The sequence below is a fragment of the Bradyrhizobium sp. HKCCYLRH3061 genome (genome assembly GCF_051168015.1).
Taxonomy (GTDB): domain Bacteria; phylum Pseudomonadota; class Alphaproteobacteria; order Rhizobiales; family Xanthobacteraceae; genus Bradyrhizobium.
In genome coordinates this window covers 1-55,671 of record NZ_JBNPUE010000020.1, presented here as the reverse complement: position 1 = coordinate 55,671, position 55,671 = coordinate 1, and the positions used below count along the sequence as shown (strand labels likewise).

Below are 55,671 nucleotides of genomic sequence, written 5' to 3'. Positions count from 1 at the left end.
AGCTGCCGCGGCATCTCGGTCTTGCCGAGCGTGCGCAGGGTGGTGACGACCTCGGTCAGCGTCGGCGGTGGCGGGTTGTTGTGGCCTGCGGCGTGCGATCCGGGTGTGTGCGCTTCGGGGAAACCGCCTGTGTGGCACCCCCCTCCCTGACCCTCCCCCACAAGGGGGGAGGGAACGGAGAGAGCGGAGCTCGGAGGGGCAAGAGCACTTTTCGAGCTGCCGTTCGCTATCGAATGAGATGCAAACTCCGGGTCCCACTCGGCTCCCTCCCCCCTTGTGGGGGAGGGCTGGGGAGGGGGGTACCCGGAAACGAGCTGCTTATTAGGAGCGCCCTTCGGCCACATCAGCGCGACCGTCTCCGAGAGATCGCCGACATAGTCATACGATAGCGCGAACAGCACCGGATCGGTGCGCGCGGCGATGAGATCGCGGATCAGCGCCGGCTTGGCGTGCTTGAACGACAGCGCGCCGGTCAGCGCGCCCAACGCGTAGCCGCGATCGGGATCCCCGACCTCGCGGAAATATGCCGTCAGCAGCCGCAGCTTGTTGTTGCGGCCGGGCTCGTAGGCGAGGCGGTCGAGCAGCTCGGCGAAGCGGTTCATGCCTCGGCGTCCTCCGTCGCCGCCACTTCGCTCTCCTCCTCGTCGCCGTAGCCGACCAGGTCGAGCGGCCGCGCGGCAAGCCCGCGCGACTGGCACCAATGCACCAGCGCGTCCTCCTGCCCATGGGTGACCCACACTTCGCTTGCGCCGGTCGCCGCGATCGTCGCGGTCAGCCCGTCCCAGTCGGCATGGTCCGAGATCACCAGCGGCAGCTCGATGCCGCGCTGCCGGGCCCTGGCGCGCACCCGCATCCAGCCCGAGGCGAAAGCGGTGACGGGATCGGGAAAGCGCCGGGTCCACAGGTCGGAGGTCGCGCTCGGTGGCGCAAGCGTGATGGTGCCGGCAAGCTCGGCCTTCTTGACGCCCTTCACAGGCCGCAACTCGCCCAGCGCGATGCCCTTGTCCTGATAGTAGCGCGTGATCTTCTCCATCGCGCCATGCAGGTAGATCGGCCGATCATAGCCGGCCTCGCGGATCAGCGCGATCACGCGCTGCGCCTTGCCGAGCGAATACGCGCCGACCAGATGCGCGCGCTCGGGAAACAGCGCCACCGAGGCCAGCAGCTTGTTGACCTCCAGCGCCGCGTCGCCGTGACGGAAGACGGGCAAGCCGAACGTGGCCTCGGTGATGAAGACGTCGCATTGCACGAGCTCGAACGGCGTACAGGTCGGATCGCGCGCATCCTTGTAGTCGCCGGAGGCGACGATGCAGGTCCCGCCGCAGGACACCTTGATCTGCGCCGAGCCCAGCACATGGCCCGCCGGGTGGAAGCTCACGGTGACGTCGCCGAGCCTGATCTCCTCGCCATAGCGGATCGGCTGCGTGTTGCCGGCAAAATTCTCGCCATAGCGCAGCCGCATGATGTCCAGCGTCTCCTGCGTCGCCAGCACGGCGCCGTGGCCGGCACGGGCATGATCGGAATGGCCGTGGGTGATCAGCGCCCGCTCGACCGGGCGCACGGGATCGATATGAAAGCCGCCGGACTTGCAGCACAGGCCGGACGGAACGGGCAACAGAATGTCTTGCGGGCGCATCAAGTTCATATAGGTCTCGTCAGCCGGATTTTCAGTCTGTCCCATTCCCGGCCGGGATGCGCGGGCTTGACCCGCGCATCCATCTCCTGGAATGACAGCCCGCCCAGACCACGGTTCCAGCATGCCCCACCGTTTCTTCCGCTCCTCCGGCGACCTGATCGCCGACCGCCGCTACGAGTTCGCCCGCGACCTGCAATTGAAGGGCGATCTGGCCGCGGCCGCGGAGGTGATGGAGCAGGCCATCGAGGTCGCGCCGAACTTCGCCTCGGCGTGGTTCGAGCTCGGCCAGATCAGGATTGCGCTCGGCGAAACCGACAAGGCGGTCGCCGCGTTCCAGAACGCCCGGGGCGCCGATCCGGATGACCGCCATGGCGCCAGCGTGCGGCTGATGCAGCTCGGTGCCGCGCCGCTGTCGGATATGCCCAAGGCCTATGTGCAGTCGCTGTTCGACCAATACGCGCCGCGCTTCGAGTCCGAGCTGATCGAGCGGCTCAACTACCGGGCGCCGAACATCCTGTTCAAGGCCGTGCTCGCGGTGCGCGCGGCCGAGCGCAAGCCGGCCTACTTCAAGCGCGCGATCGATCTCGGCTGCGGCACCGGGCTGGGCGCGGCGGCGTTCGCCAAGAATGTCGACAGCATCATCGGGATCGACCTGTCGGCCGGCATGATCGCGGAAGCGCGCGCCACCGGGCTCTATGCCGGGCTCGAGGTCGACGATATGACGGCAGGGCTGGCGCGCCAGGACGATGCGTCTGCGGATCTCATTCTTGCTGCCGATGCGATGGTCTATGTCGGCGACCTCGGCCCGGTGTTGCGCGAGGCGCAACGTGTGCTGATGCCGGGGGGGCTGCTGACCTTCACCGTCGAGACCCATGACGGCGACGGTGTCATCATGGGCAAGGGGCTGCGCTATGCCCATGGCGCGGAATATGTCCGTGGCGTGATTGCGGCCACGGGATTGAAGCTGGCCCATCTCGCGCCGGCGTCGCCGCGGACCGAGGAGCAATTGCCGGTGCGCGGCCTGGCCGTGGTCGCCACCAGGACTTGAGTCTACACGCTATTGAATGCGCTGCACGCGGCGTCCAATGCGGCAACTTCGCTCTTGCCGCAGCTCTCCCGATGCCAAAAAATGCCGGCAGTCCAGGGAGAGACAAAAATGAAAAAACATCTGACGCGGCGCGATTTCTGCGCCACCGCGCTTGCGACCATCGGCGCCTCGACGATCGCTTCGCCCTATGTCTGGGCCGCCGAAAAGAAGTATGACGCCGGCGCCAGCGATACCGAGATCAGGATCGGCCAGACCATTCCGCATTCCGGCCCCGGCTCGCTGTATGGCGTGCTCGGCCGTGTCGGCGAGGCCTATTTCCAGATGCTGAACGAGCAGGGCGGCATCAACGGGCGCAAGGTCAAGTTCCTGACGATGGACGATGCCTATAGCGCGCCGAAATGCGTCGAGGCGACCCGGCGGCTGGTCGAGCAGGACGAGGTGCTGGCGCTGTACGGCTCGCTCGGCACCGCGCCGCAGACCGCCGTGCACAAATACCTCAACTCCAAGGGCGTGCCGCAGCTCCTGCTCAACACCGGCGCCTCGAAGTGGAACGACCCCAAGAACTACAAATGGACCATGGCCGGCCTGCCGCTGTATCCGACGGAGGCGCGCATCCTCGCCAAGCATGTGCTGAGCGTGAAGCCGGAAGCCAAGATCGGCATCCTCTATCAGAACGACGATTTCGGCCGCGACTTCCTGGGACCGTTCAAGAAGGTGCTGGCCGATGCCGGCGGCAAGGCGCAGGTGATCATGGAGCAGACCTATGATCTCACCGAGCCGACGGTGGACTCCCAGCTCATCAACCTGTCGAAGTCCGGCGCCGACGTGTTCTACAACATCACCACCGGCAAGGCGACGTCGCAGTCGATCCGCAAGGTGGCCGAGCTCGGCTGGAAGCCGCTGCAGCTGTTGTCGGCCGGCTCGACCGGCCGCTCGATTCTCTCGGCCGCCGGACTCGAGAACGCCAAGGATATCGTTGCCATCCGCTACTCCAAGGATGCCGGCGTGCCGCAATGGAAGGACGACCCGGACGTCAAGGGTTTCGAGGCGCTGCGCGCCAAGTACCTGCCCAACATCGATCCCGACAACACCATCGCCTATGCCGGCTACGGCCAGGCGGTTTCGATGGGCGAGATCCTGCGCCGCTGCGGCGACATGCTGACCCGCGAGAACGTGCTCAAGCACGCCACGACGCTCGCCGGCTTCCATTCGCCGTTCTTCCTCGATGGCGTCAACTACGCCTACACGCCGGACGACTACACGCCGATGAAGACTCTCTACATCTCGATCTTCGACGGCAAGGATTGGAGCATCTCCGAGAAGCCGATGACGGAGTAGGGATTTTCTCTCCATCGGATGATGACACCGGAGCTGTGGCTGCACTCTCCGGTGTCGTGCCGGCGAACGCAGGGACCCATACCGCGGGGTCAATCGGTCAGGCATAACTGCCAGTCATCGTCTCGTCGGGGTCGGTGGCTATGGGGCCCTGCGTTCGCAGGAACGACAAAGGAGTTTGCTGGGGCGCTGGTGCGCTCCAGCATGGGCTGGGCCGACGGCGGAGGTGGTCGAGGCAGTCGCGTGTTATCGCCCCGACCCTCGACGAACCGCGCGTGACTGCCTACCTTCCCCCGGTGCCGCCCCGCGTCTCACCAGTCCCGTCCGACGACAGCGCCGCGCTGCCCGACCATTTCGCAAGATGGTTCGCGGCGCGCGGCTGGGCGCCGCGCGCGCATCAACTCGCACTGCTGGAGAAGGCGCGGGCGAACCGGTCTGCACTGCTGATCGCTCCGACCGGCGCCGGCAAGACGCTCGCCGGGTTCCTGCCAACCTTGGTGGAATTGGGCTCGGCCTCTGCGTCGAATGACCGATCTGCTCGCGCCAAACAATCCGCTCTCTCCTCTCCCTCCCCCCTTGTGGGGGAGGGGCCGGGAGGGGGGCCTCCGGCGGAAGTATCGATGGATCCCGCGCCTTCCCGCCGGTACGCCTCGCACGAATCCGGCGAGTCCGCTGCCGCGGATCCCGATCCTTCGTCTTCGCGGGTAGCAGGAACCAACCCGGCAGCTGCAAAGGTGATTTCAACGGGGCGATCCGTCGTTCGCTCCACCGGCCTGCACACGCTCTACATCTCGCCGCTCAAGGCGCTCGCGGTCGACATCGCGCGCAATCTCGAGGCGCCGATCTCCGAGATGGGTCTGCCGATCAAGGTCGAGACCCGCACCGGCGACACGCCGGTGTCGCGCCGGCAGCGGCAGCGCCGCTATCCGCCGGACATTTTGCTGACGACACCGGAGCAGATGGCGCTGCTGCTGTCGTCGGACGATGCGCCGTTCCTGTTTTCCTCGCTGAAGCGCGTCGTGCTCGATGAGCTGCACGCGCTGGTCACCTCCAAGCGCGGCGATCTCTTGTCGCTCGCGCTGGCACGGCTGTGGCGGCTCGCGCCGGACATGCGCATGATCGGCCTGTCGGCGACGGTCGCCGAGCCCGAGCAGCTCGCGCGCTTCCTGGTGCCGCAGCCGCGCGGCGGCATCGCTGCGGCCGATGTCGTGGTCGCCGGCGGCGCCGCACCGCCGGTGGTCGAGATGCTCGACACCCAGGAGCGGTTGCCATGGGCCGGCCACAGCGCGCGCCACGCGCTGGCCGAGATGTACGAGCTGATCAAGAAGAACAAGACCACGCTCGTGTTCGTCAACACCCGCAGTCAGGCCGAGATGCTGTTCCAGGAGTTCTGGCGCATCAACGACGACAACCTCGCCATCGCCCTGCATCACGGCTCGCTCGACGTCGCGCAGCGCCGCAAGGTCGAGGACGCGATGTCGGCCGGCCGGCTGCGCGGCGTCGTCTGCACCTCCTCGCTCGATCTCGGTGTGGACTGGGGCGACGTCGACCTCGTCATCAATGTCGGCGCGCCCAAGGGCTGCTCGCGGCTGATGCAGCGCATCGGCCGCGCCAATCACCGGCTCGACGAGGCCTCGCGCGCGGTGCTGGTGCCGGCCAACCGCTTCGAGGTGCTGGAATGCTCGGTGGCGATCGACGCCATCGCCGACAATGCGCAGGACACGCCGCCGCTGCGCATCGGCGCGCTCGACGTGCTGGCTCAGCACGTGCTCGGCTGCGCCTGCGCCGAGCCGTTTCTCAGCGACGAACTCTATGCGGAGGTGATCACCACCGCGCCCTATGCGTCGCTGTCGCGGGCCGATTTCGACGACGTCGTCGACTTCGTCGCCACCGGCGGCTACGCGCTGAAGACCTATGAGCGGTTCGCGCGCATCAAGCAGGATGCGAAGGGCCGCTGGCGCGTCGCCAATCCCAAGGTGCGGCAGAGCTATCGCTTGAACGTCGGCACCATCGTGGAAGAAGCGATGCTGAAGGTGCGGCTGGTGCGCGCGCGCGGCGGCGGCACGGGAGCGACCGGCGCGATCGCGCGCGGCGGCCGGCTGCTCGGCGAGATCGAAGAGGCGTTCATCGAGGGCCTCACGCTGGGCGATACCTTCGTGTTCAGCGGCGAGATCGTGCGCTACGAGGCGCTGGCCGAGGACCAGGTCTATGTCAGCAGGGCCAACGATTCCGATCCGAAGGTGCCGTCCTACATGGGCGGCAAGTTTCCGCTCTCGACCTATCTCGCCGAGCGCGTGCGCGGCCTGCTCGACGACCGCGCTGCCTGGAGCGCGTTGCCGGAGCAGGTGCGCGACTGGCTGTCGTTGCAGAAGGACGTGTCGCGCATCCCGGCGCGGCGCGAGCTGCTGGTCGAGACCTTTCCGCGCTCCAACAAGCACTACATCGTCTGCTATCCGTTCGAAGGCCGGCTCGCGCATCAGACGCTCGGCATGCTGCTGACGCGCCGGCTCGAGCGGGCGCGCGCCCGGCCGCTCGGCTTCGTCGCCAATGAATATGCGCTTGCGGTGTGGGGGCTCGGCGACATGTCGCTGATGGTCAAACAGGGGCGGCTCGACCTCGCCAAGCTGTTCGACCCGGATATGCTCGGCGACGATCTCGAGGCATGGCTCGCCGAATCCGCGCTGATGAAGCGCACGTTCCGCGCCTGCGCCATCATTTCCGGCCTGATCGCGCGGCGGTCGACCACCGAAGAGAAGACCCGCCGCCAGGTGCTGTTCTCGACTGATCTGGTCTACGACGTCCTGCGCCGGCATCAGCCCGATCACATGCTGTTGCGCGCGGCGCGCGCCGATGCCGCCACCGGCCTGCTCGATCTGAAGCGGCTCGGTGATATGCTCCAGCGCATCGAGGGACGAATCACCCATCGGGAACTCGATCGCGTCTCGCCGCTGGCGGTGCCGGTGATGCTGGAAATCGGCCGCGAATCCGTCTATGGCGAGGCCGCCGACGAGCTCCTGGCCGAGGCTGCCGAGGAACTCGTGAAGGAAGCGATGGGGTAGAAGCGAGGCGGACTTGCGGGGGACTTTCTGTGCATCGGGCATGATGGACGTCGCCGGCGCCGCGCTGCGCGTCGATCTCTCCGGCGCGCTGGTGTGGGACGAGCAGCGCCTGCTCGTCGTCTCCGATCTGCATCTTGAAAAGGGCTCGAGCTACGCCTCGCGCGGCACGCTGCTGCCGCCGTTCGATACCGTCGCGACCCTCAATCGCCTCACAAACGTGATCGCCCACTACAATCCGCGCATCGTGATCGCGCTCGGCGACAGTTTTCACGATCGCGACGCGCATACGCGTCTCACCGGCGACGATCGCGCCTGCATCGCCAACCTCCAGGTTGGCCGCGACTGGGTCTGGATCACGGGCAACCACGATCCGGCGCCGCGCGGCATCGGCGGCGAGGTGGTCGACGCGATCACGATCGGCGCGATCAGCTTCCGCCACGAGCCGACCGGCGCGCGCGGCGAGATCGCCGGCCATCTGCATCCCAAGGCGCGGGTGGCGACGCGGGCGCGCACTTTGGAGCGGCGCTGCTTCGTTTCCGACGGCGAGCGCGCCGTGATGCCGGCGTTCGGCGCCTATGCCGGCGGCCTGAGCGTGCGCGACGCAGCCTTTGCCAAGCTGTTTCCCAAGCGTGCCTTCATCGCGCATGTGCTGGGCGATACCAGGCTGCACAGCATCGCCGCGGCGCGGTGTTATTAGTTCAGTGAATGGTCGGCAGTTGGATGAATTCGGGTTGCACTGATCATACCCGCAAGGAACTCCGCTGCGCCCTCTCCCCCGCGTGCGGGGGAGAGTTGGAGAGGGGGCGTCACGCGCAGCGCTGCTGGAGCGGCCCCCTCCCTAGCCCTCCCCCGCAAGCGGGAGAGGGGACGCACCGCCGTCGTGGCGGCAGAGTGGCAGGAGGGGTAGACAGATGCTCGTCACGCCGCCTTCGTCTGCACCTTCTCGCAGAACTCGGCCAGCCGGTCCGCGAGCCGCAGCGTCGCCGGGCTGGCGTCGGGCGAGGCGACCAGCGCGACCTCGGTGCGGTCGATCGGCGCAAAGCCTTCGCGGGCCGTCAGCACGCGGTGCTCCGCCTGCACCGACATCTCGGACAGGATGCTCAGTCCCATGCCGGCGGCGACCGCGGCCTGGATGCCGGCGAGGCTCGACGATGTGTAGGCCATGTGCCAGGCGCGTCCCTCGCTCTCCAGCGCATGGATCGCGCGGGTGCGATAGATGCAGCCGAGCGGGAAGCCGATCAGCGGCAGCGAGCGGGCATCGAGGCTGACCGGATGGCTCTTGCTGGTCACCCAATAGACCTGCTCCGGCCATGCCGCGATCGCCGCGTGTGAGTCGTCGGCGCCGCGCTTGAGCAGCGCCAGGTCGAGGTCGCCGCGCTCGATGTCGCGCTTGAGGTTGAGGCTCTGGTCGGCACGCACGTCGAGCCGCAGATCGGGGTGGGCGCGCGAGAATGCGGCCAGCAGCTTGGCGAGCCGATAGGCGGCGAAGTCCTCGGGAATGCCGAGCTTCACCGCGCCGGCCGGACCCGGACGTGCCACGACGTCGCGGGCCTCCTCCGCAAGCGCGAGCAGGCGGCGGGCATAGGACAACAGCCGCTCGCCGGCCTCGGTCGGCGTGACCTCGCGGCCGTCGCGGTTGAGCAGCGTCTGGCCGAGATCGTCCTCGAGCCGCCGGATCTGCTGGCTGATCGTCGACTGCGTACGGTGGACGCGCTCGCCCGCGCGGGTGAAGCCGCCGGCCTCGACCACCGAGACGAAGCTGCGCAACAGGTCCAGATCGAGCATTCCTGGCCTCCATTTGGAAAACCACTGAGTTTCAGTCTATCATTTAATTTCCAGATGGGAAAGAACAGCCCTACATCGAGGACGAAGGAGATCCCCGATGTCGTCCCTATCCTCCGTTGCGGTGACCCCCGTGAAGTCGAACCTGCTGCCGCTCGAGATCGGCCTGTTCTGCCTGCTGTGGAGCTTTGCCTTCGTCGCCGGCAAGATCGGCGTCACCTATTGTCCGCCGCTCCTGCTGCTCGCGGCGCGGTTCTCGCTCGCCGGCGTGCTCATTCTCGCGGTGCCGGCTATCCGGGGCGAGCTGCGCATGAGCTGGCGCGATGCGGCGGTGTTCGCGATCATCGGCATCGCCAACAACGCACTCTATCTCGGCCTCGGCTATACCGGCTTGCAGACGGTGTCGGCGGGGCTCGGCGGCCTGATCGTCTCGGCCAATCCGGTGTTCACCGCGGTGTTCGCCGCGCTGCTGCTCGGCGAGCCGCTGACCCTGCGCAAGGTCGCGGGCCTCGCGCTCGGCACCATCGGCGTCGCCATGATCGTCTGGCACCGCATGTCCGTCGGCACCGACCACCTCGAAGGCATCCTCTATACGCTGGCGGCGCTGGCCTCGATCGTCACCGGCACCATCCTCTTCAAGCAGCTCGCGCCGAAGGGCAGCCTGTGGGTCGGCAACGGAATCCAGAATCTCTCCGCCGGGCTGGTGCTCTGGCCGGTGGCGCTGGGCGTGTCGCACGTGGGCGAGATCGTGCTGAATGCGCAACTGATCGGTGCGTTCGCCTTCCTGGTGCTCGGCGGCTCGATCCTCGCCTACGTGCTCTGGTTTCACCTCCTGAAGGTCTGCGGTGCGACCGCCGCCAGCGCCTATCACTTCGTGATGCCGCCGCTGGCGATGATCTTCGCCTTCGTGGTACTCGGCGAGCACGTGGCGCTGCAGGATCTGCTCGGCGTCATACCCGTCGCGCTCGGGATCTATCTGGTCACGCGGGCTCCGGCCCGCACGGTGGGAGCACAAGCATGAGCGTTGCGATCACGCTGATCGGCGGCCCGACCGCCCTGATCGAAATCGACGGCTTCCGCCTGCTGACCGATCCGACCTTCGACGATCCCGGCACATATCAGCTGCCGCACGTCACCCTGGAGAAGCTCTCGCGACCGGCGCTGACGGCAGATGCGGTCGGCGACGTCGACGCGGTGCTGCTCAGCCATGATCAGCATTCCGACAATCTCGATCATGGCGGACGGGCCTTCCTGTCCCGTGCGCGGCGCGTGCTGACCACCGAGATCGGTGCAACACGGCTCGGTGCGTCAGCCGAAGGGCTCGCGCCCTGGAGCGAAACCGAGCTGACGAAGGATGGCAGGTCGTTGAAGGTTGCGGCGACCCCGGCGCGCCACGGTCCGGCCGGCATCGAGCCGCTCGCGGGCGATGTCATCGGATTCGTGCTGCAGTCGAAAGAGTCCGCGCCGATCTATGTCAGCGGCGACACCGTGTTCTACGACGGCGTCGCCGAGGTGGCGCGGCGCTTTCGTGCGGGAATCGTGCTGCCGTTTGCTGGCGCGGCGCAGACGCGCGGGCCGTTCCACCTGACCATGGACACCAACGACACGATCGAGACGGCCCGGGTGTTTTCTGACGCGCTGATCGTTCCCGTCCACACCGATGGCTGGGCACATTTCCGGCAGAGCGCGCAGGACCTGCGCAACACGTTCGACGTACTCGGCTTCGGGGCGCGGCTGAAGCTGCTGGAGCCAGGTGTGCGGACGGTGATCGAACGCTGACCTCGCACAGCGACTAGTCCCTTCGGAACACGATCGACGCCATCCATCCCGTCATCAGCGCCATCGCGGCGGTGACCAGGCCATAGACGAAGCCGTTCTGCTTGGCGGAGGCCGCGACGAACTGCTCGAAGCCGACCTTGACGATCTCGAACGCAGTCTCGGTCTTGGTGACCAGTGCGCCGTCGGCGAGCAGCTTGATCTCGACCTCGTAGGTGCCGATCGGGACCGCAGCGGGCAACGGGATTCCGGTGCGGAACAACGTCGGCGTGAGGAAGGTCACCGCGGACGTATCCTCGCGGTACAGGCCGTGCTGCGACTGCAGCCGCACGAAGGCGCTGCGGAACGCGTCGTTCGGGACGACATCGGCATAGTCGGGACCGACGCGCTGCGTCAGCAGCACGTTGTTGAGTCCGAGCTGCTGCCGGCGCAGCACCTCGGGCGCGGCCATCGCATCGAAGGGGCGGTTGGCGAACAGCGCCAGATAGCCGGGCACTTTCAGGAACTGGCGGGAGTCGGTGTTGATCCAGATGCCGAACTTTCGTTCCTTGCGCCGCGTCACCATGTCGGCCCGCGGTCCGCGGACGGTGACGACGAGGTCATAGGCGGTGCGGCCCGGCGGCGTCTGGATGTCCTTCTCGACCGAGCCGAACAGCACCAGCTCCTCGCCGGAATAGTTCGGCGTCACCGTCACGCGATGGTTGGAGACCGAGACGATCAGGCGCTCGGCGCGTGCGGATGCGGCGCCGGCCAGCAGCAGCATGACGATAAGGCTGGCGAGGCGGAGCGGCGTCATTGGCTGATCTCGGTCTCGCGGATCGTGAACAGGTCGTCGGGCTTGATCACGAGCTCGATCGCGAACCGGATGCCGACGGCGAGGATCAGCAGGCCGAGCAGCAGCCTAAGCTGCTCGCCGCGGATCATCTGGCCGGCGCGGGCCCCGAACTGCGCGCCCGTGACGCCGCCGACCATCAGGATCAGCGCCAGAACGGCGTCGACCAGATGATTGCTCATCGCGTGCAGCATGGTCGCGATCATCATGGTGGCGAGCGTCAGCACCATCGAGGTGCCGATGACGGTCGAGGTCGGCACGCGCAGCAGGTAGATCAGCAGGGGCACCAGAATGAAGCCGCCGCCGATGCCCATCACGGCGCCGAGGAAGCCGATGATCAGACCGATGGCGATCACCGGAATGACGGAGACGTAGATCTTCGAGCGCTTGAAGCGCATCTTCAGCGGCAGGCCATGAATCCAGACATGGCTGCCCGGACGTCGCACGGTCGCGACCGCGCCCTGGCGCGCGCGCATCATCGCGCGCAGGCCTTCCCAGAACATCGTGCCGCCGACGCTCGTCAGCAGCGCGACATAGGACAGCGCGATCATCAGATCGAGCTGGCCGAGCGACCGCAGCAGGGTGAAGGTGGCGACGCCGAGCCCCGTGCCGAGCGCGCCGCCGATCATCAACACCGCGGCCAGCGAGGGATCGATGGCGCGCCGCCGCCAATAGGACAGCGCGCCGGAGAACGACGAGGCGGCGATGTGGCTGGAGACCGAGGCGACCGCAACTGCTGGGGTGATGCCGACGAAGATCAGGAGCGGCGTCATCAGGAACCCGCCGCCGATGCCGAACATGCCGGAGACGAAGCCGACGGCCGCGCCCATCGCCAGCAACAGGAAGATGTTGACCGGGATGTCGGCGATCGGAAGATAAATCTGCATCCGCGCGGCCTCTGCCATCCTTCGAGCGAGCATCCCGCGCATGCCATGCAGGACGCCAAGCTCCTGCATAACCGAAAATCGCAGCGAAGGGATCAGTCATTCCCGCCCGAAGTCACATCCGCCGACGCCGAGCGTGGGGTTCTGAGGGCTCGGTCAAAGGGCCTTGAGCTGCGCGGTCACCAGCCTCATGGCCTCGGCATCGCTCGGATCGAGCCAGCGGATGTCGCGGGTCTGCGACATCGCCTCGATGACCTGCGACGATACGCCCATGCGCGTCATGTAGCCGAGGATGGCACCGGTGACGCGCTGCGTGTCGGCGACCGCGTCGGCGCCGCGGGCCTCAGACGTGAAGCGGTGCACGCCGAGCGCCGAACCATCGAGGTTGTAGCGGGTCTGCCCGCCGGCAAAGGCGAACACGCAGGCGCTGGCGCAGAAGCCCGGACGGATGCGGCCGCCATTGTCGGCCACGCCGACGGCGGTCGCGAGTCCGTGGGCGCGGATGATCTCGCCCATCAGCACCCCCTGGTCGAGGTTGCCGCCGGGCGAGGACAGCAGGATCACGTCACCCGGCTTGAGACGGGCCTCGCTGATCCGCTCACGCAGCCAGCCGGCCGCCGCTGGTCCGATGGGGCCGCTGACGGCGAGCACGGCGCGCCTGTCGCCCAGCCCGGCAAGGACGGGGTTGGCGACCAGCGCCGCCGACAGACTTGGCGAAATGTACTGATCCTTCCAGAACGACCAGGCGTCAGGCCGCGACAGGTCGCGGTAGGCGCGAATGCCCCCGCCGAGCACGATTGCAACGAAGAAGATGACGGAAGCCAGCCGGCGCCATCGGAACGCCGCAGGATAGCCGTCGGTCACTTGCTGCATTCGTTGGCGAGGAGGCGGAGCAGCGACGACGTTCGCCGTGGTCCGCGGCGGCACGCGGGGCGCCGTCGGCGACTGCAGGAAGTGCGCGCCGTCCTGTTGTTCGTTCCCCGCTGACACCTGTCGATGCTCCTCGCGGCGCTCGTGATGATCCGCCGCGACAACCTATATCGATCGACCGCGCGACACTATGGCGGCGCGATCGCAAGCCGGGAGGATTTTTTTGGGCTGCGCGCGAGCGCTCGTCCATGTCGAGAGGGGGCGCTATACCCGTGTCAGCGCGGCGCCATCGCCGCCGCGCGCTTCGCCAGGGCCGCCTTGGCGGCGGCAGCCTTCGCGATCGCCTGCGTGCCATCCCAGCCGCCGGCGGGCGCCGGCACGTTCACGGCGTCGTCGGGCTGCGGTTCGACCGTGAAGGTCTGGATCGCGAGCTTGGCCGCGGCGAGCGACTGGACATCGAGCCGCTTGGCGACATCGTCGCGCTTGCGCCCTGCGTCGACGTCACCCTGCGCTGCGGCCAGGGTGAACCATTTGTAGGATTCGGCGAGGTTCTGTTCGACGCCGATGCCACGGGCATAGAGAATGCCGAGGTTGAACTGGCTATCGGCGACGCCGCGCTCGGCGGCCTTGCGGAACCATTGCGAGGCGCTCTTGTAGTTCGCGCCCTTGCCGCCGCCGTCGGCGTCCAGCACGGCGAGATTGTGCATCGCCTTGGCATTGCCGCGCTCGGCGGCGACCACGTAGTAGCGGCGGGCGATGTCGGCGTCCTTCTTCACGCCGAGGCCCTTCTCGTAGAAGGTGCCGAGACGGAAGACCGCCGGGATCAGCCCGGCCTGCGCCGCGCGGTCATACCACTTCGCGGCTTCCTCATAGTTCGCCGCGACACCCTTGCCCTCGGCAAAGCGCACGCCGACTTCGTAGGCGGCGGTCGGATCACCCTTCAGTGCGGCATTGCGCAGCGCCAGTCCGCCGATGGCATCGGGCAGCTTCTCGGAGGCGGGCACCTGCACCAAACCGAGCTTCTGGCCGTTGGCAGCGGTGGGGATCGTGCCGGTGACGTCAGTGGGGACGGCAGCGGGTAAGGTGGCTGGCTTTTCGACGTCCTGCGGGATCGCGAGCATCGCGATCGTCTCCGCTTCGCTCGGCATGGCCCGATTGTAGGACTGACGGTCGAGCGGCGTCGGCGAGGTCAACGACGGCGCGCTCTGGTCGGGCGTCGTCGGCCGCGGCGACAGGCTCGGCGAGGCCGACGGCATCTGCGCGCGCGGCGCCTCGCCCTGAGTCTCCATCGGCGAGATCGGCGGCGGCGTGCTGCCGCTGTCGAGCAGCGACATCGCGAATTTGAAGGTGCCGAGCACGATCACCACGACGCTTGCACCGACCAGGAGCGAACGGATCTTCGACCCGATGGTCGAGACCTCTTCGTCGCCCTCGGCGGTGAGAGCGAACGTCGGCTTGTCCTTGGGTTTGGCCTTGGGCTTGACAGCGTCGCTGGCGACGTCCTTGGGGAGGTCTTTCGGCGGCTCCTTGGCCTTGTCCTTCGGCTTGTCCTTCTTCGCCTTCTTGGCGTCCACAGGCTGTGCGGCCGCCGCGGCCTGCGCCGCGCGGCGCGCAGCCGCGATGAAGCTCGATGTCGACACCGGCTCCCGCTTGCCGGCGGGAAGCTCGCTCAGGGCATCCTCGGACGCGGCGATCCGCTCGGCGGGCGATGCGGTCCGGCCAGGCGGACGGGTGCCGGGTTCGAGCGGATGATCCGGTGGCAGCTCGGGGACGATGACGGTCGGGCGGGGCGCCTGCGCTGCGTGCGGCTCCAGGATGTCGGCGATCGCCTTCGGCGGAATCGGCGGCGGCATGGCAGCCGATGGCGCCTGCGCGGCGTGGAAGTCGCGCGAGGCCGCTGCGAACGCCTGTTGACCCGCGGCCGGAGCGACAATCTGTCCCGCTGGCTCCTCGGCCGCCGGATTGGGCAGCTCCGGGCGGTAGGCAGGCTCTGGCTTGGCCGGCTCGGCATAGGCCTGGGGCGCTGTCGCGCGTGCGGCCGGCATCGGCGACTCGATTGGCGGCGCCAGCGGCGGCAGCGCGGCCGGCGGGCTCGCGGTGGCGCGCACATTGCGCAGGTCGCCTTCGATCATGGCGAGGCGGTCGACGACGTGCCCCAGCGTGTTGTGGACGGCCTCGAGCGAGTCCTGGGTGTTGCGGTCGGTCTCGGTCTGGCTGAAGCGGATGTCGGACAGCTCGCGCTTGACCATGTCGATCAGGCCGCCGTCATGCGACGTTTCGCGCTGCGACCGGCTCTCCGCCAGCGCTGCGAAGGTCGCCTGCTGCCGTTCGAGATAGCGCAGGATGTCCTGCAGGCCATCCTCGACCCGGGTCATGTTGCCGCCGCGCGGGTCGTTGGCGGCTTCGAGCCGTTCCAGCAGGTAGCTGATCCGCTGTTCGAGATGCGTGATCGCCGATGAGCCGTCGCTGCCGACCTGCAGGCGGTCGATCCGGTCGGACAGGCCGCGCAGCGCGTCCTCGATCTGGGCGGTGTTGTCGGGCGCGGCCGCCGGCGGCTCGCGGCTCTCCAGGGTCGAGGTCAGCGCGGCGATGCGCTGTTCGAGCGCCGCAAACGACTCGTGGAACGAGTCGTGATTGTCGCGCGCCTGCGTGACCTGGTCGACCTTCGACGACAGCTGGCGGAGATCGTCCGACAGCCGTTCCAGCGCGTCGTTGGAGGCGACATTGGCGACGATCGCACGCAGCGCCGCGATGGCGCTTTCGAGCTGCTGCACGGTGCCGGGGTCGTCATTGGCGCGCAGGATCAGGTCGAGCTTGGCGCCGAGATTGCGGATCGCCTCGTCATAGACGGCGAGCTGCTCGGCAGGTTTCAGCGAGCCGACGACCTCGCGGATGTCGGTCAGCGCGCGCTCGATGCCGGCCAGAGCCTGGCCGTCGACGCCGGTGTTGCGGTTCTCGTCGATGCGGCGCGACAGCGAGCGGATCTCGTTCTCGATCGACTCGATCGCGCGGCGCGGCATCGCCTCGGTAATGGCGTGACGGATCTCGGAGAGCTCGTTGCGGAAGCCGGCGATCGACTGCTCGATGCCGTCCTCGGGGCGATGCAGCGCTTCGATCTGGCTCGTGATCTTCAGCAGATGGCGTTCGAGCAGCGAGAAATCGGGAGTGGGTGCGGTCGGTTGCGGCGGCGTCAGCGGTGCGCTGACCGGGGTCATCAGCGGCGCAGCCGCGGATGCCATCGCAGGCGCGGTCGGCGGTGCCTGGTGCGGTGGCAGCGGGCGCGCATTGTCGAGCTCGCTCTGGCGGGCGCTGATTTCGGCGACGGCCACGTCGAACGAGCCTGCGCTGAGCGCCTGGGCCGGCCGGTAGAGCTGTGCGGCGGCGCGCTCGACGCCGTCAGGACCACGATAGCGGTCCTCGGTGTCCGGCTTGCGCAGCGGCGTCGAGATCTGTGACAGGCGGGCGTCGAGCCGCGAGATCGCGTCGTTGAGCTGGCGCGCGACGCCCTGCTCGTCGCGCGGCGCATCCTTGCGCGCGACGGGGCGCGACATCTGCTCGATCTGCCGTGCGATGGAGTCGAGCCGCTGATGGATGTCGGTCACCTCGCGGGCATCGCGGCTGACGGTCGGCGTGCTGCGTGGCGCGGGGCTGCCGCGGAAATCGGGCGGGGCCGATGCGCCGAGCGTGGAGTTGATCCAGTCGTTCAGCGTCATGCCGGCGCGTTGCGCCGCGGCCTCGGCCCTTTCACGGACGGACGGGTCGATGCCTTCATTACTCCACGGTACGCGCGAATTCATGTCTCGTCCGGTTCCGCTTCCAGCGCTCCACCAAGCGCCTCCAGCCTCCCCACGCGTCCCGGACATGAACATGAACGGGTCCGCGCAGATCGTCTGCTCCAGGTCCCGACTTTTGACTTTTACGGTAAATAACGCGTTAAGTTTACCGCAGGCGCGGTCAGAAGTTTTGCGCTGTCAAACCGCGCGTATCAGCCGGCATTTTCGCGTGATGATGGATCGAGCGGCCGCACGCTGCTCGCGCCGGATATCGTCGACAGCGCGGTGATCGCTTCCTCGCACCATTCCGCCACCATGCGCTCGTGGCGCAGGCCGAGACGCAGGTTGAGGAGCTTGCCCATATCGGCCGGGGCGACGCTGCCATCAGCGTAATGCTTCTTGAGGATGCGGTCGTAGCGCTCGGCGCGGTCGCGATGATGTTCCAGCCGCGCCATCAGGTCGGCCCGGATCGGCCCGATGTCGGCGGCGCCCAGCGCATAGAGCCGGACGAGAAGATCGTCCTTCGTGGAAGCCGGTGTGCTCGGCCGCGCCGCCCAGCTGCGGAACGCCGCGCGGCCCTCGGGGGTCAACGTGTAGACCAGCTTGTTGGGCTTGCCGGTCTGCACCACCTCGCGACCCTGGATGTAGCCGCGGTCGCGCAGCCGCGACAGCTCGCGGTAGATCTGCTGGTGGTCCGTCTTCCAGAAGAAGCCGATCGAGGAGTCGAACGTCTTGGCGAGCTCGTAGCCCGTCATCGGATGTTCGGTGAGGCAGGCGAGGATGGCGTCGCCGAGGGCCATGGCCGGAAACTGCTCCCGTTTTTCTGATCGTGTTCTGCCCCGCTCCACGCTTGACATTATGCACACTGGCGCATATGCGTCAATGTGCATATGGGGTGGTTGTGGTGCTGGCCTGTTCCGCCCCGAGGAGACGCCCAATGACAATGACCGGCCTCGATGGATGGTACGGCTATATGAGGTCTCACGATCTCGGCGCTTTGCGGGAGCTGCTGCACCCGGACGCCGTATTCGAAAGTCCCGTCGTGCATACGCCGCAGCGCGGCCGCGACATCACCTTCAAATACCTCGCAAGTGCTGAGAAAGTCCTGGGCGGTCCCGGATTCAAGTATGTCGGGGAGTGGCGTAACGCCACGGGCGCCGTGCTCGAATTCGAGAACGAGATCGAAGGCATCAAGCTCAACGGCGTCGACATCATCAGCTTCGACGACGCCGGTCTGATCACCCATTTCAAGGTCATGGTGCGCCCGCTCAAGGCGATCAACCTGCTGCACCGCCTGATGGGCGAACAGCTCGCCGCGATGAGCAAGCCGTCGTGACGTGACCGACGGCCGCAACGTGACGGCTGCCGCAAGTGCCTCAAACCCGCTACAGTCCGCGGCCTGCATTGTCTGCCGCGTCCGTGGAAATCCCAGTCTGAAACTTCAGCCTTCCTGCCGGAGACGCCGATGCCGATCTACAAAGCCCCCGTGGAAGATGTCACCTTCCTGCTCAACGACGTGTTCCAGATCGACCGCTACGACAATCTGCCGGGCTTCTCCGATGCCTCGGCCGATGTCCGCGAGGCGATCCTCGGCGAAGCCGCCAAGCTCGCCGAAGAGGTTCTGCACCCGCTGAATCGCGTGGGCGATCTCGAGGGCTGCAAGCGCCATGACGACGGCAGCGTGACAACGCCGAAGGGCTTCAAGGACGCCTACAAGCAGATCGTCGAGGGCGGCTGGCTCGGCCTGTCGGCACCGACCGAATATGGCGGCCAGGGCCTGCCGGTGACGCTCAGCCAGACCGTCAACGAGTTCCAGTGCTCCGCCAACATGGCCTTTTCCATGTATGGCGGCCTTACGATGGGCGCGACGGCGGCGCTCATCGTGCACGGCAATGAGGAGCAGAAGAAGACCTACGTGCCGAAGATGGTCGCCGGCGAATGGACCGGCACCATGAACCTGACCGAGCCGCATTGCGGCACCGATCTCGGTCTCTTGCGCACCAAGGCGGTGCGCCAGGCCGACGGCAGCTTCAAGATCTCCGGCACCAAGATCTTCATCTCCGCGGGCGAGCATGACCTCGCGGACAACATCATCCACCTCGTGCTCGCCCGCATCGAGGGTGCGCCGGCCGGCATCAAGGGCGTGTCGCTGTTCGTGGTGCCGAAGTTCATGGTCAACGCCGACGGCTCGGTCGGTGCGCGCAATGGCGTCAGCTGCGGCTCGATCGAGCACAAGATGGGCATCCACGGCAACTCGACCTGCGTGATGAACTACGACAACGCCACCGGCTGGCTGATCGGCGAAGAGAACAAGGGCATGCAGGGCATGTTCGTGATGATGAACGAGGCCCGGCTCGGCGTCGCCGTGCAGGGTCTCGCGCAGTCCGAGGTCGCCTATCAGAACGCGGTGGCCTATGCGCGCGAGCGCATCCAGGGCCGCTCGCTGACCGGCGCCAAGGCGCCGGACAAGGCCGCCGATCCGATCATCGTGCATCCCGACGTGCGCCGCACCCTGCTGTCGATCCGCGCCTTCAACGAGGCCGCGCGCGCGATGGTGGTGTGGACCTCGCTGAAGAGCGACGTCGCGCACCGCTCGGCTGACCCGAAGGACCGCCAGGCGGCCGACGACCACATGGGCCTGATGACGCCGGTCATGAAGGGCTACATGACCGACATGGGCTTCGCCAACGCCGTCCAGGCGCAGCAGATGTATGGCGGCCACGGCTACATCGCCGAGCACGGCATGGAGCAGTTCGTGCGCGATGCCCGTATCGCCATGATCTACGAAGGCGCCAACGGCATCCAGGCGCTGGATCTCGTCGGCCGCAAGCTGCCGCGTGACGGCGGCCGTGCGGTGATGGCGTTCTTCAACGAGGTCGGGACCTTCGCCAAGGAGCAGGGCGGCAATGACGCGATGAAGCCGTTCGTAGCTCCCTTGTCGACCGCGCTCGGCCATCTGCAGCAGGCCACGACCTGGCTGATGCAGAACGCGATGACCAAGCCGGACAATGCCGGCGCCGCCGCGACCGACTACATGCATCTCTTTGCGCTGGTCACCTTCGGCTACATGTGGGCGAAGATGGCGAAGGTCGCGCAGGACAAGATTGCGGCCGGTGACAGCTCGACCTATCTCACCACCAAGCTGGTGACGGGGCGCTTCTTCATGGAGCGCGTGCTGCCAGAGACGGCGGCGCATCTCGCCCGCCTCCAGGCCGGCTGCGCGACCGTGATGGAATTGCCGGCGGAAGCCTTCTGAGGATCAGACGAGAGCCGGTGCGCGCCGCGCGCCGGCTCCGTCGTCAATGCCAACAACAAATCTGACCAGATGAGGAGGGCGTGATGCCTGAGGCCTTTATCTACGACCACGTACGGACTCCCCGCGGCCGCGGCAAGGCCGACGGCAGCCTGCATGAGGTGACCGCGCTCGCGCTCGCCACCGTGCCGCTGAAGGCGCTGAAGGACCGCAACAACATCCCTGAGGACGCGGTCGACGACGTCGTGCTCGGCGTGGTCGATCCGGTCGGCGAGGCCGGCTCCGACATCGCGCGCTTCGCCGCGCTGAATGCGGGTCTCGGCGATGCCGTTCCGGGCATTCAGATCAGCCGCTTCTGCGCCTCCGGCCTTGACGCCGTGAACTTCGCCGCGGCGCAGATCATGAGCGGCCAGCATGAGCTGGTCATCGGCGGCGGTGCGGAATCGATGAGCCGCGTCGGCATCGGTGCTTCCGGCGGTGCCTGGCCGATGGATCCGTCGATGGCGGTGCCCGCCTACTTCATGCCGCAGGGCGTCTCGGCGGACCTGATCGCGACCAAATACGGCTTCTCGCGCGACGACGTCGACGCCTATGCGGTCCAGAGCCAGCAGCGCGCCGCGAAGTCCTGGGAGGAAGGCCGCTTCGACAAGTCGGTTGTGCCGGTCAAGGACATCAACGGCCTGACCATCCTCGCCAAGGACGAGCACATGCGTCCGTCGACGACGATGCAGTCGCTGGCGCAGTTGCAGCCGTCGTTCGTGCAGATGGCGCAGATGGGCGGCTTCGACGCAGTGGCGATCCAGTCGCATCCGGAGATCGAGCGCGTCAACTACGTGCATCACGCCGGCAATTCGTCGGGCATCGTCGACGGCGCAGGTGCGGTGCTGCTCGGCAGCAAGGAGGCGGGCGCGAAGTATGGCATGAAGCCGCGCGCGAAAATCCGCGCCTTCGCCAATATCGGCTCGGAGCCCGCGATGATGCTGACGGGCCCGGTCGATGTCACCGAGAAGCTGTTCGAGCGCTCCGGCATGAAGAAGTCGGACATCGACCTGTTCGAACTCAACGAAGCCTTCGCCTCGGTCGTGCTGCGTTACATGCAGGCGTTCGAGATCGACAAGGACAAGATCAACGTCAATGGCGGTGCGATTGCGCTCGGCCATCCCCTGGGCGCCACCGGCGCGATGATCCTCGGCACCGTGCTCGACGAGCTCGAGCGCACCGGCAAGGCGACCGCGCTGGTGACGCTGTGCATCGGCGGCGGCATGGGCACCGCGACCATCATCGAGCGGGTGTGACAACCGTAGGGCGGGTTAGCCGGAGGCGTAACCCGCCCTGTTGCGAGAGGCGGTGGGTTACGCTGCGCTAACCCACCCTACCATCGACGAATACAGGACAACGCCGCGCCGACCGGCTGCTGGCACCGAGGGAGATCCATATGGCCTTCAAGAACTTCAAGCTCGAAACCGATGCCGACGGCATTGCGCTGATCACCTGGGACATTCCGGGCCGTTCGATGAACGTGCTGGACGAGACCTCGACCAACGAGCTCGAGGCCATCGTCAAGCAGACCACCGCCGACGCCGCCATCAAGGGCGTCGTCATCACCTCGGCCAAGGAGGCGTTCTGCGCCGGCGCCGATCTGTCCATGCTCGAAGGCATGAACCGCATCTATGCGGATGTGCTGAAGAGCAAGGGTGAGGAAGCCGCCAACCAGATGCTGTTCGACACCAGCCGGCGCTTCTCGCAGATCAACCGCTCGATGGAGACCTCGGGCAAGCCGTGGGTCGCCGCGATCAACGGCCTCGCGCTCGGCGGCGGCTTCGAGATCACCCTGTCGTGCCACTACCGCGTCGCGGCCGAGAACCCGAAGACCCGCCTCGGCCTGCCCGAGATCAAGGTCGGCCTGTTCCCCGGCGCCGGCGGCACCCAGCGCGTGCCGCGCATCGTGCAGCCGCAGGACGCCATGAACCTGCTGCTGAAGGGCGAAGCGCTGACGCTGGACAAAGCCAAGGCGCTCAAGCTGGTCGATGCGATCGTGCCGGCCGCGGATCTCATCAAGGCGGCCAAGGACTGGATCAAGGGTGGCGGCAAGGCGGTTCAGCCGTGGGACGAGAAGGGCTTCAAGCTGCCCGGCGGCCCGGTGTTCTCGAAGAACGGCATGATGATGTTCCCGGCCGGCAACGCCATCTATCGCCGCGAGACCTACGACAACTATCCGGCCGCGCGCGCCATCATGAGCTGCGTGTATGAGGGCCTGCAGTTGCCGATCGACGCCGCGTTGCGGGTCGAGTCGCGCTACTTCACCAAGATCCTGCGCTCCAAGGAAGCGGCGGCGATGATCCGCAGCCTGTTCCTGTCGATGCAGGAATTGAACAAGGGCGCGCGTCGTCCGGCCGACGTGCCCGCGACCAAGCTGAAGAAGATCGCCGTCATCGGCGCCGGCTTCATGGGCGCGTCCGTCGGCTATGTCTCGGCGCGCGGCGGCCTCGAGGTGGTGCTGATCGATCGCGACCAGGAGAGTGCCGACAAGGGCAAGGCCCACGCGCAGAGCGTGATCGATGGCCTCGTCAAGAAGGGCCGCGCCAAGCCGGGCGAGGCCGAGGCGATCATGGGCCGCATCACCGCCACCGCCGACTACGCCGCGCTGAAGGATTGCGATCTCGTCATCGAGGCCGTATTCGAGGACCGCAAGGTCAAGGCCGAGACCTATGCCAAGGCGCAACAGCACCTGAAGGACGGCGCGATCTTCGCGTCGAACACCTCGACTTTGCCGATCACCTCGCTGGCCGAGGAGTTCAAGGACCAGGGCCGCTTCATCGGCATCCACTTCTTCTCGCCGGTCGAGAAGATGATGCTGGTCGAGATCATCATGGGCAAGGCCACCGGCGACGTAGCGCTGGCGACCGCGCTGGATTATGTCCGCACCATCGGCAAGACCCCGATCGTCGTCAACGACTCCCGCGGCTTCTTCGCCAACCGCTGCGTGATGCGCTACATCGCCGAGGGCAACGAGATGTTCCTCGAAGGCGTGCCGCCGGCGATGATCGAGAACGCGGCCAAGATGGCCGGCATGCCGGTCGGCCCGCTGTCGCTGTCGGACGAGGTCGCGCTCGATCTCGGCCTGAAGATCATGAAGGCGACCGAGCACGATCTCGGCCCCAACGCGATCAACCAGGACCACAAGAAGCTGATGGTCGAGCTGGTCGAGAAGCAGGGCCGCTTCGGCCGCAAGAACGCCAAGGGCTTCTATGACTATCCCGAGAAGGGCAAGGGTCAGAAGAGCCTGTGGCCGGATCTGGCCAAGCTGCAGCCGAAGCATCTCGATCCGGATACGCTGGATGTCGAGGAGCTGAAGCAGCGCTTCCTGGTGGTGCAGGCGGTCGAAGCCGCGCGCACGGTCGAGGACCACGTCATCACCGACGTGCGCGAGGCCGATGTCGGCTCGATCCTCGGCTTCGGCTTCGCGCCGTTCACCGGCGGCACGCTGTCCTACATCGACTTCATGGGCACCAAGAAGTTCGTCGAGCTGTGCCACACCTTCACGGCGAAGTACGGCTCGCGCTTCGCGCCGCCGAAGCTCCTGGAGGAGATGGCCGCCAAGGGCGAAACCTTCTACGGCCGCTTCCCGCCGAAGAAGGCGGCGGCTTAGTCCTGTTGTGAGTTAGCACGGAGCCGGCCTCGCCCGATCTCCGTTCCCTCCCCCCTTGTGGGGGAGGGTTAGGGAGGGGGGTAGCCACAGGCGACGGTGTCCGTGGCTACCCCCCTCTCTATCTCTCCCCCACAAGGGGGGAGAGAACCTACTGCCCGGGTGGCAGCAGAGAGCTCTTTCAACAGCGAACTCACCCCGCCTTCATCAGCCCTTCCTTGGTCAGCGCTTCCTGCACCTTGGGGCGGGCCGCGACGCGGTTCTTGTAGGCCACGAGATTCGGCATCGCCGACAGGTCGAACTTCATCCGGTCGGCCCAGGTCAGGATGGTGAACAGATAGCCGTCGGCCACCGTGAACTGGCTGCCCATCAGGTAGTCGCGGCCGGCGAGCTGGCCGTCGATGTACTTGAACTTGCCCATCACCCGGTCCTTGAAGAACGCCTTGGCCTCGTCGGCGAGCACGGGAGAGAACATCGGGCCGAAGTTCTTGTGCAGCTCGGAGGTGATGAAGTTCAGCCACTCCAGCAGCTTGTAGCGCTCGCCGCTGTCGCGCGCCGGCGCCAATCCCTTGTCCTTGGCCTGGTCGGCGATCATCTGGACGATGACCGGTCCCTCGGTCACGATTTCGCCGCTCGGCAGCCCCAGGGCCGGCACCTGGCCCTTCGGATTGACCTTGAGATAATCGTCGCCATTTTCCAGGGTCTTGGCGCGCAGATCGACCTTGACCAGATCATAGGGCAGGCCGGCCTCGAGCAGGGCGATATGGGGCGAGAGCGAGCAGGCGCCGGGTGAATAATAAAGCTTCATCTTGTATTCCCTCCGTGAGACCTTTTCTTCGTGGAACCGGTCGGGGCGCCACATCCGCCTTTACATGCAGATGCATGGAATAGTCAAGATTGATGCAGCTGCATCGAATGCGCTAGACTGCGCATCTGAGGATACGAGCCGGCCCATGAAACGCAAACCATCGACCGAGGCGACCGCCGCCTGGATTCGCCTGATGCGGGTCCAGAGCCGGGTGCTGGACTGCGTCGAGCAGGAGCTGAAGAAGGCCGGGTTCCCGCCGCTCGCATGGTATGATGCGCTTCTCGAACTGTCGCGCGCGCCCTCCGGCGAGCTGCGTCCGGTCGAGCTGGAGCGGCAGATGCTGATCCCGCAATATTCCACCTCCCGGCTGATCGACCGTCTGGTCGACGAAGGTCTGGTCGTCCGGCGCGAATGCAAGATGGACAAGCGCGGCCAGTTCGTCGAGATCACCGAGGCCGGGCGCGAGCTGCAGAAGCGGATGTGGTCGGCCTATTCGGCCGCGATCGAGAAGCATGTCGGCTCCAAGCTGTCGGATACCGACGCCGCAAAGCTCTGCATGCTGCTGGATCGCCTCGGCTGCTCCTGTGGTCAGGCCGCTCCGTTGGCGGCCGGAGAGGGCGCAGCGATCCGATGAAGCATCCGTTCCCATTCACATCCGCGGCCCCCTGGGGTCCGCGGCCCTTCCTGTCACCACGCGCGACCCTCGAAGCGCTTCTGAACCGAGACTCCCATGGCGCGTGACCAGATCGATATGACCCCGCTGCAGTCGCGCGACGAGCTCGTGGCCTGGCTGGCCGCCGGCGTGAAGCCGCCGTCCGCCTTCCGCATCGGCACCGAGCACGAGAAGACGCCGTTCACGCTCGACGGTCACCGCCCGGTCCCCTACGAGGGTGCGCGCGGCATCGGCGCGCTGCTCGAAGGCATGAAGCTCTTGCTCGGCTGGGAGCCGATCATGGAGCGCGGCAACATCATCGGGCTCTATGACGTCACCGGCGGCGGCGCCATCTCGCTGGAGCCCGGCGGCCAGTTCGAGCTGTCCGGCGCGCCGGTCGAGACCGTGCACCAGACGCATGCGGAGCTGATGGCGCATCTGGCGCAGGTGCGCGAGATCGCGACCCCGCTCGGCATCGGCTTTCTCGGCCTGGGCATGACGCCGTCCTGGTCGCGCGCCGAAATTCCGATGATGCCCAAGGGCCGCTACAAGATCATGACCAGCTACATGCCGAAGGTCGGCAGCTACGGGTTGGACATGATGTACCGGACCTGCACCGTGCAGACCAATCTCGACTTCTCCTCCGAAGCCGACATGGTCAAGAAGCTCAGGGTCTCGGTGGCGTTGCAGCCGATCGCAACCGCGCTGTTCGCCAATTCGCCGTTCACCGAGGGCAAGCCGAACGGCTTCCTGTCGTTCCGTTCCGAGATCTGGCGCGACACCGACAATCAGCGCTCGGGCATGATCCCGTGGGCGTTCGAGGACGGTATGGGCTTCGAGCGCTGGGTCGACTACGCGCTCGATGTTCCGATGTATTTCGTGAAACGCGAGGAGACCTATATCGACGTCTCCGGCACCTCGTTCCGCGACTTCTTCGCAGGCAAGAACCCAGCGATGCCGGGCGAGCGGCCGACGCTGTCGGATTGGGCCAATCACCTCTCGACGATCTTCCCCGAGGTGCGTCTGAAGCGCTACCTGGAAATGCGCGGTGCCGACGGTGTGCCATGGGGCCGGCTGCCGGCGCTGCCGGCGTTCTGGGTCGGCCTGCTCTACGACGATGTCAGCCTCGATGCGGCCTGGGACCTCGTCAAGGACTGGACCGCGTTCGAGCGCCAGAACCTGCGCGACGACGTGCCGCGCCTCGGCTTCAAGACGCGCATCCGCAATCGCTACGTGTTCGAGGTGGCGAAGGAGTGCCTGACGCTCGCCCATCACGGCCTGCGCCGCCGCAACCGCGTCGATCAGAATGGCCGCGACGAGAGCCGCTATCTCGAGCCGCTCGATCAGATCATCGATTGCGGCCGCTCGCCGGCGGAGGAGATGCTGGAGAAGTTCGACGGCCCGTGGGGCGGCTCGGTCGAGCCGGCCTACGACGAATATGCGTTCTGATCGGAACGGCCGTCCCTGCAGCCGTCGCAGGTTCGCTGCGTCGCCTGTTCCACGTTGAGGCGGTTGGCGGCTCGGGTCCCCTGTTCTCTGTTGCGATTTGTGTCTCAGGATCGATTCAGCGCCTGGGCGCCGCTGCTTTGCCTTCCGCAGCTCCCCCGGTCCGGGCCGTTCATCCGCCATACAGGTTCGTGGCGATCAAATGACTGCCTAAAAACTCGCAAGAAAACTCGAACATTAACAATGGGTCGGATGGTTCAGCGGCGGCGCGTGGGGCGCTTCATCGGGGCATGGCTGAGGGCACTGGCGTGCCTGTTCGTGGCTGCCTGCCTGACGCCGGCTTCAGCCCAGACCTATTCCGATCGCCCCGGCGGCGACTACATGAGCGCGCCGATCGCCTCCGGCGACCCGGCCGATTGCGCGCTGCTGTGCGAGCACGACCGGCGCTGCCGCGCCTGGAGCTTCAGTTATCCGACCGTGATGGAAGCGGGTGCGGTGTGCTGGCTGAAGAACAGCGTGCCGTCGCGGGTGCCGGACAATTGCTGCGTTTCCGGCGTGCGCGGCGCTGGTGTCGTCGAGATCCGCAACGATGCGGTCGAGACGTCGATCGACCGTCCCGGCGGCGACTACCGCAGCTTCGACATCAAGACCACTGATCTGAAGGGCGGCGACAAGGCCGAGAAGGCCGCCGACAAGGGCGACAAGAGCAGCGGCGACAAGGCGGCGGACAAGAAGGAAGAAAAGGCCGCCGACGCCGAGGAGATCTGCAAGGCCGCCTGCACCGGCGACAACAAGTGCCGCGCCTGGACCTTCGCCCGACCCGGCTATGCCGGCAAGGAGGCGCATTGCTTCCTGAAGAAGGAAATCAAGCCGCCGCGGCGCAAGGCGGGCTTCACGTCGGGCGTCGTTCGCTGACCTGGCAAACGTCCGGCCCGCAGATTTTCTGCATCGTCGGGTAACATTGCATCCGTCTCCTGCGTATTGAACGACGGCACCGGACGGCTTTCGCCGCCGGCTGCCTGTCGCAACGCAGAGATCGGGTGTGTCATGACGTTTTCGCGCAGGTTCTTCGTCACCGCAGCAGTCGCTGCCACGTTTGCTTTCGCGGGGCTGAAGGCGGCCTCCGCCATCGAGACCGCCTATTCGGACGCCGCCTTCAAGGCTGCTCAAGCGGCTGGGCAGCCGATCCTGATCGAGATCCATGCCGGATGGTGCCCGACCTGCAAGGCGCAGAAGCCGATCATCGACAAGCTCGCGGCAGAACCCAAATTCAAGGACCTCAAGATTTTCCGCGTCGACTTCGACGACATGAAGCCGGTGGTGAAAGCGTTCGGCGCGCAGATGCAGTCGACCCTGATCACCTTCAAGGGAACGACCGAGACCGGACGTTCGGTCGGCGATACCAAGGAAGCCTCGATCGCGGCCCTGCTCGACAAGAGCCTGTAGCGCATCATGCTCGCGCTGCTGCTGGCCTTCGTGGCCGGCCTGCTCTCGATCCTGTCGCCCTGCGTGCTGCCGCTGGTGCCGATCGTGCTCGGCGCGGCGGCCTCCGCGCATCCGCGCGGTGCGCTGGCGCTCGCGGCCGGCCTTGCGCTGTCCTTCACCGGTATCGGCCTGTTCATCGCCCTCGCGGGCAACTCCATCGGCCTCGATGCCGGCGCGTTCCGTCTTGTCGCAGCGATCATCATGCTGGCGATCGGCGTCGTGCTGCTGGTGCCGTCCTGGCAGGCGCAACTCGCCGTCGCAGGTGGACCGGTGCAGCGCTGGGCCGACTGGCATTCCCAGGGCTTCGCAACGTCGGGCGCCGGCGGCCAGTTCATGATCGGGCTGCTGCTCGGCGCGGTGTGGTCGCCCTGTGTCGGTCCGACCTTGGGCGCGGCGTCGCTGCTGGCCTCGCAGGGACGCGACCTCGTGATGGTGAGCCTGACCATGCTGGCCTTCGGCCTCGGCGCCGGCCTGCCGCTGGTCGTGCTCGGGGTGCTGTCGCGAACGACCATGGTACGCCTGCGCGCGCGGTTGCTGTCGGCCGGCAAGCTCGGCAAGATGCTGATGGGGGCGGCCTTCGTCGTCGTCGCGGTCGCGATCCTCAGCGGCGTCGACAAGCAGCTCGAGGCGTGGCTGGTCGCCGTCTCGCCGGCGTGGCTGACGGAGCTGACGACGTCGATCTAACGCCCGAGCTGCATAGGCGGACCCACAACTCAGTGTCATTCCGGGGCGAGGCTCCGCGCGCCCCGGAATGAGCTGTTGCTATCCGCGTGGATCATTCCTCAGGAGCGATCAACGTGATCTCCGGCCACAGTGCCTTCCAGCGCGCCGCCTTGGCCGTGTAGTTCGTCACCGAGAAATTGGCCGTATAGTTCGGACGCACGATCATCTGGGCGATGTCGTCGAGGCCCTTGGGGGCATAGAGCTCGTAGCCGCCAGAAGCCGGTCGGATGCCGACCTGCGTGTTCACGGTGAGGAAGCGATCGATGCCGTCGGTGGACCGTGTCACGGCAGGGTAGGGCCGGCCGTGCTTGGTCGGATACCAGAGATGCACGCGCGCCTGATTGCGGACTTCGACTTTGGCATCGACCCGATCGAGACAGGATGCCATGCGCCGGATCACGGCATCCTCGGCATCCCACGACGTGTCGGGATCGAAGTAGAAGATATCGTAGTCGTTGATGCCGTGATCGACCGGGCGGCCGGTGCGCACGTTCCAGACCGTCTGGGTCAGGCAGCCGGCGACGATCCACGCATCAGGCAGCGTCGTCACGCGCAGCATATCCAGGATCGCCGTGTTGACGGGATTGCGGAGCGCTGACGCGACGAAGTCCTCTTCGGTCATGCCCGTGGATAGCATGCAAATGGCATCCGATCATGCGGACATTGCTGCACCCGCCGCACCGGATGCGGGAAAAAGCCGAGCGCTCAACCGCAATCGAACGCGGCGACGGCTTTCCGGGACGCCAGTGCCCGCCACTGCCGCCGCAGCAGCGGCGCGACGTCAGCGGCTCTCGCCTCGGACAGCCGCAGCAGCACGATTGAATAATCGCGGTAGTGATCAGTGAAATAGAACGGCTTCGGCCGGCTTTCCACCAGCATCGCGCGTTCGTCCGGCGGCACGCCCGGAAGGACGAGACTGTCCCCGTCCTCCTTCAGGCGCGCCAGCATCTTGTTGCGCACCTTCAGCGCTGACGTCCCATAGGACGTGCCGTCCTCGACCTCCGGCCATGCCAGCGCGAGCGCCCTGACATCGTCGAAGGTCATCGGCGTTCGTTCAACGCACCGCGGTGAAGAAGCGATCCAGCCGGAAGCCGGACAGCCAGGCCCAGACCGGCTGGTTCTTGTAGCCAAGGTCCCAGGAGCCGACCACGGCATCGGCGCGGCCGACGAGATTGTCGATCGGCAGCAGGCCGACGCCGCCATCGCGCAAGGCCACGCGGCTGTCGGCGGAGTTGTCGCGGTTATCGCCGAGCACGAACAGCTTGCCGGGCGGCACCGTCACCTCCGGCGTGTTGTCGAGACGCCCGTTGTCGCGCATCTTGAAGATCAGGTGCGAGACGCCGTTCGGCAGCGTCTCGACGTAGCGATAGGCCGGATCGTTGCGGCCGGTGTCGTCCTCGGCATCGCCGATGCCGTCCGGCTTCAGCGCGGCCGCCTGGTCGTTGATGTAGAGCTGACCCTGGCGCATCTGGATGCGGTCGCCGGGCAGGCCGACGACGCGCTTGACCCAGGCCTGCGAGGTGTCGCCCGGCCAGCGGAACACGACGACGTCGCCGCGCTTCGGCGTCTCGCCGAACAGGCGGCCGGTCTCCGGCAGCGTGATCTGCATCGGCAGCGACGAGGTGCCGTAGCCGTAGGGGAATTTGGAGGCGAGCAGGGCGTCGCCGATCATCAGGGTCGGCTCCATCGAGCCCGACGGCACGTAGAACGGCTCGGCGATCGCGCCCTTGGCGACGAACACCACCATGACGACCGCGACGAGCTGCGCGAGCTGGCCGCCCCAGGTGCTTTCCTTGCGAACGCTGCCCGTGCGCGGGGCCTTGGTGCTGGTCTTGTCCGTGGACATCTTCTCAAGGCTCATCGGCCCGTGCCTCCGACCGTAATGCGATCCATGCGAAGCGTCGGCTGGCCGACGCCGACCGGCACGCCCTGGCCGTTCTTGCCGCAGGTGCCGATGCCGGTGTCCAGCGACAGATCGTTGCCGATCATGCTGATGCGGTTGAGGTCGGTCGGACCGTTGCCGATCAGCATCGCGCCCTTCACCGGCGCGCCGACCTTGCCGTTCTCGATCCTGTAGGCCTCGGTGCACTGGAAGACATATTTGCCCGAGGTGATGTCGACCTGGCCGCCGCCGAAATTGACGGCGTAAATGCCGTTCTTGACGGAGGCGATGATCTCGGCCGGATCGCGCTCGCCGGCCAGCATGTAGGTGTTGGTCATGCGCGGCATCGGCACGTGTGCGTAGCCCTGGCGGCGGCCGTTGCCGGTCGGCGCCATGTTCATCAGCCGGGCGTTCTGGCGGTCCTGCATGTAGCCGACCAGGATGCCGTCCTCGATCAGCACGGTGCGGCTGGTCGGCGTGCCCTCGTCGTCGATCGACAGCGAGCCGCGGCGCGAGGCCATGGTGCCGTCATCGACCACGGTGACGCCCTTGGCGGCGACCGGCTTGCCCAGCAGTCCGGCGAAGGCCGAGGTCTTCTTGCGGTTGAAGTCGCCTTCGAGGCCGTGGCCGACCGCCTCGTGCAGCATCACGCCGGGCCAGCCGGCGCCGAGCACGACGTCCATCTCGCCGGCGGGGGCGGGCACGGATTCGAGGTTGACCAGCGCCTCGCGCAGTGCGCTGTCGGCGGCCTCGCGCCACGCCTTGGTCTCGATGAAGCGGGCATAGGCCTCGCGGCCGCCATAGCCCTTGCTGCCGCTCTCCTGGCGGTCACCCTGGCCGGCGACGACGGAAACATTGACGCGCACCAGCGGGCGGATGTCGCGATAGCTCTCGCCGTCGGGCCGCAGGATCTCCACGACCTGCCAGGTCGCGCCGAGGCTCACGGTCACCTGGCGCACGCGCGGATCCTTGTCGCGCAAATACGCGTCGATCTCGCCGAGCAGCTTGACCTTGCTTTCGAACCCCGGGGCGTCCAGCGGATTGTCGTCGCCATAGAGCCGGACGTTGGTGTGCGGCGGCGCGCTCGCGAACGTGCCGGAATAGCCGCCGCGCACGGCGCTGACGGCGTCGGCCGCGCGCATCAGGGCCGGCAGCGAGACATCGGAGGAATGGGCATAGCCGACTGCATCGTCCTTCACCGCGCGCAGGCCAAAACCCTGGCTGGTGTCGTAGGTCGCCTGCTTCAGCCGGCCATTGTCGAAGGTCAGTGCCTCGGTCTGGCTGTATTCGAAGAACAATTCGCCGTCATCGGCGCCGGCCAGGCCACGCCCGACCTCGCTCCGGACCGCATCACGGTCCAGGTTGGCGCGCTCGAGCAGGGAGGTGGTGGGAGCAGTCATGTGTCAATCCGTTGTCGGAGCGTTCATTCCAAGATAGTTGTTTTGACGCCGGGGCGCGAGGGGCTGGATGATTACCGAACTGACATGGTTGAGATCGTTCCCATCACGTCCGCTCACATCGAGAGCTTCCACCGCACGCTCGATTGCGTCGCGCGCGAACGGCGCTATCTGTCGTTCGTGCAGGCGCCGCCGCTCGAGTCGACGCGCGCCTTCATTCTGAACAACATCCACGAGGGATATCCGCAATTCGTCGCTCTCTCGGCCGGGGAGGTGGTGGGCTGGTGCGATGTGACGCCCAAATCAGGGCCAATCGATGCCCGGATCGGGGTGCTCGGCATGGGCCTAATGCCGCAGTTCCGGCACCAGGGCCTGGGCCGACGACTGATGGCGGCGGCGCTCGAGGCGGCGCGGGTGGCCGGCTTCTCGCGCGTCGAGCTCACCGTTTACCGCAGCAACACCAACGCCATCAGGCTGTACCAGCAGGCCGGATTCCTGCTCAAGGCGGTGCAGCCGCGGGAGCCCGGCGATGACGGGTTCGACAAGACCCTGCTGGTGATGGCGCTGGCGCTCGACGCACCACGCTGAGATCGCGTCACACCGTCTCACGGCCCGATCACGGCATCGTGCGAATCCCGTCAATCGCAGCCGACGTCAGGGCAGCTTGTCGAAGCCCTCGGCGAGGCCGTTGAGGCTCAGCGGGAAGCCGATGCCTTCCTCCGGCGTCTCGAAGATGATGAAGGTCGCGGTCTTCGCCGTCTTGAGCTGGCCCAGCAGCTTGTCCTCCAGCACCACCTCGGCGACGCAGCCATTGGGCAGACAGCGCACGAAGCCGGCGCGGCCGACGTCCTGGTTGTCGAGCTTCAGGCCGAGGCCGGACGGCAGCAGCACGCCGAGCGGCGCCACCACACGCATCAGCCGGCTCTTCTGGTCGGCGGTCTTCAGCATGATCACGGTGAGGCCGGCATTGGAGCGGTCCTCGGCTACGACGCTCTGGATCAGCGCGCACTGCTCGGCCTGCGCGCCGGGCGGCGTGTCGCAGCGGATCTGCCAGTCGCCATGCACCGAGCGCACCGCGCCCTGCGCCCACGCGGCATGCGGCACGCCGACGACCGTCGCAGCGATCATCGCGACCGCGGTCGCTGCGGCGGAGGTCATCGCGGCAACACGCGTGAGTCGCGCACGCACCGCGCTGAATCGGTACAAACGGCGCGAGTCATTCGCAGCTGGGGTCGACATGTCAGCTGTCCTGTCCGTTGAAACCCTGATCCGGGTCGGTGCCATGACAATTTCCTGTGGGTGATCCGCGCGTCCGACGCCATGATACGGCAATGATGGCGTCTTGAGGACAGCGTCATCGGCGTACGGCACGAAACGATACCAAATATGGCCGCACCCTGGTGGGCGCTGCCGCTGCGCCCCGCCGAATCAGCCTCGCAAACGGCCGTGTCTCGTTTGCCTACATCGCGCCGCACGCCTGTCAAGCGCCCGTTGTCCGCGAAATCACGGCATGCGGCAATCTCCCGGAAAATACGCATGTCGCGACGAACGGCGCGGCGCGCGATATCAGGCGCAAGACTGCATTGCGATAGATCAAGAATTATGGTTTGAGAAGAAAGATTTCGTCATTCCAGTGAACTGGCCCAGGTGCTTTTCTATGCATCCGCCCGAAGGCCATTTGTCAGGAGAGCGGATCGAACGGCGCGCCGCTGCGTGAAGCGGGCAGTGCGCCGAGGGGGAAAGTTCTGAAGGGAGCGCGACGGCATGAAGATGTCGAAAGGCCAATTGGGCGCCTTGCTGGGGTTGGCCGTAACGGGCGTGACGCTCGTGTCGGGTGGAGCGGCGTTTGCTGAAACGGGCCAGCCGGCGCCATGGGAAGTCAAGCTGCAGGAGGCCGCGACGCCGGTGATGGAGAACATCACCTGGTTCCACGGCCTGCTGCTGACGATCATCACCATCATCACGCTGTTCGTGCTGGCGCTGCTGATCGCCGTGGTGGTCAAGTTCAACGCGCGCGCCAACCCGGTGCCGTCGCGGACGACCCACAACACGCTGATCGAGGTGGCCTGGACGCTGATCCCGGTGCTGATCCTTGTCATGATCGCGGTGCCGTCGTTCCGGCTGCTGTTCCTCGAGCTGGACGTGCCGAAGGCCGATATGACCATCAAGGCCACCGGCAAGCAGTGGTACTGGAGCTACGCCTATCCCGACAACGGCAAGTTCGAGTTCGACTCGCTGCTGGCGCAGGACAAGCAGCCGCGCCTGCTCGCCGTCGACAACGAGATGGTCGTGCCGGTCAACAAGGTGATTCGCGTTCAGACCACCGGCGCCGACGTGATCCACTCCTGGGCGATCCCGTCGTTCGGCGTCAAGATCGACGCCATTCCCGGCCGCCTCAACGAGACCTGGTTCAAGGCGACCAAGGTCGGCATGTATTACGGCCAGTGCTCCGAGTTGTGCGGCAAGGATCACGCCTACATGCCGATCGCGGTGCGCGTCGTGAGCGACCAGGAATTCACCGCCTGGGTCGAGGACGCCAAGAAGAAGTACGCCAGCGCGCCCACGAGCACCTATGCGTCGGCTGCGGGCGTGTCGCAGTAGCCGAGCGCGGATGAACGCTAAGATTGAGGGCCGCCTTGGCGGTCCACGGGGACACTGAGGATTGGACAATGGCGACGAACGTAGCGACCCATGCAGGCCATGACGATCACGCGCACGACCACCCGACCGGATGGCGGCGCTGGATCTATTCGACCAACCACAAAGACATCGGCACGATGTATCTGATCTTCGCGGTCTGCGCCGGCATCATCGGCGCCGCCATGTCGATCGCGATCCGCATCGAGCTGATGTATCCGGGCGTGCAGCTCTTTCACGAGAACCACACCTACAACGTGTTCGTGACCTCGCACGGCCTGATCATGATCTTCTTCATGGTCATGCCGGCGATGATCGGCGGCTTCGGCAACTGGATGGTGCCGCTCATGATCGGCGCGCCGGACATGGCGTTCCCGCGCATGAACAACATCTCGTTCTGGCTGCTGCCCGCCTCGTTCGCGCTGCTCCTGACTTCGACCTTCGTCGAGGGCGAGCCCGGCGCCAACGGCGTCGGCGCCGGCTGGACCATGTATGTGCCGCTGTCGACCTCGGGCCATCCCGGACCGGCGGTGGATTTCGCGATCCTGTCGCTGCACCTTGCCGGTGCGTCGTCGATCCTCGGCTCGATCAACTTCATCACCACTATCTTCAACATGCGCGCGCCGGGCATGACCCTGCACAAGATGCCGCTGTTCGTGTGGTCGATCCTGGTGACGGTGTTCCTGCTGCTGCTGTCGCTGCCGGTGCTCGCCGGCGCCATCACCATGATGCTGACCGATCGCAATTTCGGCACCACCTTCTTCGATCCGGCCGGCGGCGGTGATCCGGTGCTGTTCCAGCACCTGTTCTGGTTCTTCGGCCATCCGGAAGTGTACATTCTGATCCTGCCCGGCTTCGGCATGATCAGCCAGATCGTGTCGACCTTCTCGCGCAAGCCCGTGTTCGGCTATCTCGGCATGGCCTACGCCATGGTCGCGATCGGCGGCATCGGCTTCGTGGTGTGGGCGCACCACATGTACACGGTCGGCATGTCCTCGGCGACGCAGGCCTATTTCGTCGCCGCCACCATGGTGATCGCGGTGCCCACCGGCGTGAAGATCTTCTCCTGGATCGCCACGATGTGGGGCGGCTCGATCGAGTTCCGCGCGCCGATGCTGTGGGCGGTGGGCTTCATCTTCCTGTTCACGGTCGGTGGCGTCACCGGCGTCGTGCTGGCGAACGCCGGCGTCGACCGCGTGCTGCAGGACACCTACTACGTCGTCGCGCACTTCCACTACGTGCTGTCGCTCGGCGCCGTGTTCGCGATCTTCGCGGGCTGGTACTACTGGTTCCCGAAGATGTTCGGCTACATGTACAACGAGACCATCGCCAAGGCGCACTTCTGGGTGACCTTCATCGGCGTCAACCTCGTGTTCTTCCCGCAGCACTTCCTCGGCCTGTCGGGCATGCCGCGCCGCTACATCGATTATCCCGACGCCTATGCCGGCTGGAACCTGGTCTCGTCGATCGGCTCCTATATCTCCGGATTCGGCGTGCTGATCTTCATCTACGGGATCGTCGACGCCTTCATGCGCAAGCAGCAGGCGGCGAACAATCCGTGGGGACCGGGCGCCACGACCCTGGAGTGGACCCTGTCCTCGCCGCCGCCGTTCCACCAGTTCGAGGTGCTGCCGAAGGTGCAGTAACCCTGCTCTCGCGATGCGGCGCCGATCCGGCGCCGCATCGATATCCGCCGGCAGCGCGCTTGAGGGCGCGCCGTCGGAATCCTTGAGGCGAGGTGCTGACGCGACATGCGTCGGGGCCGTTTCAATTGAAGTCTGGATTCGTCGTGTCGGTCATTGATCAGAACGCCATTGCCGTCGGCCCGCGGATTTCCGAGGCCGATGTCGGCGATTATCTCGCGCTCCTGAAGCCGCGGGTGATGTCGCTCGTGATCTTCACGGCGCTGATCGGTCTGCTCATCGCTCCGGGCCATTTCCACCCGGTGCTCGCCATCACCTCGCTGCTGTGTATTGCGGTCGGGGCCGGCGCCTCCGGCGCGCTCAACATGGCGCTGGAAGGCGACATCGACTCGCTGATGTCGCGCACCGCCAACCGTCCGATCCCGCGCGGCCGCGTCACCCGCCAGGAGGCGCTCGCTTTCGGCATCACGCTGTCGTTCTTCTCGGTGCTGACGCTCGGCATCCTCGTCAACTGGTTCGCCGGCGCGCTGCTCGCCTTCACCATCTTCTTCTACGTCGTCATCTACACGCTGTGGCTGAAGCGCTGGACCGCGCAGAACATCGTCATCGGCGGCGCCGCCGGCGCCCTGCCGCCGGTGGTCGCCTGGGTGTCGGCCACCGGATCGATCGCGCCGGAGCCGCTCTGGCTGTTCCTGATCATCTTCTTCTGGACCCCGCCGCATTTCTGGGCGCTGGCGCTGTTCCGCAGCGATGACTACGCCCGCGCCGGCGTGCCGATGCTGCCAGTGGTCGCCGGCCCCGACGCGACCCGGCTGCAGATCCTGCTCTACACCATCGTCCTGGTGGCGATCGCGGCTGCGCCGTGGCCGCTCGGCTATTTCGATGCCGTCTACGGCGTCGTCTCGCTGGCGCTCGGGGCCGGCATGCTGTGGCTCGCGGTCGAGGTGTTCCGCAAGCGCGAGCGCAGCGCCTCGCTGCGCGCCAACCGCAAGCTGTTCGCCTTCTCGATCCTTTATCTGTTCGTGCTGTTCGCGACGCTCGGACTCGAAGCGGTCGCGCGCATGATCGCGCCGCTGATCTGGTAAGGGGCGCGAGACTGGAAAACATGGCGACCACGATGGCGGATCGAAACGAGTCAGAGGGCATCGTCCTCACCGAGGCGCAGCTGCGCAGCCGGCGCCGCCGCTCGATCGCGATCGCGCTCGCGCTCGGCGTGCTGGTGGTGCTGTTCTTCGCGGTGACCATGGTGAAGGGTCCCGCGGTGCTGAATCGGCCGATGTAGAGACGCGATGCAGGACGGGACGAAGCAGACCGCGATGGAGACAACCGACCAGAACATTCCGGCGACCGCGCCGGCCGCGCCGCGCCGCGGCCTCAGCCGCGATGCGCTGGTCGGCGGCATCTGCGGCGCCGTCGCGGTGCTGATGGTGGGCGCGGCCTATGCCGCCGTGCCGTTCTACAACTGGTTCTGCCGCGCCACCGGCTTCAACGGCACCACGCAGGTGGCGACATCGGCGCCATCCGCGGCGCCGCTGGCGCGCCGGATCTCCGTGCGCTTCGACTCCAATGTCGCCGGCGGTCTGCCCTGGAAGTTCGAGCCGGAGAAGACCGAGATCGATGTCGCGATCGGCGAGGTGGTCACGGTCTACTACAAGGTCACCAACGAGGCGGCGCGCACCACCATGGCGCAGGCGGCCTACAACGTGTCGCCGCTGACATCAGGCGCCTACTTCCAGAAGATCAACTGCTTCTGCTTTACCGAGCAGACCATGGCGCCGGGCGAGACCCGCGAGATGGCGGTGGTGTTCTACGTCGATCCGGCGATAGCAGCCGACCACGAGAACGACAGCTTGAAGACGATCACGCTGTCATACACCTTCTATCCCGTCCGCGACACGCCGAAGCCGGTCGCTGCGGGCGAGCCGGACAAGCCGCGGGGCAGCCTATGACTGTGCGGAAATCCGATATCCGGGGACCATCGCTGTTGAACGACACCGTGCCGGCGCGACCGGCATCGATCTGGGGAGAGACTTGCCATGGCTGAGGCGCACGCCAAGCATCACGACTACCATCTCGTCGATCCGAGCCCTTGGCCGTTCGTCGGCTCGGTCTCGGCCTTCATCATGGCGTTCGGCGCGATCGGCTGGATGCACAAGATGTACGGCGCCGCGCCGATCGTGTTCGGCATCGGCACCATCGGCGTGCTCTACACCATGGCGAGCTGGTGGGGCGACGTCATCAAGGAAGCGCAGTACAAGGGCGACCACACCCGCGTGGTGCAGCTGCATCACCGCTACGGCATGATCCTGTTCATCGCCTCCGAGGTGATGTTCTTCGTCGCCTGGTTCTGGGCCTATTTCAATGCCGCGCTGTATCCGAACTACGAGGTGCAGGCGACCCGCGACGCCCTGTTCGGCGGCGTCTGGCCGCCGAAGGGCATCGAGACCTTCGATCCCTGGCATCTGCCGCTGCTCAACACGCTGATCCTGCTGACCTCGGGCACCACGGTGACCTGGGCGCACCACGCGCTGCTCGAGGGCGACCGCAAGGGCCTGAAATACGGCCTGATCCTCACCATCCTCCTGGGTGCGACCTTCACCTGCGTGCAGGCCTACGAGTACAGCCACGCGACGTTCTCGTTCGCCGGCCACGTCTACGGCTCGACCTTCTTCATGGCGACGGGCTTCCACGGCTTCCACGTCCTAGTCGGCACGATCTTCCTGATCGTCTGCCTGGCGCGCGCCTATGCCGGCCACTTCACGCCCAAGCAGCATCTCGGCTTCGAGTTCGCCGCCTGGTACTGGCACTTCGTCGACGTGGTCTGGCTGTTCCTGTTTATCTGCATCTACGTCTGGGGCCACGGCGCCGAGGCGATGGCCCACGGCGCGCACTGAAGCCGGCGCGCACCGGTTCCGTCGAACGTGCTAAGAAGGGGCGGCCGTCGGGCCGCCCTTTCTCGTTTGCGGCGGCGCCCGGCGGTTGATCGAAATGTGATCCGCCGTCGCCGCCTCCGGTTGTATCACCAGGGGGCGCCGCCCGGCCGCCCAGGGGCAAGACACCATGACCACGCATCCGCCCGTCACTTTGGCCCAGACCGTCCTGCGCGGGCTCGCCTGCCGCTGCCCGCGCTGCGGCCAGGGCAAGCTGTTCGACGGCTTCCTCAACCTGCGCAAGCGTTGCGAAGCCTGCGATCTCGACTATGCCTTCATCGACACCGGCGACGGTCCGGCGATCTTCATCATGATGCTCGCCGGCGCCATCGTGGTCGGCGCCGCCCTGATCGTCGAGGTGAAGTATCAGCCGCCGTTCTGGGTCCATGCCGCGCTCTGGGGGCCGCTGATCCTGGTGACGACGCTGCTGCCGCTGCGCGCGATGAAATCGCTGCTGATCGCCCTGCAATTCCACCACAAGGCCGCCCCCGGCCGTTTGGTGGACAAGACGCCGCGATGAACGGTCCGAGTTCCGCGGAGCGGCGCTCCGGTTTTGAAGCGCTGCTCAGGTCCTGCCGTTGCGGTCTGTCTCCCGGGACATGGGTCAAGCCGCTTCCGGACGCGAAAGAAAAGGTAAGCCCTCGCCGCAAACACGCTGCGCTCCCTCCCCCCTTGTGGGGGAGGGTTGGGGAGGGGGGTAGCCTCAACGGCAGTCTTTGCTGGGGCACCCCCAACCCCTCCCCGCAAGGGGGAGGGGAGCGCACTGTCCGCGCGGTGAAAGCGGGAGGCTATCTCACGCGTGTGGACACCATCGAACTCAAGCCGGCGCGCAGCGTCGGAGTCGCCGCATGACCTCCGCCCGTCCCACCACCTCCTCCCGCGCCTTCGCCGCCTTCACCTTCGTCATGGTCGCACTGTTCATCGGCCTCGGCGTCTGGCAATTGCAGCGCCGTGCCGAGAAGCATGCGCTGATCGCCGCGCTCACCGATCGTGTCGCCGCAGCACCCGCGCCGCTGCCTCCGCCAAGCGACTGGCGCACGCTCACGCCGGAGCGCGACGAATTCCGCCGCGTCAGCTTCACCGCGACCTATGCAAAGCTGCCGGATGCGATGGTCTACAGCGCCGGCTCGGCCGTGCGCGAGGACGTCTCCGGGCCGGGCACCTGGGCGTTCCTCCCCGCGCGCCTGGCGTCTGGCGAGACCATCGTGATCGACGCCGGCTTCGTCGCCAACACGATGCAGGACCGCAGCATCCAGGACCGGCAGGTCGGCAAGCTCGTCACCGGCGGGCCCGTGATTCTCACCGGCTATCTGCGCTTCCCCGAGGCCGCCGGCCTGCTCACCGCGGCCGAGAGCCGCGACAAGCGGCTGTGGTTCACGCGCGACCATCGCGCGATGGCCAGGACGCTCGGCTGGGGCGAGGTCGCGCCGTTCTACATCGACCTGGAAACGCCGGTGCCGGACAACGGCATCCCAAAACCCGGTCCGCTGTCGCCGCATCTGCGCGACGAGCACATGCAATACGCGATCACCTGGTTCTCACTCGCCGCGGCGCTGATCGTGGCCTTCGCGGTGTGGGCGAGGGGACGGCGCAGATCCGCTCGATGACGCGTAGCCCGCGTGAGCGACAGCGATATGGGGGCCGCTGTCGATCCCGCACGTCGCGGCCTGCTAAGAAGTCAAATATTGGTCAAGATGAGACGGGCGGCTGTCTTAGGAGCCGAAGTTGAGTGATGATGGTGTTGATCTTCTGCGGACATTCCGTGATCCGCTGATCGGGTTGCCACTTTCCCACGTGTGGCGAGGCGCTGGCTCGGCCATTTTCTTGGAGTTTGGGCATCTCACCAGCTGTACCCGGCGCGACGGAACGCTTGGTAATCCGGAGGGAGAGTTTGGCCTGATGATCGAGTGGAGCTGGCGTATCGAAGACAACTCGTCGATCTTGTGCGGAAGCTGGAGCGAGGAGTCCTTGTGGGCGGCAACATTTGATCACATCCGTAACAAGACCGTCGTGGAGTTTTCGGTCGTTGGACGATTACCCGAAATCGCCGTAGGTCTGTCGGATGAGCTCTACGTGACATCCTTCATGACAGCCGAAGGCGATCCGGCTTGGGTGCTGTTCGACCGACGAGAGGACGTCGTGAGAACATTGGGCGTTCGGCAGGGGCGTGTGGAGGCAGTAACCGCCAGCCGATGACCTCCTAGCCCGCATGAGCGAAGCGACATGCGGGTTCAGCACCGGCCCCCGCATGTCGCTTCGCTCATGCGGGCTACGGCGGGCAAAACGGCGCTTGACTTAGAGCGCGCTCGAACCCGTAGCCTGCCTGGCGTCGTGAATGGAGATAAAGCGCGCATGAAGATCGGCGAGCTGGCCAGGCAGTCGGGGCTGACGCCCCATACGATCCGCTACTACGAGCGGATCGGGCTGCTGCCCAGGGCCGATCGCGATCATGCCCGCCAGCGGGACTACGACGCATCGATCCTGACCTGGATCGAATTCCTCGGCCGCCTCAAGGCCACGGGAATGCCGATCCGGGACATGCTGCGCTACGCCGAGCTGCGCGCGGGCGGCGCTGCCACCGAGCCGGAACGATGCCGGCTGCTGGAGCGTCATCGCGAGGCGGTCCGGGCGCGCGTCGCCAGCCTGCAGGATTGCCTTCTCGTTCTCGACGGCAAGATCACCGGTTATGCCGGCAGCAGCGAGAGGACGAACGATGATGACGCAGTCAACGCCCAGCCAAGCCACGACGACGAGCCCGATGCCGGGCGCCACGCCATCCGGCGCCAACACCGATCAGGACCGTCTGGCGCGCGGCCGGCGCGCGCTCGATAGTATCGACGGCGAGGCCGGCCACAATGTGATTGCGGCGCTCGCCGACATCGCGCCGGACTTCGCCACCTACGTGATCGAGTTTCCGTTCGGCGACATCTATTCACGCCCCGGCCTCGATCTGCGCAGCCGCGAGATCGCGACCATCGCGGCGCTGACCGCGCTCGGCAATGCCAGCCCGCAGCTGAAGGTTCATATCCATGCTGGCCTCAACGTCGGCCTCAGCCGCGACGAGATCACCGAGGTGATCATGCAGATGGCGGTCTATGCCGGCTTCCCCGCCGCGCTCAACGGATTGTTCGCAGCGAAGGCGGTGTTCGCCGAGGCCGACGCGAAGGCGGGTGAGGCCGTCTCGGTTTGAGCGGCGGGCTACGCACCTACGCACCGCGCCTCGCCACCGCGATCGTCGCGATTCTGCCCCGAGTCGCCCGACGGGCTATTCGCAACGGCATGAGCGGGCGTCCGATATCAAGAATTCGGCCGCGCCGGAAAACTGATTATGTAAGCATCCTCAACGCGCTGATGAGTTCAGCATCGACCGGCGGCAATTTTTTACTTTCATTTTTTCCGAAATCATGGTTGTCTCTTCCCATTCCGCCTCGCCAGCGAGGGACGTACGCGTCGTCACGGACGTTGAGGTGGGATGCGATGGACGGGTCGGCTGCAACTGACGAGTGCGGCCGGCACGGACGGCGAAGTCGCGTGGTCCTGATACCCCGACGCTGGTATCAAGTTGGCGCTGGTGCCGATGCATCGCGTCGATGACGGTGGCCAAAAAGCCCGGTGCACCGAGGAGAGCGCGTATAAGTCGTAAGCCATCGCGCAGGGAAGGCCGGGTCGCTCTGGCTGAACCTGTGGTTCCTGCCCCGTGCATTCTTGTTCGCACGGGGGCCGCGGGTGCCAGCCGGCATCCGGTCTTCCCTGCGCCCTCCGTTCGAAGGAGGGAGACATTCCGCAAAGCTCGGGCGCCGATCGCGCCGCGAGACCGCTGCTCCGCGCGCCCCGGAATGACGAGGTGGAGAGGTCGTGCCGATATCCCATCGTTCGTTCGCGTGTTCGAAGTGTCCGGCTGAAAGCCGCAAGCACCGCCATCGTCCCCGCGACGGCGGGGATCCAGTACGCCGCAGCGGCGCGGGTGAGCATAGCCGCCGCGGCGTACCGGATCGCCCGGGTGAATCGGGCGATGACGGCGGAGCTGGTAGGATGGAGAGGTGGACCGACCAGGGCTGCCCATCTCGCGCGGGTCACCGTAACGCCGCCGTAACCCGTCCCCATGACGATCCCACCGGCAACAACCGGTTTCGCAGCCCGTCCAAAACCATTATGGTGCCGGACCATGTTGCCGCCGGGCGGTTCCGATTTCGAATTCAATCAACGGGTTATGGCCTGGTGACGCAGGTCAGGAGAGCGGTTTGACGCGCTATGTTTCGACCCGCGGGGAAGCCCCCGCGCTCACTTTCTGCGATGTGATGCTGACCGGGCTCGCCCGTGACGGCGGCCTGTACGTGCCCGAGACCTGGCCGCAGCTGACGCCGGCGACGATCGCGTCGTTCTTCGGCCGGCCCTATTGGGAGGTCGCCGTCGAGGTCATCAAGCCGTTCGTCGCCGGCGAGATTTCCGACGAGGAGCTCGGCCGCATGGCCAACGAGGCCTATGCGACCTTCCGTCACCCCGCCGTGGTGCCGCTCGACCAGACCGCACCGCATCAGTTCGTGCTGGAGCTGTTCCACGGCCCGACCTTGGCGTTCAAGGACGTGGCGATGCAGCTGATCTCGCGGCTGATGGACCACGTGCTCGCCAAGCGCGGCGAGCGCACCACCATTGTCGTGGCGACGTCGGGAGATACCGGCGGCGCCGCGGTCGATGCGTTCGCCGGCCGCGACAATGCCGACCTCATCGTGCTGTTTCCGCATGGCCGCATCTCCGAGGTGCAGCGGCGGATGATGACCACGTCGGGCGCGGCGAACGTGCATGCGCTGGCCATCGAAGGTCATTTCGACGACTGCCAGGCGATCGTGAAGGGCCTGTTCAACCATCACGGCTTCCGCGATTCGGTCAGGCTGTCGGGCGTCAACTCGATCAACTGGGCGCGCGTCGTCGCCCAGGTGGTCTACTACTTCACTTCGGCGGTCGCGATCGGCGCGCCGCACCGCGCCGTCGACTTCACCGTGCCGACCGGCAATTTCGGCGACATCTTCGCCGGCTACGTCGCCAAGCGCATGGGTCTGCCGGTGCGCACCTTGCGCGTCGCGACCAATGTCAACGACATCCTCGCCCGGACGCTGACGACCGGCATCTACGAGGTGCGCGAAGTGCATGCGACGGCTTCGCCCTCGATGGACATCCAGGTGTCGTCGAATTTCGAGCGGCTGCTGTTCGAAGCCGGCGGCCGTGACGCCGGCACCGTGCGGCGGCTGATGGACGGCCTCAAGCAGTCCGGCCGCTTCGTGCTGCCGGATGCGATGCTGGCGGCGATCCGCGCCGATTTCGATGCCGGACGCGCCGACGAGACCGAGACCGCCGCTGCGATCCGCGCCGCCTTCCGCGAGGCCGGCGATCTCGTCGATCCGCATACGGCGGTGGCGCTGGCGGTGGCCGATCGCGACGGCACGGATCTGTCGGTGCCGAACATCGTGCTGTCGACGGCGCATCCCGCCAAATTCCCTGACGCGGTCGAGGCCGCCTGCGGGATGCGGCCGCATCTGCCGGTGTGGCTCGAAGGGCTGATGAGCAAGCGCGAGGACATCAGGATCATGCGGAACGACCAGGCCGAGGTGGAGAAGTTCATCCGCTCGGTCAGCCGGGCCGCCAAGCAGGGAATTGCATGATGGGTGTGGAAGTCACCAAGCTGCCGACGGGGCTGACGGTCGTCACCGACACGATGCCGCATCTGGAGACGGCGGCGCTCGGGGTCTGGGCCGGCGTCGGCGGCCGCGACGAGAAGCCGGATGAGCACGGCATCTCGCATCTGCTCGAGCACATGGCGTTCAAGGGCACGACGACGCGCAGCGCCCGCGAGATCGTCGAGACGGTCGAGGCCGTCGGCGGCGATCTCAATGCCGGCACCTCGACCGAGACCACGGCCTATTACGCCCGTGTGCTGAAGGCCGACGTGCCGATGGCGCTCGATGTGCTCTCCGACATTCTCGCCAATCCGTCGTTCGTGCCGGAGGAGCTGGAGCGCGAGAAGAACGTGATCGTGCAGGAGATCGGCGCGGCACAGGATACGCCTGACGACGTCGTGTTCGAGCATCTCAACGAGCTGTGCTTTCCGGACCAGCCGATGGGCCGCTCGCTGCTCGGCACCGCCAAGACGCTGGAGGCGTTCGATCGCGACAAGCTGCATGGCTATCTGTCGACGCATTACCGCGGCCCCGACATGGTCGTCGCCGCCGCCGGTGCCGTCGATCATCAGCGGGTCGTCGAGGACGTGACGAAGCGTTTCGCCAGCTTCAATGGCGGCGAGGGGCCGAAGCCGTTGCCGGCGGCGTTCGGCAAGGGCGGCTCGCGCGTCGTGCACCGCGATCTCGAGCAGGCGCATCTGACGCTTGCGCTCGAGGGCGTGCCGCAGGCCGACCCGTCGCTGTTCTCGCTGCAGGTGTTCACCAACATCCTCGGCGGCGGCATGTCGTCCCGGCTGTTCCAGGAGGTGCGCGAGAACCGGGGTCTCTGCTACTCCGTCTACACGTTCCACGCGCCCTACAGCGACACCGGGTTCTTCGGCCTCTACACCGGCACCGATCCGGCCGATGCGCCGGAGATGATGGAGGTCGTGGTCGACATCATCGGCGACGCGGTCGAGACCTTGACCGAAGCCGAGGTCGCCCGCGCCAAGGCGCAGATGAAGGCCGGGCTCCTGATGGCGCTGGAGAGCTGCAGCGCCCGTGCCGAGCAACTGGCGCGGCATATCCTGGCCTATGGCCGGCCGCAGACCTTGCAGGAGATGGTCGCCAAGATCGAGGCGGTCAGCGTCGAGAGCACGCGCGATGCGGCGCGGGCGCTGCTCGCACGCAGCAAGCCGGCCGTCGTTGCGCTCGGCACCGGCAGGGGTCTGGACACAGCAGTGACTTTCGCCGAAGGTCTGACCGGTTCGAGATCGAAGGCCCAGCTGCACTGAACGCGGTGCGGCCCGGTGCGGTCTGCGCATTTGAATTCAGCCAGCGGTCGGCATCGGAAATCTGGGGTGGGTTGGAGCAGGCTTCGACCCGGAAAGAGCAGGGGGAGCATCACAGATGGCCCTGTTTCGCTTGCCATCCAACGGACCGGCTGCGCTGGCTCCGCGCGGCCAGGGCCTGCTGCTGCGCGCGCCGCAGATGGCCGATTATGCGCAATGGGCGCGGCTGCGCGAGATCAGCCGCGACTATCTCACGCCCTGGGAGCCGATCTGGCCTTCCGACGACCTGACGCGCTCCGGCTTCCGCCGCCGGCTGCGCCGCTATGCCGAGGACATCTCGGCCGACCGCTCCTATCCGTTCATCGTCTTCCGCGAGCAGGATGGCGCCATGCTCGGCGGCATCACGCTCGCCAATGTCCGCCGCGGAATCGTTCAGGCCGGCACCATCGGCTACTGGATGGGGCAGCCGTTCGCGCATCATGGCTACATGACGGCGGCGCTGCGGCTGCTGCTGCCGACCTTGTTCGGCGAGCTCAATCTGCACCGGGTCGAGGCGGCCTGCATCCCGACCAATACGCCGTCGATCCGCGTGCTGGAGAAATGCGGCTTCACCCGCGAGGGCCTGGCGCGTCGCTACCTCTGCATCAACGGGGTCTGGCAGGACCATTATCTCTACGGCCTGCTGCACGAGGATTTCCGGGGGTAGCAATCGTGATCGTGATCGCCGCGGGAGAGGCCAATCGGGGCTGGTTCCGGGCTCTGAAATGGGTATAGACGCCTTGGCTGGGCGACCGAGTTGCCGGGGATATCAGACGATGCGAGAGACGAGCGTGATCAGGGCTGGGACGTTGGCAGCCGTGCTGCTGGCCTTGGGAGCCGCGAGCGCGGCGCCGCCGGCCGCCGCCCAATCGCTGACCGACCGCTTCAAGAGCCTGTTCGGCGGCGGCTCCGACGACAAGGGGCAGGAGAACCTGCCCGCTAGCGGCGGACCGCCGGTCGATCCGACCGATGGCCTGACCTGTCCGCCGGTCAATATTCGCGCCGGCGCCTCGACCTACGCCGTGGCCGCGCCCGGCAAGCAGGCGGTCGGCAACGACGTCCGGTTCCAGGCGTCGATCACCAAGACCGCGCGGGAATGCAATCTCAACGGGGCCGAGATCACCGCCAAGATCGGCATTCAGGGGCGCATCGTCGCCGGCCCCGCGGGCGCGCCGGCGAGCGTCGACATTCCGATGCGCATTGCAGTGGTCCAGGGCGGCATCGGCGAGAAGGTGATCGCGACCAAGTCGTATCGCACCACGGTGCAGATGACCGAGGACGGCAGCGTGCCGTTCACGATCGTCGCCGAGGACATGGTCTATCCGGTGCCGCCGCCCGGCGCCAATGCCGACAATTACGTCTTCTACATCGGCTTCGACCCGCAGGCCCTGACCCCGGAGCGGCCGCACGGCAAGAAGCGGAGGTGACGATTGCCGTCGCGCGAAGCGGTCGCCGGAGAGTGTGAATAGCAAAAGGCCGGTGCGATGGAATCGCACCGGCCTTTTGAAGATGATGGATGAGATGGGCTGCCGCTCAGTTCAGCTTGCGGCCGACTTCGGCGATGCCCTTGGCGACGAGGTCTTCGCCAAGAGCGCCCTTGACCGACTGAGACAGCACGGTCGCTGCCGCCTGGACGGCGGCCTCCGCCGCAGCGGACCTGACGTCGGCGAGAGCCTGGGCTTCGGCGAGGGCGATCTTGCCCTCGGCGGCCTTGGTGCGACGGGCGACGAAGTCTTCCATCTTGGCCTTGGCCTCGGCTGCGATTCGCTCGGCTTCCGCCTTCGCGCTGGTGACGATCTCCTCGGCCTCGCGTTCGGCACTGGCGCGGCGGGTCTTGTAATCGGCGAGCACCTTGGCCGCCTCTTCCTTGAGCCGCTTGGCCTCCGCGAGCTCGTTCCTGATGCGCTCGGCGCGGTGGTCGAGCGCCGTCAGGACCATGCGGTGGACACCGAGATAGGCGAACAGGCCCATCAGGATCACGAAGGCGATCGCAACCCAGGTTTCTGGATCAGCAAGCAAATGCATCAGGCTGTTCCCTTCAACGATGCATCCACCGCAGCCTCGACCGTCTTGGCTGCGGGGGCCTTGCCGGTGAGCTGCTTCACGATCGCGCTGGCTGCATCTGCGGCGATGCCGCGGACATTGCTCATTGCGGTCGTGCGCGTGGTGGCGATGGATGCCTCAGCCGCCGCGAGCTTGGCTGCGAGGCTGTCTTCCAGCGCCTTGCGCTCGGCGTCCGAAGAGGCCGCGAGCTTCTCGCGGGTCTCGGCTCCGATCGCCTGGGCACGGGCACGAGCCGTCGCCAGCTCGCTCTCATATGCCTTCATCGCGGCTTCGGATTCATCCTTCAGCCGCTGCGCTTCAGCCAGATCGCCGTCGATTGACTTCTGGCGGGCGTCGATGACGGCCCCGACCTTCGGCAGCGCCACACGCGAGACGATCACGTACAGCGCCACGAAGGCGATCACCAAGGAGACGATCTGGGAGGGAAAGGTTTCCTTCGAGAACGGAGGGAAACCATGCCCGCCATCGGCCTCCGTATGGGCGCTTGCGGTGCCCTTGGCCTCGCCGCCCTTGGCTTCGCCATGACTTTCAGCCACGGGCTTCTCCTGTCCGGCTCAGGCCGTCTTAGACGGCGTACAGCAGGAGCAGCGCGATCAGCAGCGAGAAGATGCCGAGCGCTTCGGTCACCGCGAAGCCGAAAATCAGGTTGCCGAACTGGCCCTGGGCGGCCGACGGATTGCGCAGAGCGGCCGACAGGTAGTTGCCGAAGATGATGCCGATGCCGGCACCCGCGCCACCCATGCCGATGCAGGCAATGCCCGCGCCAATGTACTTCGCTGCAACCGGATCCATGAAACGAACTCCTTTGAGGGGTTTGGTAGAGAGGGCCGGATCAGTGGCCCGGATGGATAGCATCGTTGAGATAGATGCAGGTGAGGATCGTGAAGACGTAGGCCTGGAGGAACGCGACCATCAGCTCGAGGCCGGTCAGCGCGACCGTGAGGCCGAGCGGCAACAGCGCGCCGACCTTGCCGACAAAGCCGAGCGCACCGAGCATGGTCACGAAGCTCGCGAACACCTTCAGGGTGACGTGGCCGGCCAGCATGTTGGCGAACAGACGGACGCTGTGCGAGATCGGACGGGAGAAGAAGGAGATGATTTCGATCACGACCACCAGCGGCAGGATCACCGCGGGGATGCCGGAGGGGACGAACAGCTTAAAGAACTTCAGGCCGTTCTTGTAGAAGCCGTAGATGATGACCGTCAGGAACACCAGCAGCGCCAGCGCGAAGGTGACGATGATGTGGCTGGAGACGGTGAAGGTGTAGGGGATGATGCCGACGATGTTCGAGACGAAGATGAACATGAACAGCGAGAACACCAGCGGGAAGAACGTCATGCCGTGCGAGCCGGCGCTGGTTCTGATGGTGTTGGCGACGAATTCGTAGGACAGCTCGACCACCGACTGGAACCGGCCCGGCACGAGCGCGCGCCCTGCGGCCATCATCATGACGGCGATCAGCACGACCGCGAGCAGCATGTACGCGGACGAATTGGTGAAGGCGATCTCCTGATTGCCGATGTGGCCGATCGTGAAGATCTTGTTGAGGTGGAATTGATGGATCGGATCGATCATCCGCGTGGCGTCTCAGTTGTTCACCGGCCACGCCGGCGCTTTGCAATTCACTCGTTGGTCTTCCGCGCCGAGGTCTTCCGCGCATGTCTCACTGGCGGGGCCTGTCGGGAGCTATGCCTGCGGATCTCACCACGTTCAACACGCCGGCCGCGAAGCCGAGCAGGAAAAACACGATGAATCCAAAGGGCGATGTCGACAGCAAGCGGTCGAAGCCCCAGCCAAGCACCGCACCGACGAGGACACCGGCGATCAACTCGGAGGACAGTCGCAGGCCACGCGCCATGGCCGAAGCCCGGGCTGCAGTGTCACCGCCGCCGTTTCCAGGTTGATCAGCCCCGATCTTTCGGCCGTCGCGAAATTCGGACAACCGTTGGTCGAGACTTCCGAGCCTTGCGGAAAGCGCAACCTCATCGGGCGACTTGTCGCGATCCCCGTGTCCGCCGCTCTCGTTCGTGCCATCCGCCATGTGCTTATCCGCCATGTGTGGAGACCCGATCCGTTGCCGCGAGTGTCAGGAAATAGCGCCCCATCGCCCTTTAAAGCCGCGCGGACCATACTGACCGCATCCCCCCAAGTCAAGATTGCGTGTTGAACTGTTAGATGCCTGATTCTGCTCGTCTTCTCGGCTTTTTCGTCAGATCGGTCGCGCGTGTCACCGCGCCGCATCAACAGTGTTCTGTGCAACTGCGATCTTGCCCCTGTCAGGGCCCTCTGATCCGATGTCGCTGAACTCCAACCAGCACGGGAACCCGCATGTCGCGCCAGATCGATTACTATTTCTCGCTGCAGTCGCCATGGGCCTATATCGGCCACCGGCTGTTCCGCGACATCGCCGCGAGCCACGGCGCGAGCGTCAACCTCAAGCCGGTCATGCTGGTGGATCTGTTCGCCGAGACCGGCGGGCTTCCGCTGGCCAAGCGCCATCCGGCGCGGCAGCGCTATCGCATCGTCGAGCTGAAGCGGTGGCGCGACAAGCGCGGTCTCGATTTCCACATCCAGCCGAGCAACTGGCCGTTCAATGCCCGGCTCGCCGACGGCGTCGTCATTGCGGCGCAGCAGGCCGGCCTCGATCCGGAGCCCTATCTGCAGCGCGCCTTCCCGGCCATCTGGGAGCAGCAGCTCAATCTTGCGGATGCCGAGGTGATCGCCGGCCTGGCCGATGCAGCCGGACTGCCGGGCCGCGATCTCGTGACGCAGGCGGCGAGGGACGTGGTCGGGGCGGCCTACGAGCAGAACCGGCAGGACGCGATCGCGGCCGACGTGTTCGGCTCGCCGGCCTACGTGCTGGATGGCGAGATATTCTGGGGGCAGGACCGGCTCGAACTGCTGGCGGACGCGTTGAAATCCGGTCGCTCCGCCTATACGTCCGAAACATAGGTGCGGCCTGTGGCAGCGGATCGCACCTGAGGCAACGTCATGGCCGCGACACAATGTCGGCGTGCATGGCGGCGGTTGCGAATGCGCCTGGGAGAGCCAGCCATGAGTCTCACGAAGCCCTACCGGCCGCCGCTCCTCGCGCTGCTGGCGTTGAGCTGCCTGGGCGGAGAGGCGTTTGCGGTCGAGGACACAACGCCTGACGGCGACAAGGGACGCTACACGATGTCGACGACATCGGACGGCGTGATCCGGCTCGATACCAAGACCGGTGCGGTCTCGATGTGCAACAACAGCGGTGGATCGGGCTTTGCCTGTTACGCGGTGCCTGATGAGCGCGCCGCGCTGGACGCCGAGATCGGCCGTCTGCAGGCGGAGAATGAAAAGCTCAAGGGCCAGCTCGCGTCGCGCGACCAGAGCATCTCCGGCAAGATCGACGAGCCGCTGCCGAAGGACCAGGCGCTGCCCAAGTCCGATCAATTGAAGAAGGCGGAGCCTCGAGCCGGAGAGTCGAAGTCTGCTGATGGAACGCGCAAGCTCGAGATCCCGCTGCCCAGCGACCAGGACATGGACCGCATGATGGGGTTCCTCGAGCAGGCGTGGCGCCGGTTGCTCGACATGGCGACGCGGGTGCAGAAGGACGTCTCGGGCAGGATCTGAGACCGCTTCGAGGAGGCTGTATCCATGTCGGCACGATCGGCCTCGCGCACGGCACCTTCGGCCGCTGCGATCGATACGGTGGTGACGTCGATGCTGACGGTGCAGACTTCGGGCCGCGGCTTCACCGATCTCACGCGCGAGGTCGAGGCATTCCTGCGTGAAGTCTCCGCCAGGGAAGGCGCGGTGACCCTGTTCGTTCGCCACACCTCGGCGTCGCTGACGATCCAGGAGAATGCCGATCCCACCGTGCTGCACGATCTCACCACGGCGCTGGCGCGGCTGGCGCCGGAGGATGCCGGCTGGGTGCACGACACCGAGGGGCCCGACGACATGCCGGCGCACATCAAGACCATGCTGAGCTCGGTCTCGCTGCAGGTGCCGGTGCAGGACGGCCGCATGATGCTCGGCACCTGGCAGGCGCTCTATCTGATCGAGCATCGCGCGCGTCCGCATCGGCGCGAGCTGGTGTTGCAGTTCATCGGCGCGGCCTGAGGCCATAAAGAGAAAATCCGTGGGTCTGAAATGCGGAACGGCCGCGGAGTGATCCGCGGCCGTTCGCTCGGAGGAGATGCGGGCGGAGGTGCTGCCCGCGTCCTGATCAGTGCTGCTGGATGTCGACGTCCTTGGTCTCCGGCAGGAACAGGAAGCCGACGACCGCCGTGATCACCGCGAAGAAGATCGGGTACCACAGGCCGGCATAGATGTCCCCGGTCGAGGCCACGATCGCGAAGGCGGTTGCCGGCAGCAGGCCGCCGAACCAGCCGTTGCCGATGTGGTAGGGCAGCGACATCGAGGTGTAGCGGATCTTGGTCGGGAACAGCTCGACCAGCATCGCGGCGATCGGGCCGTACACCATGGTGACGAAGATCACCAGGATGAACAGCAGGCCGATGATCGCGGCGACCTGCGGACGGAAGACGTCGAACGGATGCGCCATCTTCACGATCGACGGATCACCCGCCTTCGGATAGCCGGCCTGGCCGATCGCGGCCGTCAGCGCCGGGTTGCTGGTCTTCGCATCGGTGTAGGGCACTTCCTTTCCGTTGAAGGTGACCTTCACGCCGGAGCCGGCCGGACCATAAACGGTCGAGTACTTGACCGAGGACTGGGCCAGGAAGGCGCGGGCGGTGTCGCAAGGCGCGGTGAAGACGCGGGTGCCGACCGGGTTGAACAGATCGCCGCAGCCGGCGGGATCAGCCACCACTTCCACCTTCGTCGCCTCGATCGCCTTCTCCAGCGCCGGGTTGGCGTTGGTGGTGATCATCTTGAAGATCGGGAAGAAGGTCAGCGCCGCGATCAGACAGCCGCCCATGATGATCGGCTTGCGGCCGATCTTGTCGGACAGCATGCCGAACACGATGAAGAAGCCGGTGCCGAGCAGCAGCGACCAGGCGATCAGCAGGTTGGCGGTGTAGCCGTCGACCTTCAGGATCGATTGCAGGAAGAACAGCGCGTAGAACTGGCCAGTGTACCAGACCACGCCCTGGCCCATCGTGGCGCCGATCAGCGCCAGCAACACGATCTTGGCGTTGCCCCAGTTCGCGAACGCTTCCGTCAGCGGCGCCTTCGAGCTCTTGCCCTCGTCCTTCATCTTCTGGAACACGGGCGATTCGTTCAGGCGCAGACGGATCCAGACGGAGACGCCAAGCAGCAGCACCGAGACCAGGAACGGAATGCGCCAGCCCCATTTGGCGAAGTCGGCCTCGCCGATGATGGTGCGGGTGAACAGGATGACCAGCAGCGACAGGAACAGGCCCATCGTCGCCGTCGTCTGGATGAAGGAGGTGTAGTAGCCGCGCTTGCCCATCGGGGCGTGCTCGGCGACATAGGTCGCGGCACCGCCATACTCGCCGCCGAGCGCGAGGCCCTGCAGCAGGCGCAGGCCGATCAGGATCACCGGCGCCGCGAAGCCGATGGTCGCGGCGTTCGGCAGCAGGCCGACGATGAAGGTCGACAGGCCCATGATCAGGATCGTGACCAGGAAGGTGTATTTGCGGCCGACGATGTCGCCGATGCGGCCGAACACGATGGCGCCGAACGGACGCACCAGGAAGCCGGCGGCGAAGGCGAGCAGTGCGAAAATGTCGCGGGTGGCCGGCGGATAGTCGCTGAAGAACTGCGCGCCGATGATCGAGGCCAGCGACCCGTAGAGATAGAAGTCGTACCACTCGAAGACGGTGCCGAGAGAGGAGGCCAGAATGACGAAGCGTTCGTCCTTCGTCATGCCTCCAGCTCTCGCTTGTGTGGCTACCATTGTTGACATCGGCATTCGCTCCCCATGATTGTTGTGATGATGGCTTTCGCCTCCGCATGCCGGACTTGGACGGCGCAGGTCGCGGAGACCTTGCTCTTCAGTAACATTGCAGTGAAACCCGCCCCAATACGACTTTCGGCTCTGCCCTCTGCGGCGCGCGGGAAAGATGGGGACATTGCGGCGGATCAAGTTCGCTGAGCGGCCGTCGCGCTATCGATGTTGCGTTGCACAAGGTTCGGATTAACCGCCTTCCCTGCAAGTGGAATTGCACGCTTGCATGCAACCGGTGGCCGGGCGAGTATTTTACGGAAAACCGGGCGCGTGCAGTTGCAGCATGTCGTCGGTCTCGCAAGGTCAAGTCTGGATTCATGGCGGCTGCCAGCACTCATCTCGTCATTGCCGATGATCACCCGTTGTTCCGCAATGCCTTGCGGCAGGCAGTCGCGAGCGTGCTCGCGGAGGCCGTGGTCGACGAGGCCGGCTCGTTCGAGGACCTCACCGCTTTGCTGGAAAAGGATTCCGAGGTCGATCTGGTGCTGCTCGACCTCACCATGCCCGGCATCTCCGGCTTCTCGGGCCTGATCTATCTGCGCGCGCAATATCCGGCGATCCCGGTCGTCATCGTGTCGGCGAGCGACGACGGCGCGACGATCCGCCGCTCGCTCGATTTCGGCGCCTCCGGCTTCATCCCGAAGCGGTTCGGCGTCGACACCTTGCGCGATGCCATCAAGAAGGTGATGGACGGCGAGGTCTGGGTGCCGCCCGACACCGACTTGGCCGCCGGCGCCGATCCTGAAATGACCAGGCTGCGCGACCGCCTGGTCACCTTGACCCCGCAGCAGGTGCGCGTGCTGATGATGCTGTCGCAGGGCCTGCTCAACAAGCAGATCGCCTACGAGCTCGGCGTCTCCGAGGCGACCATCAAGGCACATGTCTCGGCCATCCTGCAGAAGCTCGGCGTCGAGAGCCGGACCCAGGCGGTGATCGCCGCGGCGAAGATCGCGGGGAGTGCGTGGCGGCAGGACGTGCCGACGGGGAAGTGACGGTCGCATCGCGCTAGGTAGCGTCACCCCGGGCAGGCTGCTGTGCGGCGGCCACGTGTGATTGCCAAACGAGCTTTCAATTGGTTTGCTCGTCATGCGCGGGCTTGTCCCGCGCATCCACGTCGCGCATCGTGCGCCGAAATGCGTGGATGGCCGGGACAAGCCCACGGCTGTCCGGTTCAGACAGACTGGACATGGTGCATGGCGTGGATTCTTCTGCG

Annotated in this window: 55 protein-coding genes (1 of these 55 only partly in view); 35 read left to right on the top strand and 20 right to left on the bottom strand. The window is 66.3% G+C overall.

From position 1 onward, the window contains the following. Together ACQR2C_RS27165 and ACQR2C_RS27160 are read right to left on the bottom strand one after the other, a co-directional pair. On the bottom strand, positions 1 to 602 hold the start of the coding sequence (locus ACQR2C_RS27165) for an ATP-dependent DNA ligase (protein WP_434882487.1). The gene continues 1,285 nt to the left of window position 1, outside the view; the window shows 602 of its 1,887 coding nt (coding positions 1-602); it begins with the start codon at positions 600 to 602; its stop codon lies beyond the left edge, outside the window. After that, entirely contained in the window at positions 599 to 1,636 is a 1,038-nt protein-coding gene (locus tag ACQR2C_RS27160) for a ligase-associated DNA damage response exonuclease (protein ID WP_434882519.1), read from the bottom strand. The genes ACQR2C_RS27165 and ACQR2C_RS27160 overlap by 4 nt, the downstream gene beginning before the upstream one ends. Positions 1,637 to 1,757: 121 nt before the next feature. Here ACQR2C_RS27160 and ACQR2C_RS27155 point away from each other — a divergent pair, with 121 nt between their 5' ends. The 4 genes from ACQR2C_RS27155 (at position 1,758) to pdeM (ending at position 7,775) form a co-directional block, all read left to right on the top strand. Beyond that, a complete protein-coding gene (locus tag ACQR2C_RS27155; RefSeq protein ID WP_434882486.1) occupies positions 1,758 to 2,684 on the top strand; it encodes a methyltransferase domain-containing protein in 927 nt (308 codons plus the stop codon). Between the two features lie 108 nt (positions 2,685 to 2,792). Next, on the top strand, positions 2,793 to 4,022 hold the full coding sequence (locus ACQR2C_RS27150) for an ABC transporter substrate-binding protein (RefSeq protein ID WP_315801562.1): 1,230 nt from the start codon (positions 2,793 to 2,795) through the stop codon (positions 4,020 to 4,022). A 293-nt stretch (positions 4,023 to 4,315) separates the two neighbouring features. After that, positions 4,316 to 7,078 (top strand): ligase-associated DNA damage response DEXH box helicase, encoded by a 2,763-nt coding sequence (locus ACQR2C_RS27145; RefSeq protein ID WP_434882518.1) that lies wholly within the window; start codon positions 4,316 to 4,318, stop codon positions 7,076 to 7,078. A 43-nt stretch (positions 7,079 to 7,121) separates the two neighbouring features. Further along, entirely contained in the window at positions 7,122 to 7,775 is a 654-nt protein-coding gene (gene pdeM / locus ACQR2C_RS27140) for a ligase-associated DNA damage response endonuclease PdeM (RefSeq protein ID WP_434882517.1), read from the top strand. A 221-nt stretch (positions 7,776 to 7,996) separates the two neighbouring features. Here pdeM and ACQR2C_RS27135 read toward each other — a convergent pair whose 3' ends face one another. Continuing rightward, a complete protein-coding gene (locus tag ACQR2C_RS27135) occupies positions 7,997 to 8,863 on the bottom strand; it encodes a LysR family transcriptional regulator (protein ID WP_434882485.1) in 867 nt (288 codons plus the stop codon). Positions 8,864 to 8,960: 97 nt separating this feature from the next. Here ACQR2C_RS27135 and ACQR2C_RS27130 point away from each other — a divergent pair, with 97 nt between their 5' ends. Continuing rightward, positions 8,961 to 9,881, top strand: coding sequence for a DMT family transporter (locus ACQR2C_RS27130; protein ID WP_434838104.1), 921 nt, complete (start codon positions 8,961 to 8,963; stop codon positions 9,879 to 9,881). Next, complete coding sequence (locus tag ACQR2C_RS27125) at positions 9,878 to 10,639, top strand: MBL fold metallo-hydrolase (RefSeq protein WP_434882484.1); 762 nt, start codon at positions 9,878 to 9,880, stop codon at positions 10,637 to 10,639. Before ACQR2C_RS27130 ends, ACQR2C_RS27125 begins: the two co-directional genes overlap by 4 nt. Positions 10,640 to 10,652: 13 nt before the next feature. On the opposite strand, the gene ACQR2C_RS27120 is transcribed toward ACQR2C_RS27125, so the two are convergent. From ACQR2C_RS27120 to ACQR2C_RS27100, 5 genes are all read right to left on the bottom strand, one after another. Then, positions 10,653 to 11,432, bottom strand: coding sequence for a TIGR02186 family protein (locus ACQR2C_RS27120; protein WP_315801558.1), 780 nt, complete (start codon positions 11,430 to 11,432; stop codon positions 10,653 to 10,655). Next, positions 11,429 to 12,355, bottom strand: coding sequence for a sulfite exporter TauE/SafE family protein (locus ACQR2C_RS27115; protein ID WP_434847355.1), 927 nt, complete (start codon positions 12,353 to 12,355; stop codon positions 11,429 to 11,431). The genes ACQR2C_RS27120 and ACQR2C_RS27115 overlap by 4 nt, the downstream gene beginning before the upstream one ends. Positions 12,356 to 12,508: 153 nt before the next feature. Beyond that, positions 12,509 to 13,342: a hypothetical protein gene (locus tag ACQR2C_RS27110; RefSeq protein ID WP_434882483.1), complete on the bottom strand. Its 834-nt coding sequence runs from the start codon at positions 13,340 to 13,342 to the stop codon at positions 12,509 to 12,511. A gap of 155 nt (positions 13,343 to 13,497) precedes the next feature. Continuing rightward, entirely contained in the window at positions 13,498 to 17,019 is a 3,522-nt protein-coding gene (locus tag ACQR2C_RS27105; protein ID WP_434882482.1) for a hypothetical protein, read from the bottom strand. 188 nt (positions 17,020 to 17,207) lie between these two features. After that, complete coding sequence (locus ACQR2C_RS27100; protein WP_315801554.1) at positions 17,208 to 17,795, bottom strand: PadR family transcriptional regulator; 588 nt, start codon at positions 17,793 to 17,795, stop codon at positions 17,208 to 17,210. A 137-nt stretch (positions 17,796 to 17,932) separates the two neighbouring features. Here ACQR2C_RS27100 and ACQR2C_RS27095 point away from each other — a divergent pair, with 137 nt between their 5' ends. From ACQR2C_RS27095 to ACQR2C_RS27080, 4 genes are all read left to right on the top strand, one after another. After that, positions 17,933 to 18,331: a nuclear transport factor 2 family protein gene (locus ACQR2C_RS27095; RefSeq protein ID WP_315717936.1), complete on the top strand. Its 399-nt coding sequence runs from the start codon at positions 17,933 to 17,935 to the stop codon at positions 18,329 to 18,331. Positions 18,332 to 18,460: 129 nt separating this feature from the next. Further along, positions 18,461 to 20,251, top strand: coding sequence for an acyl-CoA dehydrogenase C-terminal domain-containing protein (locus tag ACQR2C_RS27090; protein WP_315801553.1), 1,791 nt, complete (start codon positions 18,461 to 18,463; stop codon positions 20,249 to 20,251). Between the two features lie 83 nt (positions 20,252 to 20,334). After that, entirely contained in the window at positions 20,335 to 21,543 is a 1,209-nt protein-coding gene (locus tag ACQR2C_RS27085) for an acetyl-CoA C-acetyltransferase (protein WP_315801552.1), read from the top strand. 140 nt (positions 21,544 to 21,683) lie between these two features. Beyond that, positions 21,684 to 23,897 (top strand): 3-hydroxyacyl-CoA dehydrogenase NAD-binding domain-containing protein, encoded by a 2,214-nt coding sequence (locus ACQR2C_RS27080; RefSeq protein ID WP_315801551.1) that lies wholly within the window; start codon positions 21,684 to 21,686, stop codon positions 23,895 to 23,897. Positions 23,898 to 24,087: 190 nt separating this feature from the next. Here ACQR2C_RS27080 and gstA read toward each other — a convergent pair whose 3' ends face one another. Then, positions 24,088 to 24,702, bottom strand: coding sequence for a glutathione transferase GstA (gene gstA / locus ACQR2C_RS27075; protein ID WP_315801550.1), 615 nt, complete (start codon positions 24,700 to 24,702; stop codon positions 24,088 to 24,090). A gap of 145 nt (positions 24,703 to 24,847) precedes the next feature. On the opposite strand from gstA, the gene ACQR2C_RS27070 reads away from it, so the two are divergent. The 5 genes from ACQR2C_RS27070 (at position 24,848) to ACQR2C_RS27050 (ending at position 28,969) form a co-directional block, all read left to right on the top strand. Further along, positions 24,848 to 25,336: a MarR family winged helix-turn-helix transcriptional regulator gene (locus ACQR2C_RS27070; protein ID WP_315801549.1), complete on the top strand. Its 489-nt coding sequence runs from the start codon at positions 24,848 to 24,850 to the stop codon at positions 25,334 to 25,336. A gap of 96 nt (positions 25,337 to 25,432) precedes the next feature. After that, on the top strand, positions 25,433 to 26,803 hold the full coding sequence (locus ACQR2C_RS27065) for a glutamate--cysteine ligase (protein ID WP_316181954.1): 1,371 nt from the start codon (positions 25,433 to 25,435) through the stop codon (positions 26,801 to 26,803). A 249-nt stretch (positions 26,804 to 27,052) separates the two neighbouring features. Continuing rightward, positions 27,053 to 27,715: a PAN domain-containing protein gene (locus ACQR2C_RS27060; protein WP_316182063.1), complete on the top strand. Its 663-nt coding sequence runs from the start codon at positions 27,053 to 27,055 to the stop codon at positions 27,713 to 27,715. 132 nt (positions 27,716 to 27,847) lie between these two features. Next, the gene (locus tag ACQR2C_RS27055) at positions 27,848 to 28,246 is read left to right on the top strand and encodes a thioredoxin family protein (protein ID WP_315801547.1); all 399 of its coding nucleotides are present in this window, start codon (positions 27,848 to 27,850) and stop codon (positions 28,244 to 28,246) included. Between the two features lie 6 nt (positions 28,247 to 28,252). Beyond that, positions 28,253 to 28,969 carry a cytochrome c biogenesis CcdA family protein gene (locus tag ACQR2C_RS27050; protein ID WP_316181952.1) on the top strand — a complete coding sequence of 239 codons (717 nt, stop codon included), beginning with the start codon at positions 28,253 to 28,255 and terminating at the stop codon, positions 28,967 to 28,969. 91 nt (positions 28,970 to 29,060) lie between these two features. Here ACQR2C_RS27050 and ACQR2C_RS27045 read toward each other — a convergent pair whose 3' ends face one another. The 4 genes from ACQR2C_RS27045 to tldD form a co-directional block, all read right to left on the bottom strand. Then, positions 29,061 to 29,630, bottom strand: coding sequence for a nucleotidyltransferase family protein (locus tag ACQR2C_RS27045; protein WP_316182062.1), 570 nt, complete (start codon positions 29,628 to 29,630; stop codon positions 29,061 to 29,063). Between the two features lie 83 nt (positions 29,631 to 29,713). Further along, entirely contained in the window at positions 29,714 to 30,052 is a 339-nt protein-coding gene (locus tag ACQR2C_RS27040; RefSeq protein WP_316181951.1) for an MmcQ/YjbR family DNA-binding protein, read from the bottom strand. A 10-nt stretch (positions 30,053 to 30,062) separates the two neighbouring features. After that, positions 30,063 to 30,854: a signal peptidase I gene (gene lepB, locus ACQR2C_RS27035; RefSeq protein ID WP_434882516.1), complete on the bottom strand. Its 792-nt coding sequence runs from the start codon at positions 30,852 to 30,854 to the stop codon at positions 30,063 to 30,065. A gap of 11 nt (positions 30,855 to 30,865) precedes the next feature. Next, positions 30,866 to 32,290, bottom strand: coding sequence for a metalloprotease TldD (gene tldD / locus ACQR2C_RS27030; protein ID WP_434882481.1), 1,425 nt, complete (start codon positions 32,288 to 32,290; stop codon positions 30,866 to 30,868). Positions 32,291 to 32,374: 84 nt separating this feature from the next. On the opposite strand from tldD, the gene ACQR2C_RS27025 reads away from it, so the two are divergent. Continuing rightward, positions 32,375 to 32,875 (top strand): GNAT family N-acetyltransferase, encoded by a 501-nt coding sequence (locus tag ACQR2C_RS27025; protein WP_434882515.1) that lies wholly within the window; start codon positions 32,375 to 32,377, stop codon positions 32,873 to 32,875. Positions 32,876 to 32,941: 66 nt separating this feature from the next. On the opposite strand, the gene ACQR2C_RS27020 is transcribed toward ACQR2C_RS27025, so the two are convergent. Beyond that, entirely contained in the window at positions 32,942 to 33,571 is a 630-nt protein-coding gene (locus ACQR2C_RS27020) for an invasion associated locus B family protein (protein ID WP_315801543.1), read from the bottom strand. 480 nt (positions 33,572 to 34,051) lie between these two features. Between ACQR2C_RS27020 and coxB the strand changes: the two genes are divergently transcribed. The 15 genes from coxB (at position 34,052) to ACQR2C_RS26945 (ending at position 47,906) form a co-directional block, all read left to right on the top strand. After that, positions 34,052 to 34,888, top strand: a complete 837-nt coding sequence (gene coxB / locus ACQR2C_RS27015) for a cytochrome c oxidase subunit II (RefSeq protein WP_316218187.1) — start codon at positions 34,052 to 34,054, stop codon at positions 34,886 to 34,888. Positions 34,889 to 34,956: 68 nt separating this feature from the next. After that, complete coding sequence (gene ctaD, locus ACQR2C_RS27010) at positions 34,957 to 36,570, top strand: cytochrome c oxidase subunit I (RefSeq protein ID WP_315801541.1); 1,614 nt, start codon at positions 34,957 to 34,959, stop codon at positions 36,568 to 36,570. 143 nt (positions 36,571 to 36,713) lie between these two features. Then, entirely contained in the window at positions 36,714 to 37,652 is a 939-nt protein-coding gene (locus ACQR2C_RS27005; RefSeq protein ID WP_434882480.1) for a heme o synthase, read from the top strand. A gap of 20 nt (positions 37,653 to 37,672) precedes the next feature. Further along, on the top strand, positions 37,673 to 37,849 hold the full coding sequence (locus ACQR2C_RS27000; protein ID WP_315801539.1) for a CoxF protein: 177 nt from the start codon (positions 37,673 to 37,675) through the stop codon (positions 37,847 to 37,849). Positions 37,850 to 37,883: 34 nt separating this feature from the next. Further along, positions 37,884 to 38,516, top strand: coding sequence for a cytochrome c oxidase assembly protein (locus tag ACQR2C_RS26995; protein ID WP_434874830.1), 633 nt, complete (start codon positions 37,884 to 37,886; stop codon positions 38,514 to 38,516). Positions 38,517 to 38,603: 87 nt separating this feature from the next. Next, positions 38,604 to 39,461, top strand: a complete 858-nt coding sequence (locus ACQR2C_RS26990; RefSeq protein ID WP_315801538.1) for a cytochrome c oxidase subunit 3 — start codon at positions 38,604 to 38,606, stop codon at positions 39,459 to 39,461. A 166-nt stretch (positions 39,462 to 39,627) separates the two neighbouring features. Next, on the top strand, positions 39,628 to 40,017 hold the full coding sequence (locus ACQR2C_RS26985; protein ID WP_315717920.1) for a DUF983 domain-containing protein: 390 nt from the start codon (positions 39,628 to 39,630) through the stop codon (positions 40,015 to 40,017). Between the two features lie 328 nt (positions 40,018 to 40,345). Next, positions 40,346 to 41,104: an SURF1 family protein gene (locus ACQR2C_RS26980; protein ID WP_315801537.1), complete on the top strand. Its 759-nt coding sequence runs from the start codon at positions 40,346 to 40,348 to the stop codon at positions 41,102 to 41,104. A gap of 118 nt (positions 41,105 to 41,222) precedes the next feature. Beyond that, complete coding sequence (locus tag ACQR2C_RS26975) at positions 41,223 to 41,693, top strand: hypothetical protein (RefSeq protein ID WP_315801536.1); 471 nt, start codon at positions 41,223 to 41,225, stop codon at positions 41,691 to 41,693. A 156-nt stretch (positions 41,694 to 41,849) separates the two neighbouring features. Beyond that, positions 41,850 to 42,329, top strand: coding sequence for a MerR family transcriptional regulator (locus ACQR2C_RS26970; RefSeq protein ID WP_315801535.1), 480 nt, complete (start codon positions 41,850 to 41,852; stop codon positions 42,327 to 42,329). Further along, positions 42,256 to 42,687, top strand: coding sequence for a carboxymuconolactone decarboxylase family protein (locus ACQR2C_RS26965; protein WP_434882479.1), 432 nt, complete (start codon positions 42,256 to 42,258; stop codon positions 42,685 to 42,687). Before ACQR2C_RS26970 ends, ACQR2C_RS26965 begins: the two co-directional genes overlap by 74 nt. 1,051 nt (positions 42,688 to 43,738) lie before the next feature. Continuing rightward, positions 43,739 to 45,154 (top strand): threonine synthase, encoded by a 1,416-nt coding sequence (thrC, locus tag ACQR2C_RS26960; protein WP_434838092.1) that lies wholly within the window; start codon positions 43,739 to 43,741, stop codon positions 45,152 to 45,154. Further along, positions 45,154 to 46,443, top strand: coding sequence for a M16 family metallopeptidase (locus ACQR2C_RS26955; protein WP_434838208.1), 1,290 nt, complete (start codon positions 45,154 to 45,156; stop codon positions 46,441 to 46,443). Before thrC ends, ACQR2C_RS26955 begins: the two co-directional genes overlap by 1 nt. Positions 46,444 to 46,558: 115 nt before the next feature. Continuing rightward, the gene (locus ACQR2C_RS26950; protein WP_315717912.1) at positions 46,559 to 47,146 is read left to right on the top strand and encodes a GNAT family N-acetyltransferase; all 588 of its coding nucleotides are present in this window, start codon (positions 46,559 to 46,561) and stop codon (positions 47,144 to 47,146) included. A gap of 142 nt (positions 47,147 to 47,288) precedes the next feature. After that, positions 47,289 to 47,906, top strand: a complete 618-nt coding sequence (locus ACQR2C_RS26945) for a hypothetical protein (protein ID WP_316182056.1) — start codon at positions 47,289 to 47,291, stop codon at positions 47,904 to 47,906. Positions 47,907 to 48,012: 106 nt separating this feature from the next. Here the strand turns inward: ACQR2C_RS26945 and ACQR2C_RS26940 are convergent, their stop codons facing one another. The 5 genes from ACQR2C_RS26940 to ACQR2C_RS26920 form a co-directional block, all read right to left on the bottom strand. After that, positions 48,013 to 48,504, bottom strand: a complete 492-nt coding sequence (locus ACQR2C_RS26940; RefSeq protein WP_315801532.1) for a F0F1 ATP synthase subunit B family protein — start codon at positions 48,502 to 48,504, stop codon at positions 48,013 to 48,015. After that, positions 48,504 to 49,079, bottom strand: a complete 576-nt coding sequence (locus ACQR2C_RS26935; RefSeq protein WP_315801531.1) for a F0F1 ATP synthase subunit B family protein — start codon at positions 49,077 to 49,079, stop codon at positions 48,504 to 48,506. Before ACQR2C_RS26935 ends, ACQR2C_RS26940 begins: the two co-directional genes overlap by 1 nt. 28 nt (positions 49,080 to 49,107) lie before the next feature. Then, positions 49,108 to 49,335 carry a F0F1 ATP synthase subunit C gene (locus tag ACQR2C_RS26930; RefSeq protein WP_006615622.1) on the bottom strand — a complete coding sequence of 76 codons (228 nt, stop codon included), beginning with the start codon at positions 49,333 to 49,335 and terminating at the stop codon, positions 49,108 to 49,110. Between the two features lie 40 nt (positions 49,336 to 49,375). Beyond that, positions 49,376 to 50,119, bottom strand: a complete 744-nt coding sequence (locus ACQR2C_RS26925) for a F0F1 ATP synthase subunit A (RefSeq protein WP_316181934.1) — start codon at positions 50,117 to 50,119, stop codon at positions 49,376 to 49,378. Positions 50,120 to 50,207: 88 nt separating this feature from the next. Beyond that, the gene (locus ACQR2C_RS26920; protein ID WP_315801529.1) at positions 50,208 to 50,585 is read right to left on the bottom strand and encodes an AtpZ/AtpI family protein; all 378 of its coding nucleotides are present in this window, start codon (positions 50,583 to 50,585) and stop codon (positions 50,208 to 50,210) included. A 287-nt stretch (positions 50,586 to 50,872) separates the two neighbouring features. On the opposite strand from ACQR2C_RS26920, the gene ACQR2C_RS26915 reads away from it, so the two are divergent. The 3 genes from ACQR2C_RS26915 (at position 50,873) to ACQR2C_RS26905 (ending at position 52,645) form a co-directional block, all read left to right on the top strand. Further along, a complete protein-coding gene (locus ACQR2C_RS26915; protein WP_316218197.1) occupies positions 50,873 to 51,496 on the top strand; it encodes a 2-hydroxychromene-2-carboxylate isomerase in 624 nt (207 codons plus the stop codon). A gap of 102 nt (positions 51,497 to 51,598) precedes the next feature. Further along, on the top strand, positions 51,599 to 52,153 hold the full coding sequence (locus ACQR2C_RS26910; RefSeq protein ID WP_315801527.1) for a hypothetical protein: 555 nt from the start codon (positions 51,599 to 51,601) through the stop codon (positions 52,151 to 52,153). 24 nt (positions 52,154 to 52,177) lie between these two features. Then, positions 52,178 to 52,645 (top strand): secondary thiamine-phosphate synthase enzyme YjbQ, encoded by a 468-nt coding sequence (locus tag ACQR2C_RS26905; RefSeq protein WP_434882478.1) that lies wholly within the window; start codon positions 52,178 to 52,180, stop codon positions 52,643 to 52,645. A 106-nt stretch (positions 52,646 to 52,751) separates the two neighbouring features. Here the strand turns inward: ACQR2C_RS26905 and ACQR2C_RS26900 are convergent, their stop codons facing one another. After that, on the bottom strand, positions 52,752 to 54,422 hold the full coding sequence (locus ACQR2C_RS26900; RefSeq protein ID WP_315801525.1) for an MFS transporter: 1,671 nt from the start codon (positions 54,420 to 54,422) through the stop codon (positions 52,752 to 52,754). A 353-nt stretch (positions 54,423 to 54,775) separates the two neighbouring features. Between ACQR2C_RS26900 and ACQR2C_RS26895 the strand changes: the two genes are divergently transcribed. Further along, positions 54,776 to 55,450: a response regulator transcription factor gene (locus ACQR2C_RS26895; protein WP_315801524.1), complete on the top strand. Its 675-nt coding sequence runs from the start codon at positions 54,776 to 54,778 to the stop codon at positions 55,448 to 55,450. Positions 55,451 to 55,671 lie beyond the last annotated feature (221 nt).

Excerpts from the sequence above, each read along its gene's own strand:
- ACQR2C_RS27160 (WP_434882519.1), bottom strand. The coding sequence starts at position 1,636 with ATGCGCCCGCAAGACATTCTGTTGCCCGTTCCGTCCGGCCTGTGCTGC.
- ACQR2C_RS27155 (WP_434882486.1), top strand. The coding sequence starts at position 1,758 with ATGCCCCACCGTTTCTTCCGCTCCTCCGGCGACCTGATCGCCGACCGC.
- ACQR2C_RS27150 (WP_315801562.1), top strand. The coding sequence starts at position 2,793 with ATGAAAAAACATCTGACGCGGCGCGATTTCTGCGCCACCGCGCTTGCG.
- pdeM (WP_434882517.1), top strand. The coding sequence starts at position 7,122 with ATGGACGTCGCCGGCGCCGCGCTGCGCGTCGATCTCTCCGGCGCGCTG.
- ACQR2C_RS27135 (WP_434882485.1), bottom strand. The coding sequence starts at position 8,863 with ATGCTCGATCTGGACCTGTTGCGCAGCTTCGTCTCGGTGGTCGAGGCC.
- ACQR2C_RS27130 (WP_434838104.1), top strand. The coding sequence starts at position 8,961 with ATGTCGTCCCTATCCTCCGTTGCGGTGACCCCCGTGAAGTCGAACCTG.
- ACQR2C_RS27125 (WP_434882484.1), top strand. The coding sequence starts at position 9,878 with ATGAGCGTTGCGATCACGCTGATCGGCGGCCCGACCGCCCTGATCGAA.
- ACQR2C_RS27120 (WP_315801558.1), bottom strand. The coding sequence starts at position 11,432 with ATGACGCCGCTCCGCCTCGCCAGCCTTATCGTCATGCTGCTGCTGGCC.
- ACQR2C_RS27115 (WP_434847355.1), bottom strand. The coding sequence starts at position 12,355 with ATGCAGATTTATCTTCCGATCGCCGACATCCCGGTCAACATCTTCCTG.
- ACQR2C_RS27105 (WP_434882482.1), bottom strand. The coding sequence starts at position 17,019 with ATGAATTCGCGCGTACCGTGGAGTAATGAAGGCATCGACCCGTCCGTC.
- ACQR2C_RS27100 (WP_315801554.1), bottom strand. The coding sequence starts at position 17,795 with ATGGCCCTCGGCGACGCCATCCTCGCCTGCCTCACCGAACATCCGATG.
- ACQR2C_RS27095 (WP_315717936.1), top strand. The coding sequence starts at position 17,933 with ATGACAATGACCGGCCTCGATGGATGGTACGGCTATATGAGGTCTCAC.
- ACQR2C_RS27090 (WP_315801553.1), top strand. The coding sequence starts at position 18,461 with ATGCCGATCTACAAAGCCCCCGTGGAAGATGTCACCTTCCTGCTCAAC.
- ACQR2C_RS27085 (WP_315801552.1), top strand. The coding sequence starts at position 20,335 with ATGCCTGAGGCCTTTATCTACGACCACGTACGGACTCCCCGCGGCCGC.
- ACQR2C_RS27080 (WP_315801551.1), top strand. The coding sequence starts at position 21,684 with ATGGCCTTCAAGAACTTCAAGCTCGAAACCGATGCCGACGGCATTGCG.
- gstA (WP_315801550.1), bottom strand. The coding sequence starts at position 24,702 with ATGAAGCTTTATTATTCACCCGGCGCCTGCTCGCTCTCGCCCCATATC.
- ACQR2C_RS27070 (WP_315801549.1), top strand. The coding sequence starts at position 24,848 with ATGAAACGCAAACCATCGACCGAGGCGACCGCCGCCTGGATTCGCCTG.
- ACQR2C_RS27065 (WP_316181954.1), top strand. The coding sequence starts at position 25,433 with ATGGCGCGTGACCAGATCGATATGACCCCGCTGCAGTCGCGCGACGAG.
- ACQR2C_RS27060 (WP_316182063.1), top strand. The coding sequence starts at position 27,053 with ATGGTTCAGCGGCGGCGCGTGGGGCGCTTCATCGGGGCATGGCTGAGG.
- ACQR2C_RS27055 (WP_315801547.1), top strand. The coding sequence starts at position 27,848 with ATGACGTTTTCGCGCAGGTTCTTCGTCACCGCAGCAGTCGCTGCCACG.
- ACQR2C_RS27050 (WP_316181952.1), top strand. The coding sequence starts at position 28,253 with ATGCTCGCGCTGCTGCTGGCCTTCGTGGCCGGCCTGCTCTCGATCCTG.
- ACQR2C_RS27045 (WP_316182062.1), bottom strand. The coding sequence starts at position 29,630 with ATGACCGAAGAGGACTTCGTCGCGTCAGCGCTCCGCAATCCCGTCAAC.
- ACQR2C_RS27040 (WP_316181951.1), bottom strand. The coding sequence starts at position 30,052 with ATGACCTTCGACGATGTCAGGGCGCTCGCGCTGGCATGGCCGGAGGTC.
- lepB (WP_434882516.1), bottom strand. The coding sequence starts at position 30,854 with ATGTCCACGGACAAGACCAGCACCAAGGCCCCGCGCACGGGCAGCGTT.
- tldD (WP_434882481.1), bottom strand. The coding sequence starts at position 32,290 with ATGACTGCTCCCACCACCTCCCTGCTCGAGCGCGCCAACCTGGACCGT.
- ACQR2C_RS27025 (WP_434882515.1), top strand. The coding sequence starts at position 32,375 with ATGGTTGAGATCGTTCCCATCACGTCCGCTCACATCGAGAGCTTCCAC.
- ACQR2C_RS27020 (WP_315801543.1), bottom strand. The coding sequence starts at position 33,571 with ATGGCACCGACCCGGATCAGGGTTTCAACGGACAGGACAGCTGACATG.
- coxB (WP_316218187.1), top strand. The coding sequence starts at position 34,052 with ATGAAGATGTCGAAAGGCCAATTGGGCGCCTTGCTGGGGTTGGCCGTA.
- ctaD (WP_315801541.1), top strand. The coding sequence starts at position 34,957 with ATGGCGACGAACGTAGCGACCCATGCAGGCCATGACGATCACGCGCAC.
- ACQR2C_RS27000 (WP_315801539.1), top strand. The coding sequence starts at position 37,673 with ATGGCGACCACGATGGCGGATCGAAACGAGTCAGAGGGCATCGTCCTC.
- ACQR2C_RS26995 (WP_434874830.1), top strand. The coding sequence starts at position 37,884 with ATGGAGACAACCGACCAGAACATTCCGGCGACCGCGCCGGCCGCGCCG.
- ACQR2C_RS26990 (WP_315801538.1), top strand. The coding sequence starts at position 38,604 with ATGGCTGAGGCGCACGCCAAGCATCACGACTACCATCTCGTCGATCCG.
- ACQR2C_RS26985 (WP_315717920.1), top strand. The coding sequence starts at position 39,628 with ATGACCACGCATCCGCCCGTCACTTTGGCCCAGACCGTCCTGCGCGGG.
- ACQR2C_RS26980 (WP_315801537.1), top strand. The coding sequence starts at position 40,346 with ATGACCTCCGCCCGTCCCACCACCTCCTCCCGCGCCTTCGCCGCCTTC.
- ACQR2C_RS26970 (WP_315801535.1), top strand. The coding sequence starts at position 41,850 with ATGAAGATCGGCGAGCTGGCCAGGCAGTCGGGGCTGACGCCCCATACG.
- ACQR2C_RS26965 (WP_434882479.1), top strand. The coding sequence starts at position 42,256 with ATGCCGGGCGCCACGCCATCCGGCGCCAACACCGATCAGGACCGTCTG.
- ACQR2C_RS26955 (WP_434838208.1), top strand. The coding sequence starts at position 45,154 with ATGGGTGTGGAAGTCACCAAGCTGCCGACGGGGCTGACGGTCGTCACC.
- ACQR2C_RS26950 (WP_315717912.1), top strand. The coding sequence starts at position 46,559 with ATGGCCCTGTTTCGCTTGCCATCCAACGGACCGGCTGCGCTGGCTCCG.
- ACQR2C_RS26940 (WP_315801532.1), bottom strand. The coding sequence starts at position 48,504 with ATGCATTTGCTTGCTGATCCAGAAACCTGGGTTGCGATCGCCTTCGTG.
- ACQR2C_RS26930 (WP_006615622.1), bottom strand. The coding sequence starts at position 49,335 with ATGGATCCGGTTGCAGCGAAGTACATTGGCGCGGGCATTGCCTGCATC.
- ACQR2C_RS26925 (WP_316181934.1), bottom strand. The coding sequence starts at position 50,119 with ATGATCGATCCGATCCATCAATTCCACCTCAACAAGATCTTCACGATC.
- ACQR2C_RS26920 (WP_315801529.1), bottom strand. The coding sequence starts at position 50,585 with ATGGCGGATGGCACGAACGAGAGCGGCGGACACGGGGATCGCGACAAG.
- ACQR2C_RS26915 (WP_316218197.1), top strand. The coding sequence starts at position 50,873 with ATGTCGCGCCAGATCGATTACTATTTCTCGCTGCAGTCGCCATGGGCC.
- ACQR2C_RS26910 (WP_315801527.1), top strand. The coding sequence starts at position 51,599 with ATGAGTCTCACGAAGCCCTACCGGCCGCCGCTCCTCGCGCTGCTGGCG.
- ACQR2C_RS26905 (WP_434882478.1), top strand. The coding sequence starts at position 52,178 with ATGTCGGCACGATCGGCCTCGCGCACGGCACCTTCGGCCGCTGCGATC.
- ACQR2C_RS26900 (WP_315801525.1), bottom strand. The coding sequence starts at position 54,422 with ATGCCGATGTCAACAATGGTAGCCACACAAGCGAGAGCTGGAGGCATG.
- ACQR2C_RS26895 (WP_315801524.1), top strand. The coding sequence starts at position 54,776 with ATGGCGGCTGCCAGCACTCATCTCGTCATTGCCGATGATCACCCGTTG.